This window comes from Gordonia asplenii, assembly GCF_012933505.1.
In the GTDB taxonomy this organism is placed as follows: Bacteria; Actinomycetota; Actinomycetes; order Mycobacteriales; family Mycobacteriaceae; genus Gordonia; species Gordonia asplenii.
The window spans coordinates 1-54,887 of record NZ_JABBNB010000017.1 but is presented as its reverse complement, the minus strand read 5'-3'; the positions used below and the strand labels follow the sequence as shown (position 1 = coordinate 54,887).

Annotated in this window: 60 protein-coding genes (1 of these 60 running past the window's edge); 29 read left to right on the top strand and 31 right to left on the bottom strand. The window is 64.6% G+C overall.

Features of this window, described 5'->3' with window-relative positions:
- A protein-coding gene (locus HH308_RS16670; protein ID WP_170195353.1) for an NDMA-dependent alcohol dehydrogenase crosses the window boundary here: on the top strand, positions 1-462 show its final stretch. It extends 654 nt beyond the left edge of the window; the window shows 462 of its 1,116 coding nt (coding positions 655-1,116); its start codon lies off the left edge, out of view; the stop codon is at positions 460-462.
- Between the two features lie 69 nt (positions 463-531).
- On the opposite strand, the gene HH308_RS16665 is transcribed toward HH308_RS16670, so the two are convergent.
- Positions 532-1,107 carry a hypothetical protein gene (locus HH308_RS16665; protein WP_170195352.1) on the bottom strand — a complete coding sequence of 192 codons (576 nt, stop codon included), beginning with the start codon at positions 1,105-1,107 and terminating at the stop codon, positions 532-534.
- A gap of 139 nt (positions 1,108-1,246) precedes the next feature.
- Positions 1,247-1,927 carry a DUF899 family protein gene (locus HH308_RS16660; protein WP_170195351.1) on the bottom strand — a complete coding sequence of 227 codons (681 nt, stop codon included), beginning with the start codon at positions 1,925-1,927 and terminating at the stop codon, positions 1,247-1,249.
- 88 nt (positions 1,928-2,015) lie between these two features.
- On the opposite strand from HH308_RS16660, the gene HH308_RS16655 reads away from it, so the two are divergent.
- From HH308_RS16655 to HH308_RS16640, 4 genes are all read left to right on the top strand, one after another.
- Complete coding sequence (locus tag HH308_RS16655) at positions 2,016-2,642, top strand: TetR/AcrR family transcriptional regulator (RefSeq protein ID WP_312870645.1); 627 nt, start codon at positions 2,016-2,018, stop codon at positions 2,640-2,642.
- Complete coding sequence (locus HH308_RS16650; protein WP_170195350.1) at positions 2,639-3,127, top strand: hypothetical protein; 489 nt, start codon at positions 2,639-2,641, stop codon at positions 3,125-3,127. Before HH308_RS16655 ends, HH308_RS16650 begins: the two co-directional genes overlap by 4 nt.
- 125 nt (positions 3,128-3,252) lie before the next feature.
- Positions 3,253-3,732 carry a hypothetical protein gene (locus HH308_RS16645; RefSeq protein ID WP_170195349.1) on the top strand — a complete coding sequence of 160 codons (480 nt, stop codon included), beginning with the start codon at positions 3,253-3,255 and terminating at the stop codon, positions 3,730-3,732.
- Positions 3,733-4,287: 555 nt separating this feature from the next.
- Positions 4,288-5,124: a CE1 family esterase gene (locus tag HH308_RS16640; protein ID WP_170195348.1), complete on the top strand. Its 837-nt coding sequence runs from the start codon at positions 4,288-4,290 to the stop codon at positions 5,122-5,124.
- On the opposite strand, the gene HH308_RS16635 is transcribed toward HH308_RS16640, so the two are convergent.
- Positions 5,116-6,372, bottom strand: a complete 1,257-nt coding sequence (locus HH308_RS16635) for a uracil-xanthine permease family protein (RefSeq protein ID WP_170195347.1) — start codon at positions 6,370-6,372, stop codon at positions 5,116-5,118. The genes HH308_RS16640 and HH308_RS16635 overlap by 9 nt on opposite strands.
- 121 nt (positions 6,373-6,493) lie before the next feature.
- Between HH308_RS16635 and cynR the strand changes: the two genes are divergently transcribed.
- Both cynR and HH308_RS16625 read left to right on the top strand, forming a co-directional pair.
- Positions 6,494-7,396 (top strand): transcriptional regulator CynR, encoded by a 903-nt coding sequence (gene cynR, locus HH308_RS16630; protein WP_170195346.1) that lies wholly within the window; start codon positions 6,494-6,496, stop codon positions 7,394-7,396.
- A gap of 329 nt (positions 7,397-7,725) precedes the next feature.
- Positions 7,726-8,916, top strand: a complete 1,191-nt coding sequence (locus HH308_RS16625; RefSeq protein ID WP_170195345.1) for an NAD-dependent formate dehydrogenase — start codon at positions 7,726-7,728, stop codon at positions 8,914-8,916.
- A 54-nt stretch (positions 8,917-8,970) separates the two neighbouring features.
- Here the strand turns inward: HH308_RS16625 and HH308_RS16620 are convergent, their stop codons facing one another.
- Genes HH308_RS16620 through HH308_RS16610 form a run of 3 tightly spaced genes read right to left on the bottom strand, consistent with a single transcriptional unit; the run spans position 8,971 to position 10,175 of the window.
- Positions 8,971-9,375: a VOC family protein gene (locus tag HH308_RS16620; protein WP_170195344.1), complete on the bottom strand. Its 405-nt coding sequence runs from the start codon at positions 9,373-9,375 to the stop codon at positions 8,971-8,973.
- Between the two features lie 52 nt (positions 9,376-9,427).
- Positions 9,428-9,829 (bottom strand): helix-turn-helix transcriptional regulator, encoded by a 402-nt coding sequence (locus tag HH308_RS16615; protein ID WP_170195343.1) that lies wholly within the window; start codon positions 9,827-9,829, stop codon positions 9,428-9,430.
- Positions 9,830-9,878: 49 nt separating this feature from the next.
- Positions 9,879-10,175 (bottom strand): hypothetical protein, encoded by a 297-nt coding sequence (locus HH308_RS16610; RefSeq protein WP_312870644.1) that lies wholly within the window; start codon positions 10,173-10,175, stop codon positions 9,879-9,881.
- A gap of 523 nt (positions 10,176-10,698) precedes the next feature.
- On the opposite strand from HH308_RS16610, the gene HH308_RS16605 reads away from it, so the two are divergent.
- Both HH308_RS16605 and HH308_RS16600 read left to right on the top strand, forming a co-directional pair.
- Positions 10,699-11,331: a VOC family protein gene (locus tag HH308_RS16605; RefSeq protein WP_170195342.1), complete on the top strand. Its 633-nt coding sequence runs from the start codon at positions 10,699-10,701 to the stop codon at positions 11,329-11,331.
- Between the two features lie 71 nt (positions 11,332-11,402).
- Positions 11,403-11,795, top strand: a complete 393-nt coding sequence (locus tag HH308_RS16600) for a DoxX family protein (RefSeq protein ID WP_170195341.1) — start codon at positions 11,403-11,405, stop codon at positions 11,793-11,795.
- Between the two features lie 35 nt (positions 11,796-11,830).
- Here HH308_RS16600 and HH308_RS16595 read toward each other — a convergent pair whose 3' ends face one another.
- From HH308_RS16595 to HH308_RS16585, 3 genes are all read right to left on the bottom strand, one after another.
- The gene (locus HH308_RS16595; protein ID WP_170195340.1) at positions 11,831-13,306 is read right to left on the bottom strand and encodes an amino acid permease; all 1,476 of its coding nucleotides are present in this window, start codon (positions 13,304-13,306) and stop codon (positions 11,831-11,833) included.
- A 237-nt stretch (positions 13,307-13,543) separates the two neighbouring features.
- Positions 13,544-14,428: a serine/threonine-protein kinase gene (locus HH308_RS16590; protein WP_170195339.1), complete on the bottom strand. Its 885-nt coding sequence runs from the start codon at positions 14,426-14,428 to the stop codon at positions 13,544-13,546.
- A 124-nt stretch (positions 14,429-14,552) separates the two neighbouring features.
- Positions 14,553-14,936: a PIN domain-containing protein gene (locus HH308_RS16585; protein ID WP_170195338.1), complete on the bottom strand. Its 384-nt coding sequence runs from the start codon at positions 14,934-14,936 to the stop codon at positions 14,553-14,555.
- Between the two features lie 62 nt (positions 14,937-14,998).
- Here HH308_RS16585 and HH308_RS16580 point away from each other — a divergent pair, with 62 nt between their 5' ends.
- From HH308_RS16580 to HH308_RS16570, 3 genes are all read left to right on the top strand, one after another.
- Positions 14,999-15,817 carry an SDR family NAD(P)-dependent oxidoreductase gene (locus HH308_RS16580; RefSeq protein WP_170195337.1) on the top strand — a complete coding sequence of 273 codons (819 nt, stop codon included), beginning with the start codon at positions 14,999-15,001 and terminating at the stop codon, positions 15,815-15,817.
- Between the two features lie 255 nt (positions 15,818-16,072).
- Entirely contained in the window at positions 16,073-16,495 is a 423-nt protein-coding gene (locus HH308_RS16575; protein WP_170195336.1) for a YciI family protein, read from the top strand.
- Positions 16,488-17,633, top strand: a complete 1,146-nt coding sequence (locus tag HH308_RS16570) for an RNA polymerase sigma factor (protein ID WP_170195335.1) — start codon at positions 16,488-16,490, stop codon at positions 17,631-17,633. Before HH308_RS16575 ends, HH308_RS16570 begins: the two co-directional genes overlap by 8 nt.
- A 22-nt stretch (positions 17,634-17,655) precedes the next feature.
- Here HH308_RS16570 and HH308_RS16565 read toward each other — a convergent pair whose 3' ends face one another.
- A complete protein-coding gene (locus HH308_RS16565) occupies positions 17,656-18,093 on the bottom strand; it encodes a MarR family winged helix-turn-helix transcriptional regulator (RefSeq protein WP_246284659.1) in 438 nt (145 codons plus the stop codon).
- Between the two features lie 58 nt (positions 18,094-18,151).
- Between HH308_RS16565 and HH308_RS16560 the strand changes: the two genes are divergently transcribed.
- Together HH308_RS16560 and hchA are read left to right on the top strand one after the other, a co-directional pair.
- Positions 18,152-19,009: an SDR family NAD(P)-dependent oxidoreductase gene (locus tag HH308_RS16560; RefSeq protein WP_170195334.1), complete on the top strand. Its 858-nt coding sequence runs from the start codon at positions 18,152-18,154 to the stop codon at positions 19,007-19,009.
- A 1-nt stretch (position 19,010) separates the two neighbouring features.
- Positions 19,011-19,868, top strand: coding sequence for a glyoxalase III HchA (hchA, locus tag HH308_RS16555; protein WP_170195333.1), 858 nt, complete (start codon positions 19,011-19,013; stop codon positions 19,866-19,868).
- A 4-nt stretch (positions 19,869-19,872) separates the two neighbouring features.
- Here hchA and HH308_RS16550 read toward each other — a convergent pair whose 3' ends face one another.
- Entirely contained in the window at positions 19,873-20,628 is a 756-nt protein-coding gene (locus HH308_RS16550; protein ID WP_246284658.1) for an AAA family ATPase, read from the bottom strand.
- Between the two features lie 46 nt (positions 20,629-20,674).
- Here HH308_RS16550 and HH308_RS16545 point away from each other — a divergent pair, with 46 nt between their 5' ends.
- A complete protein-coding gene (locus HH308_RS16545) occupies positions 20,675-21,280 on the top strand; it encodes a LysE family translocator (protein ID WP_170195332.1) in 606 nt (201 codons plus the stop codon).
- 1 nt (position 21,281) lies between these two features.
- Here the strand turns inward: HH308_RS16545 and HH308_RS16540 are convergent, their stop codons facing one another.
- A complete protein-coding gene (locus tag HH308_RS16540) occupies positions 21,282-21,869 on the bottom strand; it encodes a dihydrofolate reductase family protein (RefSeq protein ID WP_170195331.1) in 588 nt (195 codons plus the stop codon).
- A 249-nt stretch (positions 21,870-22,118) separates the two neighbouring features.
- Between HH308_RS16540 and HH308_RS16535 the strand changes: the two genes are divergently transcribed.
- Entirely contained in the window at positions 22,119-23,573 is a 1,455-nt protein-coding gene (locus tag HH308_RS16535) for a catalase (RefSeq protein WP_170195330.1), read from the top strand.
- On the opposite strand, the gene HH308_RS16530 is transcribed toward HH308_RS16535, so the two are convergent.
- Positions 23,545-24,060 (bottom strand): Fur family transcriptional regulator, encoded by a 516-nt coding sequence (locus HH308_RS16530; RefSeq protein WP_170195329.1) that lies wholly within the window; start codon positions 24,058-24,060, stop codon positions 23,545-23,547. The two genes, HH308_RS16535 and HH308_RS16530, sit on opposite strands and share 29 nt — an antisense overlap.
- A 135-nt stretch (positions 24,061-24,195) precedes the next feature.
- Here HH308_RS16530 and nicT point away from each other — a divergent pair, with 135 nt between their 5' ends.
- From nicT to HH308_RS16490, 8 genes are all read left to right on the top strand, one after another.
- Positions 24,196-25,326 carry a Nickel transporter NicT gene (nicT, locus tag HH308_RS16525; RefSeq protein ID WP_211188559.1) on the top strand — a complete coding sequence of 377 codons (1,131 nt, stop codon included), beginning with the start codon at positions 24,196-24,198 and terminating at the stop codon, positions 25,324-25,326.
- A gap of 225 nt (positions 25,327-25,551) precedes the next feature.
- Positions 25,552-27,924 (top strand): carbamoyltransferase HypF, encoded by a 2,373-nt coding sequence (gene hypF, locus HH308_RS16520; RefSeq protein ID WP_170195327.1) that lies wholly within the window; start codon positions 25,552-25,554, stop codon positions 27,922-27,924.
- Positions 27,921-28,664 (top strand): phosphoheptose isomerase family protein, encoded by a 744-nt coding sequence (locus tag HH308_RS16515; RefSeq protein ID WP_170195326.1) that lies wholly within the window; start codon positions 27,921-27,923, stop codon positions 28,662-28,664. Before hypF ends, HH308_RS16515 begins: the two co-directional genes overlap by 4 nt.
- Positions 28,661-29,422 (top strand): D-sedoheptulose-7-phosphate isomerase, encoded by a 762-nt coding sequence (locus HH308_RS16510; RefSeq protein ID WP_170195325.1) that lies wholly within the window; start codon positions 28,661-28,663, stop codon positions 29,420-29,422. The genes HH308_RS16515 and HH308_RS16510 overlap by 4 nt, the downstream gene beginning before the upstream one ends.
- Entirely contained in the window at positions 29,419-30,531 is a 1,113-nt protein-coding gene (gene hypE / locus HH308_RS16505; RefSeq protein ID WP_170195324.1) for a hydrogenase expression/formation protein HypE, read from the top strand. The genes HH308_RS16510 and hypE overlap by 4 nt, the downstream gene beginning before the upstream one ends.
- A 29-nt stretch (positions 30,532-30,560) precedes the next feature.
- The gene (locus HH308_RS16500; RefSeq protein ID WP_170195323.1) at positions 30,561-30,833 is read left to right on the top strand and encodes a HypC/HybG/HupF family hydrogenase formation chaperone; all 273 of its coding nucleotides are present in this window, start codon (positions 30,561-30,563) and stop codon (positions 30,831-30,833) included.
- 9 nt (positions 30,834-30,842) lie between these two features.
- Positions 30,843-31,976 (top strand): hydrogenase formation protein HypD, encoded by a 1,134-nt coding sequence (gene hypD / locus HH308_RS16495; protein WP_170195322.1) that lies wholly within the window; start codon positions 30,843-30,845, stop codon positions 31,974-31,976.
- A complete protein-coding gene (locus tag HH308_RS16490; protein ID WP_170195321.1) occupies positions 31,977-32,732 on the top strand; it encodes a DUF6390 family protein in 756 nt (251 codons plus the stop codon).
- A gap of 47 nt (positions 32,733-32,779) precedes the next feature.
- Here the strand turns inward: HH308_RS16490 and HH308_RS16485 are convergent, their stop codons facing one another.
- From HH308_RS16485 to abmR, 14 genes are all read right to left on the bottom strand, one after another.
- The gene (locus tag HH308_RS16485) at positions 32,780-33,031 is read right to left on the bottom strand and encodes a HypC/HybG/HupF family hydrogenase formation chaperone (RefSeq protein ID WP_170195320.1); all 252 of its coding nucleotides are present in this window, start codon (positions 33,029-33,031) and stop codon (positions 32,780-32,782) included.
- Between the two features lie 3 nt (positions 33,032-33,034).
- Positions 33,035-33,529: a hydrogenase maturation protease gene (locus HH308_RS16480; protein ID WP_170195319.1), complete on the bottom strand. Its 495-nt coding sequence runs from the start codon at positions 33,527-33,529 to the stop codon at positions 33,035-33,037.
- Between the two features lie 7 nt (positions 33,530-33,536).
- Positions 33,537-33,656 (bottom strand): DUF6893 family small protein, encoded by a 120-nt coding sequence (locus HH308_RS30720; protein WP_376767228.1) that lies wholly within the window; start codon positions 33,654-33,656, stop codon positions 33,537-33,539.
- Entirely contained in the window at positions 33,653-35,059 is a 1,407-nt protein-coding gene (locus tag HH308_RS16475; RefSeq protein WP_170195318.1) for a hypothetical protein, read from the bottom strand. The genes HH308_RS30720 and HH308_RS16475 overlap by 4 nt, the downstream gene beginning before the upstream one ends.
- Positions 35,056-35,703 carry a DUF6084 family protein gene (locus HH308_RS16470; RefSeq protein WP_170195317.1) on the bottom strand — a complete coding sequence of 216 codons (648 nt, stop codon included), beginning with the start codon at positions 35,701-35,703 and terminating at the stop codon, positions 35,056-35,058. The genes HH308_RS16475 and HH308_RS16470 overlap by 4 nt, the downstream gene beginning before the upstream one ends.
- On the bottom strand, positions 35,700-36,341 hold the full coding sequence (locus HH308_RS16465; RefSeq protein WP_170195316.1) for a DUF5947 family protein: 642 nt from the start codon (positions 36,339-36,341) through the stop codon (positions 35,700-35,702). Before HH308_RS16465 ends, HH308_RS16470 begins: the two co-directional genes overlap by 4 nt.
- Positions 36,338-37,249, bottom strand: a complete 912-nt coding sequence (locus tag HH308_RS16460; protein WP_170195315.1) for a NifU-related iron-sulfur-binding protein — start codon at positions 37,247-37,249, stop codon at positions 36,338-36,340. The genes HH308_RS16465 and HH308_RS16460 overlap by 4 nt, the downstream gene beginning before the upstream one ends.
- Positions 37,250-37,252: 3 nt before the next feature.
- Positions 37,253-39,046: a nickel-dependent hydrogenase large subunit gene (locus HH308_RS16455; RefSeq protein WP_170195314.1), complete on the bottom strand. Its 1,794-nt coding sequence runs from the start codon at positions 39,044-39,046 to the stop codon at positions 37,253-37,255.
- Between the two features lie 93 nt (positions 39,047-39,139).
- Positions 39,140-40,195: an NADH-quinone oxidoreductase subunit B family protein gene (locus HH308_RS16450; RefSeq protein WP_170195313.1), complete on the bottom strand. Its 1,056-nt coding sequence runs from the start codon at positions 40,193-40,195 to the stop codon at positions 39,140-39,142.
- A 79-nt stretch (positions 40,196-40,274) separates the two neighbouring features.
- The gene (gene hypB, locus HH308_RS16445; RefSeq protein WP_170195312.1) at positions 40,275-41,129 is read right to left on the bottom strand and encodes a hydrogenase nickel incorporation protein HypB; all 855 of its coding nucleotides are present in this window, start codon (positions 41,127-41,129) and stop codon (positions 40,275-40,277) included.
- Between the two features lie 2 nt (positions 41,130-41,131).
- Entirely contained in the window at positions 41,132-41,461 is a 330-nt protein-coding gene (locus tag HH308_RS16440) for a hydrogenase maturation nickel metallochaperone HypA/HybF (protein WP_170195311.1), read from the bottom strand.
- Between the two features lie 297 nt (positions 41,462-41,758).
- Entirely contained in the window at positions 41,759-41,998 is a 240-nt protein-coding gene (locus tag HH308_RS16430) for a DUF6400 family protein (RefSeq protein ID WP_170195309.1), read from the bottom strand.
- 164 nt (positions 41,999-42,162) lie between these two features.
- Entirely contained in the window at positions 42,163-42,768 is a 606-nt protein-coding gene (locus tag HH308_RS16425) for a hypothetical protein (RefSeq protein WP_170195308.1), read from the bottom strand.
- A 114-nt stretch (positions 42,769-42,882) separates the two neighbouring features.
- Positions 42,883-43,410 carry an ATP-binding transcription factor AbmR gene (gene abmR, locus HH308_RS16420; RefSeq protein ID WP_170195307.1) on the bottom strand — a complete coding sequence of 176 codons (528 nt, stop codon included), beginning with the start codon at positions 43,408-43,410 and terminating at the stop codon, positions 42,883-42,885.
- Between the two features lie 129 nt (positions 43,411-43,539).
- On the opposite strand from abmR, the gene HH308_RS16415 reads away from it, so the two are divergent.
- Positions 43,540-44,031, top strand: coding sequence for a DinB family protein (locus tag HH308_RS16415; RefSeq protein ID WP_170195306.1), 492 nt, complete (start codon positions 43,540-43,542; stop codon positions 44,029-44,031).
- A gap of 704 nt (positions 44,032-44,735) precedes the next feature.
- Here the strand turns inward: HH308_RS16415 and HH308_RS16410 are convergent.
- On the bottom strand, positions 44,736-45,218 hold the full coding sequence (locus tag HH308_RS16410) for a hypothetical protein (RefSeq protein ID WP_170195305.1): 483 nt from the start codon (positions 45,216-45,218) through the stop codon (positions 44,736-44,738).
- 71 nt (positions 45,219-45,289) lie between these two features.
- On the bottom strand, positions 45,290-45,739 hold the full coding sequence (locus tag HH308_RS16405) for an Ltp family lipoprotein (RefSeq protein WP_170195304.1): 450 nt from the start codon (positions 45,737-45,739) through the stop codon (positions 45,290-45,292).
- Between the two features lie 435 nt (positions 45,740-46,174).
- On the opposite strand from HH308_RS16405, the gene HH308_RS16400 reads away from it, so the two are divergent.
- Positions 46,175-46,444 carry a DUF7218 family protein gene (locus HH308_RS16400; protein ID WP_170195303.1) on the top strand — a complete coding sequence of 90 codons (270 nt, stop codon included), beginning with the start codon at positions 46,175-46,177 and terminating at the stop codon, positions 46,442-46,444.
- A 161-nt stretch (positions 46,445-46,605) separates the two neighbouring features.
- On the opposite strand, the gene HH308_RS16395 is transcribed toward HH308_RS16400, so the two are convergent.
- The gene (locus HH308_RS16395; protein ID WP_170195302.1) at positions 46,606-47,097 is read right to left on the bottom strand and encodes a hypothetical protein; all 492 of its coding nucleotides are present in this window, start codon (positions 47,095-47,097) and stop codon (positions 46,606-46,608) included.
- Between the two features lie 279 nt (positions 47,098-47,376).
- Between HH308_RS16395 and HH308_RS16390 the strand changes: the two genes are divergently transcribed.
- Positions 47,377-47,931 carry a hypothetical protein gene (locus HH308_RS16390; protein WP_170195301.1) on the top strand — a complete coding sequence of 185 codons (555 nt, stop codon included), beginning with the start codon at positions 47,377-47,379 and terminating at the stop codon, positions 47,929-47,931.
- A 245-nt stretch (positions 47,932-48,176) separates the two neighbouring features.
- Here HH308_RS16390 and HH308_RS30460 read toward each other — a convergent pair whose 3' ends face one another.
- Entirely contained in the window at positions 48,177-50,027 is a 1,851-nt protein-coding gene (locus HH308_RS30460; protein ID WP_211188558.1) for a Rho termination factor N-terminal domain-containing protein, read from the bottom strand.
- Positions 50,028-50,346: 319 nt separating this feature from the next.
- Between HH308_RS30460 and HH308_RS16380 the strand changes: the two genes are divergently transcribed.
- Both HH308_RS16380 and lon read left to right on the top strand, forming a co-directional pair.
- Positions 50,347-51,243 carry a hypothetical protein gene (locus HH308_RS16380; RefSeq protein WP_170195300.1) on the top strand — a complete coding sequence of 299 codons (897 nt, stop codon included), beginning with the start codon at positions 50,347-50,349 and terminating at the stop codon, positions 51,241-51,243.
- Positions 51,244-52,432: 1,189 nt separating this feature from the next.
- Positions 52,433-54,838 carry an endopeptidase La gene (lon, locus tag HH308_RS16375; RefSeq protein ID WP_170195299.1) on the top strand — a complete coding sequence of 802 codons (2,406 nt, stop codon included), beginning with the start codon at positions 52,433-52,435 and terminating at the stop codon, positions 54,836-54,838.
- Positions 54,839-54,887 lie beyond the last annotated feature (49 nt).

Here is a 54,887-nt window from a genome sequence, read left to right as displayed (position 1 = left end):
CCGGTGAAGTTCAAGTTGGATATGGCTGAGAAGTTGGGTGCGACGCATACTTTTGATTCGGTTGAGGCTGCGGCGCCGGTGATCAATGAGATCACGTGGGGGCGGATGGCTAATGTTGTGGTGTTGACTCATGGTGAGATGAAGGGTGAGTACATTGCGGAGGGGTTGTCGTTGACGGGTAAGGGCGGCAAGGTGATTGTCACCGGTATGGGTGATTATGCTGCGATGGATGTGAAGATGAATTTGTTTGAGTTGACGTTGTTGCAGAAGCGTGTGCAGGGTGCCATTTTCGGTGGGGCGGGTCCGCGTACGCAGATTCCCAAGCTGACTGATGCTTATCGGGCGGGGAAGCTCAATCTGGCCGACTTGGTGACCCAGACCTACAAGCTGGAAGACATCAATCGGGCTTACGACGACATGTCGGCGGGCACCAATATTCGAGGCATGATCGTGTTCGATTGAGGTGCGCCGAAACGACGCGGGTCCGCCGAGCTGAACTCGGCGGACCCGGCGCGTGGCGTCACGCGGAAACTACTTGGAGTAGATGTCCGCGTTCTCGTTGGGGGTGATGGTGTCGCCTTGCTGCTTCGACTTCGACATCACGTTGGTGACGTCGCTCTCCAGCGAGTTGATCTGAGAGATGTCACCGTTCTTCGCCGAGGAGACGGCGTTGGAGATCTTGTCGGAGATGTCCTTGAGCGGCGCCACGATCGACTTGCAGAGGGTCGGGTTGGCCTTGGCGTCCTCAGAAGCCAATCGAACCTGTCGTTTCACGAACAGGGCAGCGGCGCCCGCCTTCACGAAGGCGGTGACCCGCCCCTTGGCGCCTTTCGCGAAACCGCCGTTGCGGGCCGGCTTGTAGATCCAACGGTGGAAGGCGCCGATGCCGAGCCCCGCGTGGGTCACGAACTTCGTCTTGGCGAAATTGATGGTGTTCGACGACGGGCAGGTGAAGTCGCCCGAAGCGTTATTGGCCGCAGCCGTCGTCGTCGCTTTGGTGGTGCTCGACGCCGAGTTGTCACTCTTACATCCGCCCGCGAGCAGAACGATGGAGACCGCGAAGATTGCGGTGATCAGGCGGAAAGTGGTGCGTTTGTCGGTGCGCATGGGTCCGTTTCGATTCGCAGTTGGTCGGGTGTGGGTTCATGTCTACCCGGGTAACAGTCAAATCGGTAGTACTGAGAAGAAAAAGTGTTTTGCGTGTTTCGTCGTCTAATCGACCGATATTCCGATTCTCGATCTCCGCTCAACGTGGCCCATAGGTGGCGGCGATCTCCTGCGACGATGGCCAACGGCTGTACGTCGGGGATTGCGGCCACCCTTCCGGCGAGTCCTGCCACACCTCCTGGCGGCCGAATGGCAGAACATCGAGGAGGCCGAACGTGTATCCGAGCTGTTCGGTGCCGCGGCCGGTGGTGTGCCAGGTCCGATAGACGTCGGCTCCGTCGCGGAGGAACACGTTGACGGCGAACCCGCCGTGCGGTGGTGCGTCGACGTCGGATCCGAACGGACTGTCCGCCGTCGAATACCACGTCATGGTGTTGCCGCAGGTCTTCTTGTAGGCCAGCGCCTGATCGATCGGTCCCTGGGTGACGATGACGAACCTGGCGTCATAGGAGTCTAAGACCTCGAGTCGCGCGAACTGCGAGGTGTAACCGGTGCAGCCGCCGCACTGCCATTGCTCGTCGTCGAACCACATGTGGTTGTAGACGATGAGTTGGGAGGCGCCGTCGAAGACTTCGGCCAGGCTCACCGGTCCGTGTTCGCCGACCAGTGTGTACTCGGGCATCTTGACCATCGGCATCCGGCGGCGCTGCGCGGCGATCGAATCGAGTTCGCGCGTCGCCGCCTTCTCGCGGACGCGCAGTGCGTCGAGCTCGGCCTGCCACGTAGCGGCGTCGACGATCTTCGGAAGTGCGATCGGCATGAGAACTCCACTGATGTCGAGGGATGTGTACGCGGTCCACATGGTAATGTTCACAGCGTATACACGGCAGGTGGAGAGGGTCAAGAGGGTGGTAGACGCTGGTGCTGAAGAGGTCGTCGACGGTGGCCGGACCAGGTATCACCACGGTGACCTCCCGGCCGCGCTGATCGCGGCGGGACTCGAGCTGACGCGCACCGGCGGGCCGGACGCATTGTCGCTGCGGGAAATCGCCCGACGAGTCGGCGTGTCGCCGAACGCCGCGTATCGGCACTTCGCCAGTCGCGACGCCATCTTGGCGGCGGTGTCCCGCGAGATCGAAGCGGCTATGGCGGCGCGGATGGTCGATTCCGGCGCGCTGAACAGCCCCGCGAGTGGCCGCGACCTCCTCCGAGCCGTCGGCATGGGCTACATCGAATTCGCACTCGCCGAGCCGGGCTGGTTCGCAGTCGCGTTCTTCTCCGGCATGGACGACGACCCGGCGCGCGTCGAGTCCTCGCCCGCCTACGGGGCGCTCGCCTACGCACTCGACACCATGGTGTCCGGGGGTGAGCTGGAGCCGGCGCGTCGGGCGCAGGCGCAGTGGCCATGCTGGGCCGCGGTGCACGGATTCGCCGAGTTGGCGCTCGTCGGTCCGCTACGGTTCGTCGAGAGAGACGAATTGACGGTGCTGGCGCGTCGAACCGTCGACACTGTGATCGAAGGGTTGTGCCGATGAGAAAGGCCATGTACGCCTTCGCCGTTGCGGCACTGATCTATCTGGTGACAATGCTGATCATCGCGGTCGCCGGACCCGCCCAGATGCCGACGCACGCGGGGCTGCGGGGTGGCGTCGACGCGTGGGGATCGAAGGGACGGTTCCTGCTCAACAGCACGTACGCCGTGGTGATCGCCGCATTCCTGCTGATCCTCGCCGCGAATGTGCGCAGATTTCCGGCGAGCATCGTCAATACCCCGCATCGCGACTACTGGCTGACCGAGGAGCATCGTCCTCGGTTCGATCGACTCGTCGCATCGATGATGATCGGGATCGCGGCTCTGCAATTGCTGTTGTTCTCGGCCATCAACATCGCTGGCATGTGGGTTCGGCACGAGAGCTGGTACTACCCAACGGCTTTGGTGCTCTTCTTCCTCGGTCTCGCCTCGGTGATCGGCTCGACCGTCGTGCGGTTGTACCGGGAACCTGGCGCGCGGCGTACATAACGTGTTCGGATCCGTCGGTTCACCGTATGGAGGTCGTTAAGAACGCGTAGCGCGACCTCGGGAGACGTTAGACCGGAGGTGACCCGGAGAAGAGAAGCCGGGCACGGTTTCTTCGGAGGAGTTCGATGACCCTGACCGCGATCTTGCCGACGCTGCGCGCGAGTATCCCCGATCCGATCGACCTGCGCCGTTGGCCCGCGTCGACCCGAGCGACGGTGTGCGACATCGTGATCGGCGGATGCTCGACGAGTTCGATTGCGGCGCAGGACGGTACGCCGTGTGTCTTCGACGCCGCGGCGTCGGACGCCGCACACGCTCGAAGCGTGGTGATCACGCGGGTGAGTGCCGTGGTGGCGGTAGATGATTCGATGCCGTCGTATGCGCTGCCGGAGCTGATCCTCGACGCCGATCTGTCGCGGGTGGGCGCAGATTGGCAGGTGGCGCGTCTGATCGGTCGAGCGTCGACCGCCAAGGTCGCGACATTTGTGTTGGCCGGCCGGTCGCCGATGGTCGTCGACCTACCGGCCGACGTCGGCGTGGGAGATGTGCTGGTCGCGCCACGTGGGCCTGGATCCACCGACGACGGGGCCCTATCCGCTGGTTGAGCCGCGAGGAGCGCTAGCGACGAGCGTGTCGAGCCTCTGTACCACAATGCATTTGATGGTGGCGCACGTGTCGAACTGTGATGGTATCGAACATCGAGGCGTGTGCACCCGTAGGGTGCACACGCGTCACTTGCCGGATGTCATCGCCGATGTTGGCGCGCATCATCGAAAGTCGTTGTGGCTGAGAGGTTTCGACACGGACTCGGCTAGCGCTACTTCGACTCGGCTAGCGCCTCGCTCAGCACGGCGCTCGTCCGGCTCAACCAGCGGAGGGGTCGCTTCGGCGGGGAGCGAGTGCGTGCGTGCCCCTCGTTACACCGAAGCTCGTGCCTCGCTTCGGCACTCGGGGAGCGAGGTGGTTGTCTCGCTTCGGTACTCGGGGAGCGAGGTGGTCGTCTCGCTTCGGTACTCGGTGGGTAGGCGGGGGAGACCGCGGTCTGGTAGGCAATAGAGATGGGCGGAAATGCTGAACGAGCGGGGCTGCATCGGGTCGCGGCGACGTTTACTGTTGCACTTATCGGTTGGGTCGCAATCATATTCGGAGGGTCGCCGACAATGGCGTCGCCATTCGAGGGCTCCCTCGTCACAAAGACGTATCGCAACGACGCCGGGGTCCGCGACTATCAGGTGTACACACCCGACCGGGCCGTGCGCGGCAGACCGATGATCGTCTGGCTGCACGGTGCGAGCAATGTCGTCAACGGCGACTCGCGGACCCTGAACAGGAGCAATTCTCTGGTGCGGCTGGCGAAGACGTTCGGCTACTCGGTCGTGGCGCCGGATGAGTCGTTGGCGGCGAGCCCGAGTGGAGCATGGAATATCGGTGACCCGACGACGATGGTTCGCGGTCGTGGCGAGGCGTCGATCATCGCTGGAATCATCCGCCAGGAGACGAAAGCACTGGGCGCCGACCCTCGTCGGGTGTACGTCGCGGGACATTCCGCCGGCGGCGGAATGGCGAATTATGTTGCGGCACTGTATCCCGAGCTGATCGCCGCGACCGCGCCCTCGGCGGGATTCCCGTATCTGATGGATCCGACCGGACTGGCGGTCGACACGGCAATGGGGCCGCGCCGGCATCCGATGCCGACTTTCATCACTCAGGGGAGCGACGATACCCTCGCTGTCCCGGCGCTCGGTGAGATAACGAAGGCCGCAGCCTTGCACGGGAACGGGCTGCGACCGAGCGACGTTGTCGAACGCAAAACTCTCGCAGCGCATTCCGATAGATATGTCGTGTCGCTCACCGAGTACGGGCGCGGGGCACGCACGAGCGTCGTCTATGCCTATGTGCGAGGCGCGGGTCATCCGAGCGGGCCCGGGGGACTTACGCTGGCCGGGCCGGCACTGGATCGTCGAGTCGTCGAATTCCTTCTGGCGCAGTCACTCTGACGCGCCCCGGCCGGCCGCGTCGCGCGCAGCGGTCAGCAATCGCATTCCGTGGTAGACGCCCAGCGCCGCGATGGAACCGAGTGAGATTCCGGTGAACGTGAGATCGCCGATGCGCCACGTGAAGTCGGCGATGCCGATGATCAGGGGAATCGCGGCGGTCATCTGATTGACGGGTCGGGAGAAGTCGACGTGATTGGTGAGCCAGATACGAACGCCGAGAATGCCGACGAGGCCGTACAGGACGACTGTCGCTCCGCCGAGGACGCCGGGCGGGATAGCCGAGATGACGGCTCCGACCTTGGGGCACAACGACAATACGACCGCGACTGCTGCGGCGATCCAGTACGCGGCAGTCGAGTAGACGCGTGTCGCGGCCATGACGCCGATGTTCTCCGCATAGGTGGTCGTCGCTGATCCGCCACCGGCGCCCGCGAAGACCGTCGCGAGACCATCGGCCATCAGTGCTCGCCCGGTGATCGGATCGAGGTCGCGACCGGTCATCTGAGCCACCGACTTCACATGCCCGATGTTCTCCGCGACCAGTGCGATCACGGCGGGCAGGAACAACGGCAGCACTGAGAGATGGAAGGTCGGAGTGGCGAAGTCCGGCAGACCGATCCACGCCGCGGACGAGATGGCCGCGGTGTCGACGTCGCCCATCGCCAGCGCCAGCAGATAGCCGATGACGACCGCGAGGAAGATCGCCAGCCGGCCGATCAGTCCACGGAAGAACGCCAGGATGGCGACCAGCAGAACGAGCGTGACCAGGCCGACGACCGGCCCCTTCTCGAAGTTGGCCTTAGCCGCGGGAGCCAGGTTGAAGCCGATCAGCGCGACGATCGCACCGGTCACCACCGGCGGGAGAATCACGTCGATCCAGTGTGTTCCGACTAGCGAAACCACCGCACCGATGGCGATCAGCACCACGCCCAGAACGACCAAACCGCCTAGCGCACTTCCGGTTCCGTGTGACCCGACGGCTGCGATCACCGGTGCGATGACCGCGAAGCTGGACCCGAGGTAACTCGGCAGCCGGTTTCCGGTGATGAGTAGGAACGCGATGGTGCCGATACCGGAGAACAGCAGCGTCGTCGACGGCGGGAAGCCGGTAAGCACCGGCACAAGGAATGTCGCACCGAACATGGCGACCACGTGCTGAGCACCGATGCCGATCGTCCGGGGCCAGGACAGCCGTTCATCGGGTGCGACGACTGCGGCGTCGGCGGGTACCGGTTTCCAACTCAGCATGCGTCGCACAATATCGGCTGAGTCATCTCCGCGCGTCGTATGACGTCATCGGCGGGCCGTGGCGTGGCCGTCGAGCGTCAGACCATCGAGGGCAGACTGGTGGTTGGCCTATAGTCGCGGCATGGAGTTGCGCCACATCCGCTACGTGTTGGCTGTCGCGGACAACGGCAGCTTCAGTCGGGGTGCCGAAGCGCTCGGGGTCTCGCAGCCGACGCTGTCGCAGCAGATCAAACAGCTCGAGGACGAGCTCGGTGCGCAACTGCTCGACCGGACCGGACGCGCGGTGCGCCTCACCGACGTGGGCGCCGAGTTCGCCCGGTACGCGCGATCAGCGCTGCACGACCTCGAGGCCGCCGAACGCGCCGTTCACGACGTCTCCGATCTGACGCGCGGCCACCTGCGGCTGGCCGTGATTCCGACGATCACCGCCTACCTCATCGGTCCGGTGCTGCGGCGATTCCACGAGCGCTTCCCCGGGGTGCGTGTCACCATCACCGAGAGCACTCAGGACCAGATCGAGGCGGACCTGCTCGACGACCGCGTCGACCTCGGCATCGGCTACGCCCGAGCGCACCCGCCGGCCATTCAGGCAGCCGCGCTGTTCGTCGAGGCGCTGGGACTTGTTGTGGGACAGGCTCACCCGCTCGCGACGCAGGAGAAGGTGGCGCCGAGCGCGATCGCCGGGCTCCCGCTGGCATTGCTCACCGAGGCGTTCGTCACCCGCCGCAACATCGACGATGCGCTCTCCGAATTCGGTGTGACGGCCACCGCTGCGGTGGAGGCCGACGCGGTCGGTGTGCTGATCGACATCGCCCGCGGCGGGGTGCTGGGCACCGTGCTGCCTGCTGAGATCGGCAATCGTGATGGGCTGCGCTGCGTGGCGTTCGATCCACCGCTCATCGGCCGGCAGGTCGAGTTGGTGCGTCGTGCGGCCGCCTACCACACCTTCGCCGGCCGGGCGTTCGCCGGCGAAGTGCGGCGGACCGTCGAGCACATCGGGCTGCCGGCGAACCTTCCCGAGTAGGTGATTGTTTCCTGGTGGTTGTGGAGTGGTGTCGGTAGGGATTCTCGCTTGGGTGCCGGTCGTCATAGGCTGCCCCTATGGGTGCCATCGGCGCTGCCTATTCTGGGCGCCTATAGGGTCGGATTCATTGATATTCGCGGTGGTCTGAGTAACGTTGGTAGTGGAAGTCGTCAGCGTCGACGCCGGTCTCGAAATAGCATGAGGGACAATCCGGTGATTACTCGAGGGCGTTCTCCCAACTCTTCACACTAAGAGATCCGACTCATCAATTCGGGCAGATCTCGCATGCGCCCATAATGGGCGAACAAGGGAAAGGAAGTGGCCTCATCATGGCCAAAGTTCTTGCGGTTCTGTATCCAGACCCGGTCGACGGATATCCTCCCGCCTATGCGCGTGACAGCATTCCGGTCGTCGGCGACTACCCCGATGGCCAGACGTTGCCCTCCCCGTCGGCGATCGACTTCACCCCGGGCGAGCTGCTCGGCTCGGTCTCCGGCGAACTGGGATTGCGACGATTCTTGGAAGAAGCCGGGCACGAACTGGTTGTGACCAGCGACAAAGACGGACCGGACTCGGTCTTCGAGAAGGAGTTGCCGACGGCAGACGTCGTTATCTCGCAACCCTTCTGGCCCGCCTACCTCGACGCGGAGCGGATCGAGAAGGCGAAGAATCTCAAAATCGCGATCACGGCGGGAATCGGATCCGACCACGTCGACCTGGATGCGGCGATGCGGCGCGGAATCACTGTCGCCGAAGTGACCTATAGCAATTCCATCAGCGTTGCCGAGCACGCGATGATGCTCATTCTCGACCTGGTGCGCAATTTCGTTCCCGCGCACGAATGGGTCACCGTCCGCCGTGGCTGGAATATCGCCGACGCGGTATCGCGCTCGTATGATCTGGAGGGAATGGACGTCGGCGTGATTGCGGCGGGCCGAATCGGCATCGCCTTGATGCGCAGACTGAAGCCTTTCGGTGTGCACCTGCATTACACGGATAAGCGTCGGCTGCCGGCAGAAATCGAAGAGGAATTGGGTCTGACATTCCATCCCACCGCCCAGGAACTGGTGACCGAGATCGACGTTCTGTCCATCCACGCGCCGCTGACCAACGAGACCTACCATCTGTTCGACGACGACCTGCTCGCCACCATGCGACGGGGTGCGTACATCGTCAACACCGCACGCGCCGAGATCATGGAGCGCGACGCCGTGGTCCGGGCGCTGCAGTCGGGACGACTGGCGGGCTACGCGGGTGACGTCTGGTACCCCCAGCCGCCGAGCGAAGACCACCCCTGGCGGACGATGCCGAACAATGCGATGACCCCGCACATCTCGGGAACGTCGTTGTCTGCTCAGTCGCGCTATGCCGCGGGAACCCGGGAGATCCTGGAGAACTTCCTCGACGGCGACCGGATCCGCGACGAGTACCTGATCGTCGACGGCGGCGCCCTGGCAGGCACCGGTGCGCAGTCGTACAGCACCGACGGCACCGGCAGCCCGGGCAGCAGCGGGAACTGAGCACGGACGACGATCTCCCCGGCCCGCCATCGGCCGACGGGGGAGATCGGCGGTTCAGGCCTGTTCGATGCGGATCAGGTTGCCCGCGGGATCGCGGACGGCGGCGTCGCGCACACCCCAGAACTGATCGGTGGGTTCTTGCAGGACCTCCGCACCCGGCGTGGCGGCGATCTTCTCGAAGGTCTCGTCGAGATCATCGGACCGGAAATGAACCGACGGCAACTCGCCCTTGGCGAGCAGGGCGGCTACGGCGTCGCCGTTCTCCTGCGAACGTCCGGCATGCGGCTGCATCAGGACCACGCCGAGGTTGGGGTGTCCCTCCGCGGTGAGGGTGATATAGCGGAAGCCGCCGTTGTTGACTTCATTGATGACGTTGAGCCCCAAGGCGTCTCGGTAGAAGCGCAGGGCGGCATCGGGATCGTCGACGAGGATGTGCGATTGGCTGAGTGAAACTGTCATGACATCGACCCTAGTGTCGTGAAGTGATGGTTGGCTTCTCGAAAACTGCTCGCTATTTCGACTTGCGCGGCCGCGTCAACGACATCACGTGGCACGCCGACAAGGTGCGCAGCTCGTCGTGCGCGCGTGACCGGTACGCCGAGGGAGTCTCGCCGACCAACTCGGTGAACTTCGTGGAGAACGACCCGAGACTGGTGCAGCCGACGGCGAAGCAAACGTCGGTCACGCTCTGATCGGTGTTGCGCAGCAACGTCTTCGCGCGTTCGACGCGTCGCGTCATGAGATACGAGTACGGCGTCTCGGAGTATGCCGCACGGAAGCGTCGCGAAAAGTGCGCGGGTGACATCAGGGCGTCGCGGGCCAGGGCGGGGACGTCGAGCGGTTCGGCATACTCGCGGTCCATCCGGTCACGCGCGCGGCGCAGTCGGCGGAGTTCGTCGAGATCAGCGGTCATCGGTCCATCCTTGCACGGTGCGATGCGGTACGGCACCGACCTTGCGGCGTCACACACGGACGTCGACCTCGAAGAGTTCGGTGCGCGCGATCACTCGATCACGTTCGTCGGACAACGCGGTGCGACGAGGGTCGGCGAGATAGCCGTCGAGCGCCGATCGGGATGCGCAACGCAAGATCTGTACTTCATGCGGGTGACCGTCGGCGCCGGTGCCGACCACACGGGAGAGCACCTCGGCGTCGTGGTCGGGGAGCAGCGCAAGGACGGTGTCCTCGTAGGCGGTGAGGGCCGCAGAGTTGCCCGGGCCGGCCCACAGCATGCAGCACAGCGTGATTTCGTTTCCCACCTGTTCGATTGAACCACCGGATATCGCGACGGCGGCGCCATTCGCTGATTGAGCCTGGCCGTCGGTGAGCCCAGGTTGAGCCCTGGCGAGCTCCGTGCTGTGCGAGCGTGGTGTCGAGTATCGCTGGCGGGGGACTGTGTCGAAGATTCGTGGATTGAGCGAGCGCAGCGAGTCGAAATCATAGTGACACAACGGATGTCGTGCGACGGCTCATCTCGCGTTCCGATCGCGGAGATCATCGCCAGTCGTGCACTGGCGGGTGCATTCGACGGTTGTGTCGACGGTGCAGTCGTGGTCAGCTGTGACTCGTCGAAATTCGTTGTGTCACAGTGGTTTCGACACGGGCCTACGCTTGCGCTCCGGCCCGGCTCAACCAGCGGAGGGGCCGGCTCGAGCGGCGGAGAGGGCGGGTGATCGGGCGAGGGGGCGGCTCAACCAGCGGAGGGGGCGGCATACTGAGGCCTGTCGGATCGAGCAGTTTTCGAGAAGCATCGTCGCGTGGACGCGATCTAACGTTGTTCGCATGACAACAATCACCGCAATCACCCTGGAAGTTTCCGACGTCGAGGCTGCTAAGAGCTTCTACGACAAGGCATTCGGTATCGCCGACCGACTACGGTTCGTCTCCTCGGATGCGCCGACGAACGGTTTTCGCGGCGTGGTCGTGTCCCTGGTCGTCGCCGAGCCTGCTGTCGTCGACTCACTGTTCGATCCGGCGGTCGCCGCCGGTGCCACGGTCGTCAAACCGGCCAAGAAGTCGTTCTGGGGCTACGGCGGAGTGCTCGTCGCACCCGACGGCACCATCTGGAAGATCGCGTCGTCGTCGAAGAAGGACACCGGCGCCCCGCTGCGCGTCATCGACGACATCGTGGTGCTGATCGGCGCCGACGACGTCGCCGTCACCAAGGGCTTCTACGTCGCGCAGGGGTTGACCGTGGCAAAGTCGTTCGGGCGCAAATACGTTGAGTTCGACGGCGGCGCAGGCGCGGTCAAGTTGGCGCTCTACGGGCGTAAGGCCGCCGCCAAAGATGCCGGAGTACCGGCGGAGGGAAGCGGCTCGCATCGCCTCGTGATCAATGGGGATACAGTCGACTTCGTCGACCCCAACGGGATCGTCTGGGCCGGGGCCAAGGACCGATCGCATATCGCGTCCTAGGGCGGTGCAGCCGCAGCCGCGGGCCGACGTAGGGTGAGTGCGTTGGTCTGTCTCACCCATGGAGGATCGTCATGCCGTCTCTGCTCGCTGTCACCGCTCGAGCACTCACCGGAATTCCGTACATCATGCTCGGCGCCGAGGCCGCCCAGACGCCAGGCAAGCGCGTCGACGTCGCCGCGCCGACCCTCGACAAGATCCGCGGCGTGGTCCCGCTGCCGGTCGACAACGAGACCGTCGTGCGCGCCAACGGTGCGGTGCAGGCTGTCGGTGGCGCGCTCATCGCGACCGGCGTCGCACCCCGCATCGGCGCGGGCGTCGTACTCGGCTCGTTGATCCCGACCACCGCGGCCGGCCACGCATTCTGGGGTGTCACCGATCCGGTCGCGCGCAAGCAGCAACAGGTCCAGTTCCTCAAAAATGTGTTGATGGCCGGTGGCCTGGTCGCGGTAGTCGCGGCCCGATGACCAGTCGCTGACCTCCGGTCGAGGTCGTTACCAGGTCATTCGGCCTTGGCGCCGGGGCCCTCCGGAATCGGTGGTTGCGGCAAGACGGGATACTCGCCGGTGTACCCCAAGCGTTCTTGAGCGATCGCGGTCACCCTCGTGCGGACCGCGTACCATCCGGCGATCAGGATCGGTACCGCTGCGACGATAGCGATGAGATTCCAGATGCTCTCGTAGCACATCAGGACCGTCACCGCGCCGAGGAAAGCCAGCGATGCATAGCTCGTCCAGGGCGACCATATTTGCCGGAATGACGGCCGGGCGACGATTCCCTTATCAGCCCACCGGTGCAGCTGGATCTGACACGCCAGAATCATCGCCCAGGTCGAGATGATGCCGAGGGCGGAAAGATCCAGAGCTATGTTGAACGCTTCCTCCGGCACGAACAGGTTGAGAATCACCCCGAGCAAGGTCAGTCCGCCGGTCAGCGCGATGCCACCGAACGGCACACCGTTGCGATTCATCTTGGCGGTGAAGGCCGGACCGCTGCCGTTCATCGCCATCGACCGCAGGGTGCGGCCGGTGGAATACAGGCCCGCGTTCAGACTCGACATGGCGGCGGTCAGCACCACGAGGTTCATGATGCCGCCGGCTGCCGGCACGCCGATGCTGGCGAAGAACGTGACGAACGGGCTCTCGCCCGCCTTGTAGGTCGTGTACGGCAGGAGCAAGGCGAGGACGATCAACGAACCGACGTAGAACAACGCGATCCGGACCATCACCGAGTTGATGGCGCGCGGCATGACCTTAGCCGGTTCGGCGGTCTCGCCGGCGGCTGTGCCAACTAATTCGACTGCGGCGTAAGCGAAGATCACACCGGAGGTCACGATGATGAGGGCCAGTGCGCCTTCGGGCATGATTCCGCCGTTGTCGGTGATCACCGAGATACCGGTCTGGTGACCGTCGATCTCGAAGCGTCCGGCCAGGAACACGATGCCGACGACAAGGAATGTCATCAGCGCCGTGACCTTGATGATCGACGCCCAGAATTCCATCTCGCCGAATAGCTTCACGGAGATGATGTTCATCGCCATCACGATGGCGAGAGCGATCAGGGCGATGGTCCACTGGGGGATCGCCTCGAACATTCCCCAGTAGTGGACGTACAGCGCGACCGCGGTGACGTCGACGATCGCGGTGGCCGCCCAGTTGAAGAAATACAGCCAGCCGGTGACGAACGCCGTTTTCTCGCCGAAGAACTCGCGCGCATAGGACACGAACGAACCCGACGACGGGCGGTGCAGTACCAGCTCGCCGAGCGCGCGCAGGATGAAGAAGACGAACACGCCGCATACGGCGTACACGATGAACAGTCCAGGTCCGGCGTCGTGCAATCGGCTACCGGCACCCATGAACAGTCCGGTGCCTATTGCGCCGCCGATGGCGATCATCTGAATCTGGCGGGGCTTGAGGCTCTTGTGATAGCCCTCGTCTTCGTGGGTCAGGGCGGAATTGTCGTACTCGACTGACATGGCGTAGTCCCCGTTCTCGGGTGGTTCTCACATCGGATGGGGGCGTATCGCTGACGAGTGCTTCGTTTGTGCAGCACCAGCGTCGACACGCGCACGTCCCGGCTCGGGATGTGCTTCACCGAGCAAAGTCGAGTCGTGTTGAGTGCATGTGTCAGAGCGTGTCCACTCGGTTACCAATCAAACGATTGTGGTTAACGAATTGGAAATGGCCTCGTCGGTGATTGAAGCGGACCCGCCTCAGCGACGCCGACTCAGCCACGAAGTGTGTGGCTTCGGGTTGGGGGCTTCGATGCCGCGCAAGGACGCCGCGACGATCTCGACGAATGCGGTGCAGGTCGGGTAGCGCTGCGCCGGATCCTTGGCGAGGGCCTTGGCGAACACTGAGTTGAGTGCTGTCGGAAGCCAATCCCGCCGCCGATCGAGTCGAGGTGGGACCGCGTTGATGTGTGCGTTGGTGATAGCGAACGGGGTGGCGCCGACGAACGGAGGCGCGCCGGTGAGGAGTTCGAAGATGGAGCACGCCAGCGCATACTGATCGGTCGCAGCTGAAAGTCGTTGGGCCGCCAGAAGTTCAGGCGACGCGTAGCTGATCGATCCGCTGACGCGTCCGTTGGCCGCCAGCGGGCGCGCGTCGTCGAGCAACTGCGCGATGCCGAAGTCGGTGAGGCTGCTCCAGAGCGGCAGCCGATCTGCGACAAGGATATTCGCCGGCTTCACGTCGCGGTGGATGACATCGCACGAGTGTGCGTAGTCCAGGGCGTCGGCGGTCTGCCGGGAGATCCGCACAACCGACTCGACGACGGGCTCGGTCCCGGCGACCGGGATCAGGTCGGCTGCCGAACCACCGTCGACGAATTGCATCAGCATCCACAACTGGTGATCGGCCAATTCGCCGTGGTCACGGGTGGCGACGATATGCGGATGCGAAAGCATTGAGGTGATACGGAATTCGTTCTCGAAGCGTTCGCGAATCGCTGGACGTCGCGCTTGGTCGGCATGCAGCACCTTCAGCGCACCTGGCAGTCCGTCCTCGTCGACGACGCGGTACACATCAGAACTGCCGCCGCGCCCGACAAGGTCGGTGACGGTGTAGCCGACGACGTGTTCCCCGATGCGGAGCATTCGTTCAGGGTAGGGCGGTCACGGCAGTTGGGCGCGGTGCGATGCGAGTTCGGTGCACTGCAGCCCCGCGCGGCGGCTCTGCGGGTGTTTCCGACCTGGTGCAACCCATAGACTCGGGCGCGCCCTAGTGCGCGAGTGGGCCGTCGAGCGACCGCGGCCCCACCGTCGTCGCACCTAATTCTTTTACGCGGGAACGCAATTCGCGATCGGCGGTCACCACGACTATCCGGCGCTCGCGGTGAGCCGCCACCACGGCGACGATCTCGTCGTCACCCGCCGCCGGGGCGTCGTGCACCGTCACCGTCGGCGTGGAGGAGACTCCTTTCGCCTGTCCCTCGACGACCATGATCACTTCGAGCGGCGGCTCGATCCCGGCGGCGCCGGTCGCCGCGACGGGACTCAATCTGTCGCGCAGTCGTTCTGCGGCCGCGCGCCGATCGCGCCACCAGCCGTCGGGTTTCGATCCGACGACGTTGGCGGCGTCGACGATCAGCAAAGGCAGCGGCATGCGTGCAACTGTACGGCGCCGTTCTCCGTGTGCGGGCAGCTCGCATCGGTTACCGTGCCGCTATGGGTGCTGTGCTGGTTACTGGAACGTCGTCGGGTATGGGTATGTTCGCAGCAGTCGAGTTCGCTCGTCGGGGTGCGAAAGTAGTTGCCACACTTCGTAATCCAGACAAGGCGGAGGCGCTGCGCGAACTGGCCTCGGGGGCGGGTGTCGCGGTGGATGTGCGTGCCCTCGACGTCACCGACGCGGAGCAGTCGCGGCAGGTGGTCGCCGACGTCGTGGCCGACTACGGCGGGATCGACGTCCTGCTCAACAACGCCGGACAGGGCATGGTCGGGACGGCGGAAGAACTGTCGATGGAGCAGATCGCCGCCCAGATCGAGGTCAACTACTACGGACCGGTGTCGTTGACCAAGTTGGTGTTGCCGCATATGCGTGCCGCCGGACGTGGGCGCATCCTCACCATCACCAGCGTCGGCGGGGCGGTGGGACAGCCGTTCGCCGACGCCTACTGCGGGGCCAAGTTCGCCGTCGAGGGCTTCATGCAGTCACTCGCGGTGGTTGCCGAGCGTTTCGGCGTGTGGGTGTCGGTCGTCGAACCCGCCGCTGTCGCAAGCAGTTTCGTCGAGAACGCGGTACGTCCACCGGAGCGGGGGCCGTATGCCGAACTACTGGGACATTATCTCTCGCGCACCGCGGGTGCGTTCGCCGCCGCGCAGACCGCGGAGTCGGCCGGTGCGGCGATCGTCGACGCCGCGACGGCTGATTCCTACCGCTTCCGGTGGCAGACATCGCAAGCGGCTCAGCAGTTCGTCGGCGTGTCGCTGGCGGACGTCGACGGTGCGCGCGTCCTGGGCTTCACGCGGGGCTGGATCGCGTAGTCGGATTCTGCGAGCGAATCTGGAGTGTAAGACCAAACCGGTTCCCTCGGCGCGACGGATGCTCCGCCAGCGTTTGCTTCGCCGAGGGGGACCGCTCTTGCGTGAGCGAGTCGCCTGCGTACTCGTACACGGGGCGCGAGGAGTGGTTCGAATATTTCTGAAACTTTCACGCCGACGTGTCGAGAACCGGCGGACGGCTCCGACCCAGTGTTGAGTACGGAGACAATGTCCGTACCGCGACGAGGAGGAAATATCATGGCGAAGTACCTGTTGCTCAAGCACTACCGCGGCGCTCCGGCTCCGGTGAACAACATTCCGATGGATCAGTGGACTCCCGAGGAGATCACCGCGCATGTCCAGTACATGCAAGATTTCGCGGACAAGCTGGAAGCGAACGGCGAATTCGTCGACGGGCAGGCGCTGGCGCCCGAAGGCGCCTGGGTCCAGTACGGCGGAGAGGGACGCCCGCCGGTCACCGATGGTCCGTTCGCGGAGACCAAGGATCTGATCGCCGGCTGGATGATCATCGACGTCGACTCGTACGACCGGGCCGTCGCACTGGCCGCAGAACTGTCGGCCGCACCCGGCGCCGGGGGAAAGCCGATCCACGAATGGCTGGAAGTGCGGCCCTTCATGACCGCGCCACCGACGACGGATGACTGCGGCTTTCATGGATGAATCACTCGTCCGGAGATTGATTCCGGAGGTGATCGGCGTCCTCGTCCGCCGCGGAGCAGACTTCGCCGCGGCCGAGGACGCCGTCCAGGAAGCGCTCATCGAGGCACTTCGAGGCTGGCCCGACGATCCGCCGCGCGAGCCTAAGGGGTGGCTGGTCTCGGTCGCGTGGCGGCGTTACGTCGACGTCATCCGGTCGGAGTCGACACGGCGTCGACGAGAAGACGCGGTGGCCGTCGAACCCGAACAGGGCCCGACGTCGGGTACCGACGACACCCTGCAGCTCTATTTTCTGTGTGCACACCCGGCGCTGTCGTCGGCGTCGGCGGTGGCCCTCACCCTACGGGCGGTCGGTGGACTGACGACCCGCCAGATCGCCGACGCCTATCTGGTGCCGGAATCGACGATGGCCCAGCGGATCAGTCGCGCGAAACGAACCGTCGCCAAGGACGGTCTGGGGCGTCCGGGCGACGTCGCGACCGTCCTGCGGGTGCTGTATCTCGTCTTCAATGAGGGGTACTCGGGCGACGTCGACCTGGTGTCGGAGGCGATCCGGCTCACCAGGCAGCTCAACGGATTGATCGACCACCCGGAAGTTTCCGGACTGCTGGCGCTGATGCTGCTGCACCATTCACGCCGGACCGCGCGGGTCGCCGACGACGGGTCGCTGGTCCCCCTGGCCGAGCAGGACCGCCGGCGCTGGGACACCGCGGCGATCGCGGAGGGCGTCGTGGTGCTGCAGGCGGCGTTGGCGCGCGATCGGCTCGGCGAGTACCAGGCGCAGGCCGCGATCGCCGCGTTGCACGCCGACGCGGCGACTGCGGCCGAGACCGACTGGGTGCAGATCGTCGAATGGTACGACGAACTGTCGGCGCTGACCGACAGCGCGGTGGTGCGGCTGAATCGCGCGGTCGCGGTCGGTGAGGCGGACGGTGCGCAGGCCGGGTTGGCGGCACTGCGCGAGCTGGACCCGGACTTGCCGCGGTTCACGGCCGTCGATGCGTATCTGCATGAACGAGCCGGCGAACTCGGCACAGCGCGCCAGTTGTACGCGGCGGCGGCGCAGCGGGCGACCAATCTGGCCGAGCGGGACCATCTGGTGAAGCAGGCGGCGCGACTGCGCGACACTAGATCTCGCTGAAGTTGTTCGGGCAGAACAGAATTCACGCGGGCCGATGCGCCAGTTGCGACAGCACGCGCACAAAAGTGGCCCGGTCGGCGTCGTCGAGGGTGGCGAAGAAGCGCTGCTCGGCGCGCAGTACCTCGTCGGACAGTTCGGCATATTTGTCGAGCCCGGCGGCAGTGGCGACCACCGTGCGAATACGGCGGTCGGTCGGGTCGGCCGCGCGCTCGACGTAGCCCGCGCTGACCAGGTCGTCGATGACGTAGGGCATCACCGTGCGGTCGATGCCGAGGTAGTCGGCGAGGCCGATCTGCGACCGGATCTGTTTGTGAATCACCGTGTGCAGCAGTTGATAGCCGCGCGCACCGCGAGGGACGTCGACGAAGACCGGGTCGACCACCGTCGAATAGTCGCGGGCGAGCATGCCGATCGACCAGCCCAGGTCGCAGGCCTCCAGCGCGGTTGTCTCGTCTTGCATTTCCCCATTGTAAGAACCGGGGCTAGCCATGTTGCGATCGATACCGTATGTTGAACATATGATTGGACAGACAAGCGAACCGGTGTGGCTGGTGACCGGGGCGTCGAAGGGGATCGGCCGCGACGTAGTGCGGGCGGCTTTGTCATCGGGCGCGAGAGTGGTTGCGGCGTCACGGGATCCGTCGTCACTGGTCGAGTGGGCGACGGCGCAGGGCTACGCGGAGCGCGTGTTGGCGGTAGCGATGGACGTCGTCGATGAAGTCAGCGTGGCGGCCGGAATCGAGGCCGCCGTGGACCGATTCGGTGCGATCGACGTCGTCGTGAACAACGCCGGCTACCTCCTCTACGGCGGTGTCGAGGAACTGTCCGCCGACGAGGTCCGCCGAAGCTTCGGCGTCAACGTGTTCGGCCTGCTGAACGTCACTCGTGCGGTGCTGCCGGTGATGCGTGGGCGGCGCAGCGGGCGGGTGATCAACATGTCGTCGATCTCGGCCGACGTCACCTCGCCGGGCACCGGCCTCTACAGCGCCACCAAGGCCGCGGTGCAAATGCTCAGCGAGGCGCTCGACGACGAGGCCCGTGACCTGGGGATCCGCTCGATCGCAGTCTGTCCCGGTGGTGTGCGCACCGACTTCCTCGACGCGTCGTCGGCGCAACGTGCGTCGACGGTGATCGACGACTACACCTCGGTGCACCGCGTCGAGCGGGCGCTGTCGGCGGGCAATCACCGTCAGGGTGGAGACCCGCAGCGGGTCGCCGAAGTGATCGTCGAGCTGGCGACGATGGACGACCCGCCGTCGCGCATCTATCTCGGCCGCGACGCACTCGCGGCCATCGAACGAACCGAACACCGGGTGCTCGCCGACGTCGAGCGGTACCGCGAACTCAGTGAAAGCATCACGCGAACAGGAGAATGAAATGACCGAAGACCGTAACCCCTCGCCCGACCCGGCAGAAGACAACGCCTACTTCCCGTCACCCTACTCGTTGAGCCAATATACTTCGGACACAACCGATTTCGATGAGCTAGCGGTTGCGACGGGCTCGTATGGCGGGGCGGGCAGAGTACTCGTCATCGCGACCGAGGAGCGCTACATGCTGATGCGCAACGGTTCGATGTTCTCCACTGGCAACCACCCGGTGGAGACACTGCTCCCGCTGCATCACATCGTCGAGGCGGGATTCGACGTGACCGTCGCGACCCTGACCGGCGCACCCGCCAAGTTCGAGTGGTGGGCCTACCCGCGCAAAGACGCGGCAGTCGCCGGTGTGTGGGACAAGCTTCGGGATGCGTTCAAGAGTCCGGTGTCGTTGCGCGACGTCGTCGCGAATGACCTCGGCCCCGACTCGCCCTACCTCGGGGTGTTCATCCCGGGCGGCCACGGCGCGATGCTCGGGATCCCGGAAAGCGTTGAAGTGCAACAGATTCTGGACTGGGCGCTGGCAGACGACAAGCTCGTCATCAGCCTCTGTCACGGGCCGGCGGCGTTCCTCGCCGCCTCGATCGGTCGCGAGGCGTCGCCGTTCGCCGGCTATCGGATCTGCGCTTTCCCCGACGCGTTGGACCTCGGTGCCAACATCGACATCGGCTACCTCCCCGGGCAGATGCCGTGGAATCTGTGTGAGGCGCTCGCCGACGCGGGAATGGTCGTGACCAACGACGGCATGAGCGGTGCCACCGAGCGCGATCGAAATGTCCTGACCGGGGACAGTCCGCTGGCGGCGAACTCGTTGGGCAAGCTGGCAGCGCAGGCCCTGCTGGAGGCTGCCCGCTGATCGTTCAAAGCAGGTGCCGCAGAAAGCGGTTCGGCTCGGCGAGGAAATCGCGGGTGATGCGGACGGGAGCGGCGGCGTCGTAGGACACCGACTCGATCTCACCGTCGTCGGCGATCTCATAGATGGTGGCGCCGGGCAGAGCGAGCAGGATCGGGGAGTGCGTGGCGATGATGAATTGGCAACCGTCGTCGGTCAATTCGGCGATCATCGCCAGCACCGTCATGCATCCGCGGGGCGAGAGGGCGGCCTCCGGCTCGTCCATCAGGTAGAGACCGCGCGGAAAGAATCGGTGCGCGATGAGGTCGATGAACGACTCGCCGTGCGAGCGCTCATGGGGTGAGACGTCGTCGTAGATCGTCAGGTCGCCGAGTGCTTCGGTTTCGGTGGCGACGTTGTAGAACGACTCCGCCCGCAGAAAGAACCGGCTGCGTGGCTTGGTGGGTCCCCAGGAGAGGTCGATGTAGTCGCTGAGCTCGGATTCAGTTGCGCGCGTAGCGAATCGATAGTGTTGGCTGCCGCCTTCGGCGTTGAGTCCGGCGGCGACGGCGAGCGCCTCGACCAGGGTGGACTTGCCGCTGCCGTTCTCGCCGATGATGAAGGTGACGCCGGCCGCAAGGCGCAGTCCCGACGCGGCGACGTGTGCGACGGCGGGAAGATCGAACGGGTAGCGGTCGTGTGGTGCGTCGCGGGAGATGCGCATTCCCGTGACGTACCGAGCGGCGTCGTGCATGGTGCTCAGGTAAACACGGGGGTCTGACATCGCGCGTGATTGGGTGCCGTGGACGCGGAGCTTCTACGATGACCGCATGATCGTTGAGTTCGCGTCGTTCCTGGTAGCGGCGGTGTTGCTGATCCTGCTACCCGGGCCCGACTCGCTGGTGGTGCTGCGCGGACTCAGCAGCGGTGGTCGCGCGGGCGGAATCCGGACGTCGGCGGGCGTGATCTGCGGTCTGCTCGTCTGGATCTTCGCCGCAGTGCTGGGACTGTCGGCGCTGCTGCAGGCCAGCGAGGTGGGGTTCGAGGTGTTGAAGATCGTCGGCGGAATCTACCTGGTGTGGATGGGCGTGCAGTCGCTGCGGGCGATGCGCCGCGACGCCGACGTCGACGTTGCGGCGTCGGGCTTCTCCAGCGGATTCGTCGCGGGCTTCCTCACCGATGTGCTCAATCCCAAGATCGGGATTCTGTTCGTGACCCTGCTACCGGGATTCGTTCCGGACGGATTTCCGGTGGCGTTGACGACGTTCGGCCTCGGCATGGCGTATCTGCTGCTTACCGTGGTGTACTTCGCGGCGTTGGTCGTCGCCGCCGGCCGGATCTCCGCGTGGATGCGCAGCCCGCGGATCCGGCGTCGAATCGACGGGATCGCCGGGCTCGCGTTGCTGGGGTTCGGGGTGCGGCTGGCTACGGAGTGAGCTACTTCGCGACCCGGTAGCGCAGGTGAGTGGCACGGCGTCCGACCACGACGTCGGGGTCGTCGAGCAGGACGTGCCCGTCGGCCAGCGCCCCGAAGTACGACTTTCCGCCGCCGAACAGGACCGGCACCAGACTGACGCACACCTCGTCGACGAGGCCGAGGTCGAGGGCCTGCTGAATGATCGTCGGGCTGGCGATGGTGACGTCGCGGTCGCCGGCGATCTCTTTGGCGCGTTCCACGGCTGAGGCGACGTCGTGGACGAATGTGGTTGTCGGCCAGGCTGTCTCGGCGTCGTCGGGCGGTCGGTGCGTCACGACCACCACCGGTGCGCCGACCGGGTGGGTGCCGCCCCAGCCGTTCGCGACGTCGAAGAGATGCCGGCCGCAGATCAGGGCTCCCACCGAGCCGGTCAGCTCGGTCAGGAACGTCGCGCTCACGTCGTCGACCCGCATCCCGATGTCGGGGTTGGCTGTCTCGACGACGTTGTCACCGGCCATGTACCAGTCGAAGAGTTCGTCGACGGCGTCGTCGGCGGTGGCGATGTAACCGTCGAGCGACATGGTCATGTGGGTGCTGACTTTGCTCATCTGGCTCTCCTCGGGAGGGTGTGGTTTCGGTAGGTAGACCCCGACCGCGACCAAAAGTCATCGGAGACCAGCAGGCACGCACGTGGCGGCCACCGCGATGATTAGCCGAGCCGATGTATGGGTACCCGGGTGGCGGTCAACTCAGATTCCGGGGCGATGAGGTCGCATCAGCCCCGAAATCGGGTTCCGAGTCAACATCTCGGGTGCAACCAAGCAACTCAACCGTCGGCGACCATCTTGGAGGGCGACATGTCAGAGAAGGAACTCAACTACACGACAACTGACTCCGGTGCGCCGGCCGGCAGCGACGAACACTCGTTGACCGTCGGGCCGGGTGGTCCGATCGTCTTGCACGACCACTACCTGATCGAGCAGATGGCGCAGTTCAACCGCGAGCGAATCCCCGAGCGGCAGCCGCACGCGAAGGGCAGTGGTGCGTTCGGCACTTTCGAGACCACCGCCGACATCTCCGAGTACACCTGTGCATCGGTGTTCGCGCCGGGAGCGAAGACCGAGATGATGGCGCGATTCTCGACGGTCGCCGGAGAGCGCGGCAGCCCCGACACCTGGCGGGACCCACGCGGTTTCGCTCTCAAGTTCTACACCGACGACGGCATCTACGACATGGTCGGCAACAACACGCCGGTCTTCTTCATCAAGGATCCGCTCAAGTTCCAGCATTTCATCCGATCGCAGAAGCGTCGCGCCGACAACAATCTGCGTGACCACGACATGCAATGGGATTTCTGGACGTTGTCACCGGAGTCGGCGCACCAGGTCACCTGGCTGATGGGCGACCGGGGTATCCCGAAGACCTGGCGGAATATGAACGGCTACAGCTCACACACGTATCTGTGGGTCAACGCCGACGGTGTGAAGCACTGGGTGAAGTACCACTTCATCACCGACCAGGGCATCGAGTTCTTCACTCAGGACGAGGCCGACGAGATGGCCGGCGCCGACAGCGACTTCCACACCCGCGATCTGTTCGATTCGATCGCGTCCGGCGACCATCCCAGTTGGACGCTCAAGGTGCAGCTCATGCCCTACGACGACGCGGCGGGGTACCGGTTCAACCCGTTCGACCTCACCAAGGTGTGGCCGCACGGCGACTACCCACTGCACGAGGTCGGGCGAATGACGTTGCATACCAACCCGACCGACAACCACGCGCAGATCGAGCAGGCGGCGTTCGAGCCGAGCAATGTGGTGCCGGGGATCGGTTTCAGCCCCGATCGGATGCTTCTGGGGCGGGTGTTCTCGTATTCGGACGCGCACCGCGCACGGCTCGGCGTCAACTACAAACAGATTCCGGTGAATGCTCCGCGCAACCCGGTGCGCAGCTACTCCAAGGACGGCGCCATGCGCATAGCTCCGGTGAGTGATCCGGTGTATGCACCGAATTCGAAGGGTGGGCCGTCGGCGTCGTATCCGGGACAGCGTGAACCACAGTGGGCCGCCGACGGTGAGATCGTCCGCAGCGCCTACGTCGACCACGCGCAGGACGACGACTGGACCCAGCCGGGCACGATGGTTCGCGACGTCCTCGACGACGCGGCGCGAACACGGTTGGTGGACAACGTCGTCGGCCACCTGCTCGACGGAGTCAGTGACCCGGTGCTCGAGCGAGCCTACGAGTACTGGCGCAACGTCGACGCCGATCTGGGTGCACGGATCAAGGACGGTGTAGCGGCGGCGAAGTAGCCGCGGACGGCGGCTGGCAGTCGGGGCATAACCCTCGCAGTGTCAGTCCGGCTCGGTCCGAGAGGGCGAACTGGCTGCCGATGCTGGCGTGGGCCAGCGCGGTGGTCAGCCGTTCGGCGGGAACCTCGATGATCCGTCCACATCGGGTGCAGACCGCGTGGTGATGCGGTTCGTGCGCCAGACCATAGGTCGTCGCCCGGTCGTCGACGCTCAAGGCGTGCAGGACGCCTAGATCGACGAGGGTCGACACGGTTCGATAGACGGTGGTCACGTCGACCTTGCGCCCGGCTTCGACGAGCTGTTGGTGGATCGCGCTGATGGTCAGATGGCCGGCGCCCGACTCGGCGCGGGCCAGCGTGGACAGGACCGCCAATCGCGGCGCGGTGCATCGTAGGCCCTGACCGTGCAGCAATGCCCGAGCCTGCGACTCGTGATCGTGGGTGCGCGGTCCGGTGTCGTCGCCGGATTTGCGTGTCCTGCGTGCCATGAGTTCCAGTCTTCTGCCGATTCGTCGCGATGCCAACTGTTCGGGTCTTGTTGCCACTAGCTTGCAACAAGACTGGCACGGGTTTACCGTCAGAAGGTTCGGTTCTATGCGCGAGTCCGGTGAGAGGACATGCCAATGACGACACCGACTGTCACCGAGAGCACGTCCCATCCGGGTTCGATCCTGCGGCGACTCACTCGCCGAGAGTTGGGACATCTCGGTGCGATGATCGGGGTGATCGTCGCCCTGCATGTGATCGGCTGGGTAACCCTGCTGGCATTCGTAGCACCGCAACACCTGAGCCTCGGCGAGAAGACTCTCGGTATCGGCGTCGGGTTGACGGCCTACACGCTGGGGCTGCGCCACGCGTTCGACGCCGACCACATTTCAGCGATCGACAACACCACCCGCAAACTCATGAATGACGGCCAACGGCCGCTCGCGGTGGGCTTCTTCTTCTCACTCGGTCATTCGACGGTGGTCTTCGCGCTGGCCTTCCTGCTGTCGATTGGGGTGAAGGCGCTCGCCGGACCGGTGGAAGACGACTCGTCGTCACTGCACCACTACACCGGCGTCATCGGTACCAGCGTCTCCGGCATTTTCCTGTACGTCATCGCGACCATCAACATCGTCATATTGGTCGGGATTCTGCGAGTCTTCCGAGACATGCGTGCCGGCAGCTACGACGAGGCTGAATTGGAGGATCAGCTCGTCAGGCGCGGGTTCCTGAATCGCTTCTTCGGCGGCATGATGAAGTCGATCACCAAGCAGTGGCAGATGTATCCGCTAGGGGTGCTGTTCGGTCTCGGCTTCGACACCGCCACCGAAGTCGCGCTGCTGGTTCTTGCGGGTACCAGCGCTGCCGCCGGGCTGCCCTGGTATGCGATCTTGTGCTTGCCGGTGTTGTTCGCCGCCGGAATGAGTCTGCTCGACACCATCGACGGTTCGTTCATGAACTTCGCATACGGGTGGGCGTTTTCCAAGCCGGTTCGCAAGGTGTACTACAACATCACGATCACTGCGCTGTCCGTCGTGGTGGCGCTGATTGTCGGCACCGTCGAACTGCTCGGTCTGTTGGCTGAACAGTTGGGTTTGACCGGCGGATTCTGGGACTGGATCGCGGGTGCGAACCTCAACATTCTGGGGTATGTCATCGTCGGACTGTTCGTTCTGACGTGGGTGGGCGCGGTGCTCATCTGGCGCTTTGCCCAGATCGAGAAGAAATGGACGACTCGCCCGAATTCCGTTCGCGCCCAATCGGACTGAAGTCGGAAGTCCGCCGCGGGAGTCGAGGTCCGGCGTCGTCGAGCGGCACGATCCCAATTGGTCGACCGCTCGTCGTGCCGCAGCTGTGGCGAAAGACGACAGAATCGCTGCGACTGCGCGCGAATAGCGTCGACAGCGCGTAGCGTCGAATAGGTAGTACCTGTGAGTGCGAGGGCGCGGCATGCGTGGCTCGCACGCAGCACCTGCAGGGCATGTGAATTCGCAATGAGCGTTCAGACCGGCCCAGTGTGCATCGGCGACGTCGTGATCGAACGTCGTCGGATCAGCGTGCGCGGCGTCGTGCAGGGGGTGGGATTCCGCCCCTTCGTGGCTCGGCTCGCGGCCGAACTACGCCTCTCCGGACACTGCGGCAACGACGATTCGCGAGTGTTCGTAGAGGTCGAAGGGCCGGCAGCGGCCGTAGCGGAATTCACGCGTCGCGTTCGTTTCGATGCACCGCCGATGTCGATGATCGTCGACCTGCGGACCGAGGTGATCCCGACTGAGTCGGATCGCGACTTTCGCATCGTCGACAGCAGGCAGGTGGCTGACGACCGTACCCTGGTTCCGGCTGATGTGGCGATCTGCGACGACTGCCTGGCCGAGTTGCGGGATCCGGCGGACCGCCGCTACCGGCACCCGTTCATCAACTGCACCAACTGCGGACCTCGACTCACCGTCATCGTCGACCTCCCCTACGACCGCCCGGTCACGACGATGGCGCCGTTCGAAATGTGCGCGCGTTGCCGCGACGAGTACAGCCGCCCGACGGACCGTCGCTACCACGCCCAGCCGATCAGCTGTCACGAGTGCGGGCCGCGGCTGAGCCTTGAAACGGCAGACGCGGCGGTCGTCGGCGACGACGACGTGATCACGAAGGTGCAACAGGCATTTCGCGACGGGCTGATCGTGGCGGTGAAAGGAATCGGCGGGTTCCACCTGGCCTGCGACGCGACGAATCCGCGCGCCGTGCGGCGGCTGCGGGAACGAAAGCGTCGACCACACAAGCCTTTTGCCGTGATGGTGCCGAATATCGCTGCCGCGCAAGAGATTTGCGCGATATCTGACCCGCAAGCCGATGTGCTGCAACAGCGGAGCCGACCGATCGTCTTGCTGGCCGCGCGCGCCGGAAGCCCGATCGCTGCCGACGTCGCGCCCGGGCTCGACGAGCTCGGCGTGATGTTGCCGTACGCGCCGCTGCATCATCTGCTGTTCGCCCCGGTTCCCGGCAGCGACGAGAAACCGCCGGCACTGCTGGTGATGACGTCGGGAAACACCAGCGGCGCACCCCTGGTGTACGACAACGCCGACGCCAGAAGCCGACTCGCCGGGATCGCCGACGTATTCCTGATGCACGACCGCACCATCGCGGTTCCCTGTGAAGACTCGGTGCTCGGCGTCGTCGACGGAACGGAGATGCCGATCCGGCGCTCACGCGGGTACGCGCCGCTGCCGGTGCTCCTGCAGTCGCCCGGCCCGGTGGTGCTGGCCGTGGGAGCCGAGGTGAAGAACACCTTCTGCCTGACCCGGCAGGACTATGCGTTCTGTTCGGCGCACCTCGGTGACATGGGCACCCTGGAGAGCCGGTCCGCATTCGAGCGGTCGGTTCGGCAACTGACCACCCTGCATCGGGCGGAGCCGGAGATCGTCGTCGCCGACGACCACCCCGGATACTCCACGCGACAATGGGCACAGCGCTACTGCGACGCCCACGATCTCGAACTGCGGACCGTTCAGCACCACCACGCGCACGTCGCCTCGTTGATGGCCGAGCACGATCGACTCGGCACACGACTGCTCGGCATCGCCTTCGACGGCACCGGATACGGCTGCGATCGCACCGTGTGGGGTGGCGAGATGCTGAGTGTCGGGCCCGATCCACTCACCGCCGAGCGGGCCGGACACCTGCGCCCGTTCCTGCTGCCCGGCGGTGACGCCGCGGTCCGCAATCCCGCGCGGGTCGCCCTCGCCCTGCTGGCCGCAGCCGGCGTCGACGATCACGACCTGCCGTGCACGCAAGCGCTGTCGGCTGACGAGTACGCCTTGGTGAAGTCTCAACTGCGCAGCGGCACAGCGTGTGTGCGCACCAGCAGCGTCGGCAGGCTCTTCGACGGCGTCGCCTCGCTGCTGGGCGTGCGGCATCGAGTCACGTACGAAGCCCAGGCTGCGATCGAGCTGGAAGCGTGCGCGCGCTCGGCGGCGCAGGTGGCCGAACTCACCGTCGGCGTCGACGGCGATCAGCTGGACTTCGCGCCGTTGCTGCGCGAGCTCGTCGTCGCGGTCCGCGACGGCGAGCCGGTCGAGCGTCTCGCGCTCGGCTTCCACCACGCGCTGGCGCTCGCGACCGCGACGCTCGCCGAACGGTCCGCACGCGAACGCGGTATCGACACCATCGGCCTCACCGGCGGCGTGTTCGGCAACCGCATCTTGACGACCTCCTTGCAGAAGATATTGCGGGACAACGGATTCGAGGTACTGACTCACAGGTTGGTGCCAGCCAACGACGGCGGACTGTCACTGGGCCAAGCGGTGCTGGGCCGTGCCCTCGCCGCCCGCGACTCGGCCGCCGGACGCGAACGGATTGGAGTGCACCCATGACCACTGCATTCACCGATGCACCGCTGATCGACGAGGCCCTCTCGGCGGACCTGGCCGCTGCCGCATTCGCACTCGCCCGTCGGTTCGACGGCGGCGCGACACTGTGGGTGATCTCGCCACAGTGGGAACCGCATGCGCACCACATCGCGGTCGAGTTCGTGCACCCGGTGATCATGGGAAAACGCGCGCTGCCGTCGGTGGCCCTCGTCGAACCCGACCCCGTCGCACAGTGCCGCGTCGCGGCCCGACCCGGTGACGTCGTCATCGCCGTGGCATCCGCGGATCAACCGCAGGTGCTCGATGCGATGCGCAGGGCACCGGCATGGGGCACCGACACCATCTGGATCGGCTCCGGCCCGCGGCCGCCCGCGGGCAGCGCCGACCACATCCTCTGGGTGCCCTCCGACGATCCGATGGTGCCCGCGACCGGGCGCTTCGTGTTGATGTATCACCTGCTCTGGGAACTGACCCACGTGTGCTTCGAACATCCGGGACTGCTCACCACGCAAGCCGCTGAGTGCACCGACGAACATTGCGTCACCTGCGGCGACGAGGGCCGCATAGCCGAGGTGATCCTCGCGCCGACGGCAGCGCTCGACGAGGCGTTGGTGCGCACGGCCGCGGGCGAGGAATACATCGATGTGACGGTCCTGGGAACCGTGGCGGTCGACGATCTCGTCGTCGTGCACGGCGGTACGGCGATAGCCAGGCTCGACGACGCGCCGGAGGGAACGCGATGACCGACAAGCAGACGACCGACACGGAGACGACCGACAAGGAGACGACCGACAAGGAGAACCCGACCGACACGGAGAACACAAACTTCCTGTACCCCTTCATCGACGCCGAGGAGACCGACGCCGTGGCGTTGCTGACGGATCTGGCGGAGTCAGCGCGCGGTAAGGCGGCGGAGAGCGCCCGGCTGCAGCGTGCTTCGCTCGACGAGTACGCCACGCAGATCGAGGCGGCGGGGCAACAGATGGCGCAGCGTTTCCTACGCGGCGGGCGGCTGTACACATTCGGCAACGGCGGTAGCTCGACGGACGCGGCGACCCTGGCGTCATTGTTCAGTCGGCCCGCACTCGGACGGCCGCTCGCCGCGTGGTCGTTGGCCGCCGACACCTCTGTCGTGACCGCGCTGGGCAACGACGTCGGATTCGAGTTGATCTTCTCCCGTCAGATCATTGCCCATTCGAAATCGGTCGACATCGCCGTCGCGCTGTCGACGTCGGGCAATTCCGACGACTTGATGACGGCGATCGTCGAGGCGAAGCGCCGCGGACTGCTCACGATCGGGTTCGCCGGACACGACGGCGGGCGGATGGCGGTCGACGAGTCCTTCGACTACTGCTTCACGGTTCGTTCGCAGAGCATCCATCGCATCCAGGAGAGTCACGCGGTGGTCGGCTACCGGCTGTGGTCGGTGGTGCAGGAACACATGGCACGACGCAGTTCGCAACCGCGGGCCGCGGCATCCGGGACAGGAGCGACACGATGACCAGTTCGGAGGCCGGCACGCGTGCGGCGACGTCGGCGGAACGGGAAGGGCGGGTGCTCGAACGCATCGACGCATTCCGCAAACGGCGCCCGCGGCTACTCGACGACGTGGTCACCATGGCCCACGGCGCGGGCGGAAAGTCGTCGGCCGCACTGGTCGACGCGGTGTTCGTGGAGGCCTTCCGCAATCCAGAGCTCGAGCAGCTGGGTGATGCCGCCGTGCTGGCACCCACAGCCGGGGAGAGGTTGGCCTTCTCCACCGACTCGTACGTCGTTCAGCCGCTGATGTTTCCGGGCGGCTCGATCGGACACCTCGCCGTCCACGGCACGGTGAACGATCTGGCCGTGACGGGGGCCAAGCCACGCTGGTTGTCCGCGGCCTTCGTCATCGAGGAGGGGTTCGACATCGGGCGGCTGCGGCGGATCGTGGAAGACATGAGCGAATCCGCCGCGATGGCGGGCGTGTGCATCGTCACCGGCGACACCAAAGTCGTCGGCAACGGAGCGGCCGACGGGCTCTACATCAACACCGCGGGCGTCGGGACGATTCCCGAAGGACGTCGGCTCGGCCCGGACAACGTTCGGGCGGGGGACCGGATACTGGTGTCGGGCACGATCGGCGAGCACGGGATGGCGGTGATGCTGGCCCGCGGCGAGCTTGCCATCGAAGCGGACATCGAATCCGATACCGCGCCGGTCAATCGCCTTGTCGACGCGATGCTTACGGCGGCGCCGTCGACGCGGTGGATGCGGGATGCGACCCGCGGCGGCGTCGGCACGGTATGCAACGAACTGGCCCACACGACCGGCCTGGCGATAGTCCTGGACGAGGAATGCCTGCCGGTGCAGCCGCAAGTGCTCGGCGCGTGCGACATGTTGGGCATCGATCCCCTCTACGTGGCGAATGAGGGGAAATTCGTCGCGGTGGTGGCGCCCGACGAGACCGACGCCGCACTCGCGGCACTGCAATCGGTTACCGGAGGTGCGCAGGCCGCGGTGATCGGCGAGGTCATGGCCGAGCCCGAGGGGATCGTCGCATTGCGTACCTCGTTCGGCGGCAGCCGAATCGTAGACATGCTCGTCGGCGATCCGCTGCCACGGATCTGCTGAGCAGACGGCACTAACGAGAGGAGACTGCGATGTGCTTGGGAATCCCGGGACGCGTCGTCGAGATCGTCGACGCCGAACAATCGCTGGCCAAGGTCGACGTGAACGGTGTTCGCCGTGTCATCAGTGTCCGACTGTTGGCGGACGAGGGCCTGGTCGTCGACGATTGGGTTCTGGTGCATGTCGGTTTCGCGATGTCGAAAATCGACGAGCGTGAGGCGCAGCTGACGCTCGATCAGGTCAAGAAGATGGGCGCCGACTACCTGAATGAGATCGACGCCTTCAATTCGTCGCAGATTGCGTGAGGCAGGACTATGAGATTCGTCGATGAGTTCCGCGACCCGGCGGCCGCCCGCGCGCTAGTCAAATCCATCACCGACCTCGCCGGCGACGACGAGTTCAAATTCATGGAGGTCTGTGGCGGGCACACGCACACGATCTACCGGCACGGCATCGAACACCTGCTCCCGCCGTCGGTGGAACTCGTGCACGGCCCGGGTTGCCCGGTGTGCGTCATCCCGATGGGCCGCGTCGACGATGCGATGTCCCTCGCCGAGCACCCCGCGGTCATTTTCACGACCTTCGGCGACATGATGCGGGTGCCCGGCTCCAAGGGAAACCTCATCGAGGCGAAGGCGCGGGGTGCCGACGTCCGGTTCGTGTACTCGCCGCTGGATGCGCTGAAGATCGCGGTGGACAATCCGAGCAAGGAAGTGGTGTTCTTCGCGGTCGGGTTCGAGACGACCGCGCCGTCGACCGCGGTGACTCTCGTGCGGGCCCGACAGCTGGGCGTCAAGAATTTCACGGTGTTCTGCAACCACGTGACCATCGTGCCGCCGATCAAAGCGATTCTTGAGTCGCCGGATCTGCGTTTGTCGGGATTCCTCGGGCCGGGACACGTTTCGACGGTGGTCGGAACCCGGCCGTACCGATTCGTTCCCAAGGTCTACGGCAAACCCTTGGTCGTCGCGGGATTCGAGCCGCTCGACATCCTGGCATCGGTGCACATGCTGCTCGAACAGCATCGAGACGGCCGATGCGAGGTCGAGAATCAGTACACCCGAGTGGTGAAAGAGGAGGGCAACGTCGCGGCGTTGAAGTTGATGGCCGAAACCTTCGAACTGCGGCCGCACTTCGAATGGCGCGGCCTCGGATTCATCTCGCAAAGCGCGTTGAAGGTGCATCGCGACTATGCCGAATTCGACGCCGAGGAGCGGTTCTCCATGCCCGGAGTGCGCGTCGCGGACCCGAAGGCCTGCCAGTGCGGCGAGGTCCTCAAGGGCGTGATCAAGCCGTGGGAATGCAAGGTTTTCGGCACCGCCTGCACTCCGGAGACTCCGATCGGCACCTGCATGGTCTCGCCCGAGGGCGCCTGCGCGGCGTACTACAACTTCGGCCGACTTCATCGCGAGACGGCATTGCTCGTCGGCCACCGCGCGGGAGGCTGAATGGCCGAACCAGGAGGCCGAGCCGGCCGCCGACTGTTCGCCCAGTACGTCTATGCGCCCAATGCGCTGGGCTACTGCGGGCCGGCTGACGCCAAGGTACTCGAATCGACGGCGTGCGGGCATGAATCGACCACCGACCTCACCGCGATCGCCCGGCGCTTCAGCGGAGCGTGGCCGTACCAGGAGTTGGTCGCACGACTCACCGGCGGAAGCGATGCGCTCGACGAGCGTGTCGTGCGGGCCTACTGGACGGGCAACGACTTGACCGAGTCGATCGATCGTGCGGAGTTCGGCGCGCGACTCCTGGATCGCTTCACTGCGCAGGCCGGTGCATATTGGAAACATCTGACGCCGGACCTGCTCAGTGAGGTGGCCCCCACCCACGCGTTTCACGTGTTCGGTGTCTACCCGTGGTCGAGGTTGCTGGACACCGGTGCACCGCAACCACTCGACGTTCTGGACTCGTGCCGGATCGGACTCGGGCGGGTCTCATCGCTGCGCGACGAGACCACCGCCGTCGTCAACGCCCGTCGCCTCGAATACGACGGACAGCTGCGGTTGGGCGCCGACGAAGAACGCGTGGTGCGTTATCGCACCGGTGAAGGCTCCTTCGTCGCGGATCTTCGGGCCGGCGATACGGTTGCGCTGCATTGGGACTTCGTCTGCGATCGGCTGGCCGCGCACCAGGCCGAGTACCTCGAGTACTGGACCGACTGGCAGTTGACGCGGACGAATATGCGGCTCGCCGGTAGGTGAGCGGGCGAGGTGCGCGTGCAAACGGGATTGCGCCGCGGGCCGCCGCGTCAGTCGCTTGCGGGCCGCGGGCGGCCCATCATCTCCAAGCCCGACATCGCCGCCCGCGCTCCCGCGGGGTCGACTTTCTCCATCGCGAAACCCATGTGGATGACGATCCAGTCCCCCGCGCCGACGGTGACGCCCTCGGGCAGCATGCCGATGTTGACGCGCCGATTCTCACCGGCCACATCGACGAGGGCGAGCTGGTCGCCGTAGCCGTCCAGCATCCGTACCACCTGACCGGGTATTCCGAGGCACATGGGTCAGCTCTCCGTTCTCATCGGCGCCAGTATGTCGTGCACGACGCGGGTCACGGCGTCGACGGCGACGGGCACCGCTGCTTCGACTGCCGGACTCAGCTGCATGCCTTCCTCGACGGTCGCTACCTCGCACCCGATGACGATGGTGCGCGGCATCGCGCCGCCGAGCGCTCGCACGTTGGCGATCACGGCACCGGGGTCCATTCTGTGCGCGTCGAATCCGACGTCGCTGCGGGCCTCGGTGTCGGCCTCGAAGACATGCACGGTGCCGGGGGCGCCGCGATCGGGGATCGCGTCCACGAGGATCAGCGTCTGGCAGCCGTCGAGCAGTTCGTAGGCGAGGTGCAGACCACGAATGCCGAAGTCGGCGACCCGCACGCTGTCGGTCGGAACGTCGAGCGGCGCATGCAACATTCGCCGCAGCACTTCCGGGCCGAACCCGTCGTCGCCGAGGAAAATGTTGCCGATACCGGCGACCAGTGCCTGTAGCTGCGGCATCGGTCGGCTACATCTGCCGAATGCGCAGGTATCTCTTGATATCCGGGATGGAACTGATTCCGACGGCGAGGCCGGCTACGACCGCGATTGCCACCGCGGCGGTGGCGATTTCTCCGATTGTCCTCATGATGGATTTTCCTTTCCGATTCCCCCCGCCGACTCTGGTGACTCTTCCGGCTCGATTGGCTGGACCTCGTCGGGTGCGAAGTAGAGGTAGCGGCCGTACCACTCGTGCAGTTCGCCCGCTGGATCGTCGAGGAGCACGACGCCCACGTGGGTGTCACCGTCGACGTCGGCATGCACGGTCGCCACCTTGGCGAGCCGGCCCGCATAGAACAGGTCGTGCGCGTCGGCGCGTCGCGACGGGCGCAGCCGCACCGTCGTACCTTTGGCGACGAGCACCCCGTCGACCAGTACGCCGTCGACGTCGGGCTGCACGCTGCCGTCGGCTTCCTCGGTCCACCAAGGGATCTCGTCGTCGAGTCGAGGCACCAGCCGCCCGTCCGGCAGCAGCCGTTCGCCGGGATCGGACAGCGCGTGCGGATTGCGCAGGACACCGTGCAGTTGTTGCAAGGACTCCGGCGACATGGCGTCGCACCGGTCGATGATCTGTGCGGCCAGCGGATCGGTCGCGCGCGCCTGCGCCTTCTCCTCGTCGGTCATCGTCATCACGCGCAGGCTGAGGATCTCGTCGATCTCGGTGGAATCGAACAATGCGCCGTCACTCTGTTCGGCTATCTCGGGATAGTCGTAGAGGATGATCGGGGAGACCAGCGCGACGTCGGTGTCGCCGGGCAGCCCCGCGAGCACCGGGAAGCAGCGCTGTTGTACGCAGCCGGCCACGACGTCGACAGCGTAGTCCGGTGGTTCGAGAAGCGAGATCAGTTGTGCCGCATCGACCGTCACGATCTGATGGGCACCGATCATCGAATGTTCGATGGCGGTCTGCTTGGTCGGCAGCGCATCTGACCGCCAGGTGTTGGACATCTGCAGGGTCAACCGCACGAGGTCGTCCACGCGCTCGGCGGCCAGGTCGAGCCGGCCGTGCAGTGGCACGCGCGTCCGGACCAAGCGCCCCGCGTCACCGAGTGCTTCGACGTCGTGCGCCGCATCGACGTCGACCTGGACACATTGTCCGGCGAACAGTTCCGGCAGTCCGAACGGCCCCGCAGATATCTCGCACTCGGCAGCCTCGTCCCAGCTGACATAGCGGGTGCCGTCGACTTCGAGCTCGTCGGTCGCGACGAATCCGCCCGGCCCGGCGCGCTCGACACCGCGATGCTGCAGGTGCAGAAAGCGCACCACGATCGTGACCGTCGCGGCGGGCGAGGCTTGCAGGACCAATTGACACGACATGACCGATTCTTCGCCGACGCCGGCCGCCGCAGCTCCCGGCGGGCCTAAGACGCCGAACTGCCAACGGGATTGATTCTTGTTCGAGGTGCACCGGTACGGATAGAGCAGGTATCCCTCGTACAACACGGCGTCGGCGACGGCGCGAACCCTGTCGTGCCCGGTGGGTGCGCTCATTTCGAGACCTCCCGCACGTCGGTCAGCAGGTGCTCGACGGCGTCGTCCATGGTGAGCAGCCCGCGATCGGATTTGTACTGCGCCAGTGCCGAAAGAGTCCCATGATCCAGTCGCACCCAGCCGCTGTTCGGGAAATGCATTCGCATGAGAGTGCGCCAGACACCGACCGGCAGATCGTAGGAGGCCTGGCGGTCCCAGGGCACTCGCTCGACGGTGAAACCGCTCGCTCCTTTGGTGAAGACCGTTCCGCTGAAAAGGAATTCGAGCGGGATTGGCGTTGCGGACTCGTCGAGCGCGTGCAGGAATTTCGACGCCGACACCTCGAAGTCGTAGGTACACGGCATCGGCAGATCCACCTCCCGCGAACCCGTGAAGCCCTGCACCATCGTGTCCGCGTGCATCCACAGCATGCTGCGCAGTGTGGTGGTCCACCTTTCGCGCGGGCCGAACAGATCCAGCAGACCGGCCGCCTCGGCGTCGGAGTAGCGCCGCTTGTGCGGCTCGATCTTGACCTGGCAGCGCAAGGCGATGGCGTGCACCGTGGCGCCGCTGGTTTCGTCGATCCGCAGGCGGGCAGACAGATTCGGCGCCGCAGCGAACTGTTCCGGCGCGACGTCGGTCACGGTGAACACGAGATCGGTCATGGCGAGGTCGCCATCGTGCTCCGGGACCGAATGGTTTCGAAGAACTCGTCGATCTCTCGTCGCGCATCCTGGCCGCCGTCGAAACCTCGCCACACCGAACGGAGTCGTCCCACCAGCTGATAGCACGCGTCGATGGGGACGAGGAAACACTCGGGATCACCCCCGTGATCCGGTACTCGTATCAGTAGCGCTTCGACGTCGTCGGCCACCTGCGCGATGAGGGGATTGGCGGCGGTCACCTGCTTCCAGGCCGACAGCGGGAGCCCCGATTCTGCTGCGCCGGCAGGTCCGGGATAGAAGGCGACGGTCTCATCGATGGTGGAGTTGCGGAAGAAGAAGGCAACGCCGACCGGTATTTCCAGCGCGTCCCACGTTCCCGGGGCCAGGGCGAAGTCGGGGAAAGTCAGGTAGCGGTCCGGCACCGATCGGTAGCGCAACTGCGCCCCTTGTTCGGTGAATAACAGATAGCAGCCTCGGCACACGCACATCAGTTGGCGGGCTTGCAGTGCGACGACGTGGGAATGCTCGTCGCCGATCGGTTCTGCGCACATTTCGCAGCGCTCGCCGATGACGGGTGCCGGGCGGTTGGCTGTTATCCGCCGCAGCACCTCCAACGGTGAGCCGGCCTGCTGTGTCACCCGGCCCCCTCGGGTACCGGAACCGCAACCGCGAGCGTGCCGTCGCGAACCAGCACCGGGAATGGGTCGAGATGGTCTGCTGGATGGTCGAGGCCTCGACCAGCACCCCGGACGTCGTAGTGCGCACCGCAGGTCGGGCACCGCAGCACGGCGTTGCCGACGCTGCCGGCCCCGCGTTGCAGCACGACGCCGGCGAGCGAATTCATACAAGCCGGACATCGGTCCCGATAGGCGAACAGATCGTCGTCGATTCGGCAGACGAGCATGGTGAGACCGCCCAGCGCGTAACCGCCGACTTCACCGGGCAGCAGGTCGTCGAGTTCGGGCACCGGGATCCAGGTCCCATGCCCGGGGGAGGGGGTCGAATGCACCTTGGCGAGCAGGGAATCCGCCGGAATGAGATCGGGCGTCGAGGAGGGGGCCGGTTCGGTGTCGACGACGATGTCGGTGGTCTCCGGCGCCGCGGCGAGCACCGCATCCTTCACCGCGAGCTCCAGGGTCACCGACGACGACGGGCAGGTCTTGCAACTCCCGGTCAGGCGCAGCCGAACGACGCCGTCGGCCGTGACGGCCAGGAGATCGACGTCTCCGCCGTGCGAACCGAGATACGGCCGGACACTGTCCAATGCGGCACGCACTCGCGTTGCGACGTCGTGCGGATGCAGACCGTGTACCAGCAGCAGGCTCGCTATCAATTCATCGGCCGCCAACTCGTCGAGCGTACGGGGATCGAGCAGCGCGACCATGCGCTGCAGTCCGGCACCGTAGAGGTCGACGACCTCGCGAACCAGCTGATCAGCGCGCTCCCGCGCGAGTGTCCCGCCTGCCGAACTGGCGTCGAGCAATGTCTCTATTCGCTCGCCCGCAGAACGCCAGTCCGGATCGATTCGTCCCTCGTCCGGGGCCATCGGTCACTCACCGGTGACGGATTGGGTCGGCGAGTGCAGCTTCTCCAGTGTCTTGCCCTCGCCGAGATACATGTGGACGCCGCACGGCAGGCACGGATCGAAGCTGCGGACGGTTCGCATGATGTCGATGCCCTTGAAGTGGTCTCGGTCGTTCTCCTCGAAGATCGGACAGCCCTGCACCGCGTCCTCGTACGGGCCCGCAGTCCCATAGCTGTCACGCGGGTTGGCGTTCCACGGAGTCGGCGGATATGGATGGTAGTTCGCGATCTTCCCATCCCGAATCACCATGTGGTGCGACAACACACCCCGTACCGCCTCGGTGAATCCGCAGCCGATGCCCTCGTCGGGCACCTCGAACTTCTCCCAGGTCTTGGTGCGGCCCGCGCGGATCTCGACCAGCGCCTTCTCCGCGAAATGCAGAGCACACGCCGCGGCGTACGCCTGGAAATACGTGCGCGCCCTATTGCGTTCGATGGTGTTGGATCCGTGCTCGGGGATCTTCCACTCGAATTCGACGGGTCCCTTCAGGACGGTCTTGGGCAGATTTATCTTTACGCTGTGCCCAGTGGACTGCACGTAGCCGATGTCGACCAGGCCGGCCAGGGCCGTCGACCAGAGTCGGGCCAGCGGTCCACCGCCGGTGTCGAGTGCCAGGTGGTCGGTGCCGTCGAACCAGCGCGGCGACATCACCCAGCTGTACTTGTCGTCCATGTCGCGCTTCTGCGGGTGCGGATTGGTGTGCTGATTCCACGGATGCCTGCGATCGACGGGATTGCCGAGGGGATCGGTCTTGACGAACATCTCCTGATCGGTCCAGTCGTCGTAATACGAACTGCCCAAGAGGATTCGGATGCCGAGATTGATGTCTACCAACGACGTGGTGACCAGCTTGCCGTCGACGACGACGCCCGGCGTGACGAACATCGACCGTCCCCATTTCTCCATGTCCTTGTAGGCGAAGTTGCAGACGTCGGGATCCTGGAACGACCCCCAGCAGCCCAGGAGGGTTCGGCGCAAGCCCACCTTCTCGTAGCCCGGTAACGCCTCGTAGAAGAAGTCGAATAGGTCGTCATGCATGGGGACGACCTTCTTCATGAACTCCACGTAGCGCATCAGGCGGCTCATGTAGTCGGTCATCAGCTGGATGGTTGCCACCGTCCCCACCCCTCCCGGGTAGAGCGTGGACGGGTGTACGTGACGTCCCTCCATGAGGCAGAACATCTCGCGGGTGGAGCGGCTGACCTGCAGCGCCTCCCGATAGAACTCACCGGTGAACGGATTGAGCGAACGCATGATGTCGGCGATGGTCCGGTACCCGTGCTCGCCTTCGTGCGGTGCGCGGGTGTTCTCCGCTCGTTCGAGGACGCCGGGGTTGGTCTCCGAGACCATTTTCTCGCAGAAGTCGACGCCGACGAGGTTCTCTTGAAAGATGTTGTGGTCGAACATGTATTCCGCGGCTTCACCCAGATTGACGATCCACTCACCGAGTGCCGGCGGCTTCACGCCGTAGGCCATATTCTGCGCATAGCAGGAGCAGGTGGCGTGGTTGTCGCCGCAGATGCCGCAGATTCGGCTGGTGATGAAGTGCGCGTCGCGCGGATCCTTGCCTTTCATGAAGATCGAATAGCCGCGGAAGATCGACGATGTGCTGTGGCATTCGACGACTTCCCTCTGTTTGAAGTCGATCTTGGTATAGATGCCGAGGCTGCCGACGATGCGCGTGATCGGATCCCACGCCATCTCGACGAGGCCGTCAGAGTCCGTCTTGCTCGTAGGGTCGGGAATGATCGTTGTCATCGACGTGCCTCTCAGAACTGCTTGGGAACGATCGTTGTCATCGACATGCCTCGCAGAACCGCTCTGAACGCCGGAGCGTTGTCGTAGCAGTGCCTACCAGGTGCGGGTGGCGCCGGTCGTGAGCTTGGTGCCGCGTGTACGCCAGTGCGGCTCTTTGTCCAAGGTCTTCTTGGTGATATTGCGCAGACTGCGGATGGCCGAGCCGTACACACCGGATGCGGTGGTCGACAGCTTTCCCCCGGGCGGCTCGTCCATGAACGGCATGAACTTGTCCGGGAAGCCGGGCATGGTGCACCCGATGCAGATTCCACCGACATTCGGGCAGCCGCCGACGCCATTGATCCAGCCGCGTTTGGGAACATTGCATTTCACGACCGGACCCCAGCACCCGAGCTTGACGATGCACTTGGGCGAACCGTATTCGGTCGCGAAGTCACCCTGTTCGTAGTAGCCGGCGCGATCGCACCCTTCGTGCACGGTATTGCCGAAGAGCCACTGCGGCCGCAGCGCGTCGTCCAGCGGAATCATCGGTGCCTGACCGGTGGCCATGTAAAGCAGGTAGGTCAGCGTCTCGGACAGGTTGTCGGGTTGAATCGGACAGCCCGGAACACAGACGATCGGTATGCCCGCCTTCGACTTCCACTCCCAGCCGAGATAGTCGGGTACACCCATCGCTCCGGTCGGATTGCCTGCCATCGCGTGGATACCACCGTAGGTGGCGCACGTCCCGACAGCGACGATCGCCGTCGCTTTCGGGGCGAGCCGATCGAGCCACTCGCTCGTCGTCACCGGCTGACCCGTGTCGCGATTGTTGCCGAATCCGCACCAGTAGCCGTCTTTGTGCAGTTGTTCGTTCGGAATCGAGCCTTCGACGACAAGAACGAACGGCTCGAGCTCGCCACGGTCCGCTTTCCAGAACCACTCGAGGAAGTCGTCCGCGCCGCCCTGAGGACCGCATTCGAAATCGATCAGCGGCCAGTGCACCGCGATCCTGGGGAGTCCGGGGAGCGCCCCGAGGGCGATCTCTTCAATGCTGGGCTGCGTCGCCGCGGTCAACGCTACCGAATCGCCGTCACAACTGAGGCCCGCGTTGATCCATAAGACATGGATCAGAGTGTCCTCGGCAGCTATCGCTTCCTTAGTCGGCATCACAACTGCCTTCCGGGGCCAGGCACCAGACCCCTGTGCCACTGGAGTCGACCCTCGGCTTACTTGTGTGACACTCTATTTATTTAGCTCTCGGTAGGACCACCCTGTCAAGGTCGCCGAGCTGCGCCCACCGCTGTGAAATCCACTCGTACCAGGTCGGCAGCCCCTCGCCGGTGGTCGCTGAAATGGTCAGTAGCTCGAGTCGCGGATTGACCGAGCGCGCATAGGCCTCGCACGCGGAGAGGTCGAAGTCCACGTAGGGCATCAAGTCGATCTTGTTGATGATCGCGAGGTCGGCACCGGCGAACATATGAGGGTATTTGAGAGGTTTATCCGTTCCTTCGGTCACCGAAATGATGACGACCTTCGCTTGTTCGCCGAGGTCGAACAAGGCTGGGCAGACGAGGTTTCCGACGTTTTCGATGAATAGCAGCGAATCCGTCGGTGGATCCAGTGTGACGAGGGCGCGATGGGTCATCTCGGCGTCGAGATGACAGCCGGTGCCGGTGTTCACCTGCACGACCGCACAGCCGGTGGCTTCGATTCGCGCTGCGTCGAGCAGGGTCTCTTGATCGCCCTCGATCACGGCGATCCGCCGATCTCCGGACAGCTCCCGAATAGTCCGTTCGAGCAGTGTCGTCTTGCCGGCGCCGGGCGAGCTCATCAGGTTCAGCGCCAGGATGTTACGACTCTCGAGCCATCCGCGGTTGCGTTGCGCGAGTTGGTCGTTCTTGGCGAGCACCTTCTGTTCGAGCGTGATCGTCTCGGTCGGCGGCACGTGTTCGTGATCGTGGGTGTGTGAGTGACTGTGATCGTGCGCGTGCGCGTGCGCGTGCTCGTGCTCGTGCGGATGACTGTGCGGTTCTCGCCCGTCGTGGGGAACCGTGATCACCGCTGCGTCGTCTTCCCCACCGCAACCACAAGTCGCACACATGTTCAGCTCACTTCCATCGACATGATCCGTAGTTCACGACCCGACACGACCTCGACATCCGCACTTCCGCACGGGCACAACAAGATCAGGTCGGTCAATGCGAAGTCGACTCCGCAGTCGCGGCAGTGCGCGCGTCCGGGCGGCTGGTCGATGATCAGCTCTGCGCCCGCCGCGACCGTCCCCTCGGTGATCAGTTCGAAGCAGAACTGCATTGAATCGGGGACGACGGCACAGAGGTTGCCGACCTGAACGCGGACACTGTGCACCTGTCGGCCCGCAGCGTGTTCGCAGACCGAGTCGACAACGCTTTGAGTGATCGCCATTTCGTGCATCACAGCCTTCCGACCCGCTGATCTTCACGATAGGTGCCGCCGCTGGCGTGCACAACGACCTGACGCGACGCCGCCTACGCGACCTTCCATCGTCGGGCGCGTTGCCCGCGTCGGGTATCTACACCCCAGAGGTGAGCGCAATCGGGACACTGCAGATGGACGACGGTTCCGTCGTTGCTCAACAGGTACAGCCAGTGCCGGTCGCAGTTGCGGCTCGAAGCGCAGTCTCCGCAGTGGGATTCGTGAGCGCATACGGGACACGGCAGCCACGCGCGTCGGGAGAAGTCCGCGCAGGGATCAATGGGCAACATCGGCCACGCCCCGACTGGGTAACACACCGGCTTCGACCAGCTCTTCATACGTGCTCTGCTGTTCGGAGTCGAGATTCGAATAGAGCATGTCGTGGGCCCGCGCTTCCTCGGCGAGCGCACTTACCGGATCCCACGCATCGCCCATCGCCGCGAGAACGGCGTTGCGTCGCCTGGCCTCGTCGAACGTGAGGTCGAATGCGACCGAGAGTGCGCAATCGTTTCCCATCTGACCACCTTCATGCCGCTGTCTGTGTCATGTGAGCCCAGCGGTGCCCTAATCAACATAGGCTACCCTATATTAGGGTAGCCTATGTTTTAGTAGCTGCGGGAATGTGTTCGGTGCGCGATCGTCCGGTCGAAAGAATCCAGAGCGGTGTCCTTTGGGCGGGCTTACCGATGTGTGGTCGTACGCCGGGTCCGTGTCGTGCTCTTGGTTCTGGTGGCTGTCTTAGTCGTGGTGCGCTTCGTGGTCGTCGTGCGGTGGGCGTAGCGCGCCATCGCGGGAACCGCCCATGCGGTGGCGGCCGAGAGTCCCGCTCCCGCGTCGCCGAACCGGATGTAGGACGGCGAGATGTTCGACGGCGTGCTGAACACGATGGTGCTTTCGCGGTGTCCGGTGATCGGGGTGTCATCGACGCTGCCGACGTGCGACCGATTGTTGCGCTCGACGATCGTCCAACGCTTCGACGCCGGGACCGCCCCGCGGCTGACGTCGTACACGACGTTCGCCTTGATCCGGTTCTCCGCTGAGCGCCAGACTCGCGCCACCGTGACAGTGGCGGCGTATCCACCGTTCTCGGTGCCGGTGATCTGCTGCGTACGGCCCAGCGGCAGCCCCTGCGGCGCGGTGTTCGCCTGGGTTGTCGTGGCGGCGACGCCGTGTGTCGTCGTCGAGGTGCTGCGGGAATCGGATCCGCACGCGGTGACGACGGTGCACGCCAACGCCACGGCGATGAAGCCCGCGGCGCGGCGATTCGAGCTGGTGAACTTGGTCATATCTGGCACAGTAGCGAGACATGGTCGGCGGTTGAGTCGGCTGATCGAACGAGTGAGGCGGCGCCGAATCGGTGTGCGAGCGACCGGACTCGGTGCCGGTCGCTCGGTGAATGCTTACAGTCCTGGTCCCTGTGCGCGGACGTCGTCGACGGCGGACATCGCTTCGCGCAGGCGTCCGAGCCAGTCGTCGGCGTGCTCGCCGACCAGGGTCACGCACCACGAGAGGGCGTCGGCGCGCGAGCGGGCCACGCCGGAGTCGACGAGGGTGTCGAGGACGAGTCGTTCGGGTTGGCGCAGTCGGGTCATGACGGGGACGGCCTGGTGGGTGAACAGGATGCGTTCATCGCCGAGTTGAACGCCCCACGAGACCCGACGCAGGTAGCGGGCCTGCGCTTCGTCGGCGATGCGCATGCGCTGGTCACGGGTGTCTTCGCGGAATCGGGCGGCGTGGCCTTCCTGTTGCGCCGCGGATTCGTCGGCTGCTTCGGCGAGTTTGCCGACGACGACGATCTCGTCGCGGTCGACGGTGACCTCGGCGGGGCCGTCGAACCACGCCTCGGGTAGGCGGCCGGCGAACCAGTCCGCGGCGTCTTGGGCGTCGGGTGCTTTGCGCTGTGCGCCGCTGCCTCGTGGTGCCATCATTTCTGTTCTCCTTCGGTGCTTGATTACTTGATTACAGTGTTACACCGACATCGGCGCGTTGTCGATGACGATGATTGCCGTGCGACGGTGACGCATTACGTTGGAGGGCAACCAGACTTGGGAGGGGCGATGGACTTCGCGGTGTTCGGATCGCAACGAGAGCTTGTCGAGGACATGATCGACCGGAACCGGGAGGCGCTCATCGCATCGGTGAGTCGATTGTCGGACGGCGATTCTCGGCGGCGCCTCGTGCCCTCGGCGACGACGCCGATCGGGCTGATCAAACATGCGGCAGCGGCCGAACGCTTCTGGTTTCAGCGTTTCCTCGGCGGGCGCACCGAATCGGAGTGCGATGGGCCGGCGTCGCCGGGTGCGTCGAGTTACATCGTTGGGGATGGCGACAGTCTCGGCGACGTCGTCGCAGAGTTCCGTGCCGCGAGCGAGCAGTCTCGGTTGATCGCGGCTGATGTCGACCTGACCGACACGCGGCTGAATTCGCGTGGCGACACGGTCAGCGTCGGCTACGTGTTCCTACACATGATCGAGGAATTGGCGAGGCACGCGGGGCACGCGGACATTCTGGTCGAGCAGATCTCGGCCGGCGGGGACCCGCCTGAGTAGGGTGTCGCGCCTAATGGTGTTGTATCTTGCGCGCACCGTGCTTCGCCGAATCCTGCTGGTTGAGCGAGGCGAAGCTGAGTCGAAATCGCTGTGACGCTGAGGGTTTCGTTGTTGCGGGGCTGGTGGGGTTTCGACTCGCTGCGCTCGCTCAACCGGCAGGGGACCGCAACGTCATACGACTGTTTAGGTATTGATATCTGGCGGGCACTCTGCTTCGCCGAATCCTGCTGGTTGAGCGAGGCGAAGCTGAGTCGAAACCACTGTGACGCTGCGGGTTTCGTCGTTGCGGGGTGGGCGGGGTTTCGACTCGCTCCGCTCGCTCAACCTGGTTTCACCGGTTCGGGCACTCCATCTGCTGGTTGAGCCGTGAGGAGCGCTAGCGACGAGCGTGTCGAAACCTCTGTACCGCAATGCATTTGATGGTGGCGCACTTGTCGAACTGTGATGGTATCGAACAGCGAGGCGTGTGCACCCGTAGGGTGCACACGCGTCACTTGCCGGGTGGCATCGCCGATATTGGCGCAGACCGTCGAAAGTCGTTGTGGCTGAGAGGTTTCGACACGGACTCGGCTAGCGCCTCGTCCGGCTCAACCAGCGGAAGGGTCCACCATCGGTGAATCCAGGCTCAACCGGCAGAGGAACGCAACGGTTAGGCAACTCTTTAAGTGCGACACATCACTAGTTCGCCCTGGACGGATGAGTGCTCAGATCACCGTGAATCGCACCGTGCAGCGCACCGGCGCGACGGGGAACATACCGTGCGGCTGCGCGTAGATCGTGACGTCGAGCGGGCCGACGCCGGGATGGATCGTCGCGGAGTAACTGGACGGGCCCGAGAGCGGCAGAAGGAACTGGTAGCGCTGCACCGTGTCGGTGAAGGAACGAGATCCGTGTGCCCCCGTACGAGGATTGCGCCAGGATACGGTTCCCGACACCTGATACGGAGCGATGAAGGTAACCGCCTCTTGCAGGTAGAGGACGACGTTGTTGTGAACGATCGGCTGCGATTGTTGCTGTGCGTGAATCGACACCGCGTACGGCTGGTCGACGATGTTCGGGCTGGTGCCTTGGCAGGTGCGGTCGTCGAGCCGCCCGATGGTGTCAGCCGACGCCGCGCCGATGCCCGCATGGAGGGCTGTCGCGACGAGGAGAACAGTGCACAGCCGGGCGATCATTCGTGAGGTCATGTGCTGAGTATCGCCCGGCCGGGCAAGTTTGTTAATGGTGCTAATTAATTGTTATCTGATCGTGTTGTACGTCAGAGGCCTGCCGCGGCAACGCCATATTCCGCTTGTGTGGCGGTGAATCCTTCGTATTCGAGTTGATCAATGAGACCGGACCGAGAGAATGAACTGGTCTGCAAGTAGGTCTTCGCGGACTTCGCGGCCTGCTCATTCCAATTCACCGTGATGTGGTCGACGGCGTATACGGCGTCGTCGTACGAGAACTTCTCATATTCGAGCTGCTCGATGAGGCCTTTGCGTGAGAACGAGCTGGTGTCGAGGTAACTCCGTGCGCTGCCGATTGCGTTCAGTTGACTCGGGGTCGCAGCGGTCACCCGCAGGCCCTGGGTGGCAGAGATGATGCCCTGCAACGGGTTTGGTGACGAAGTCGAGGGGTGGGCGGCGGCTTGTCCGGCTGCGCCGATGGCGAGAGCGGCAGTGATGGTGGAGACGGCAGCGGTGAAACGCCGAGAATGTGCGTTCATGGGTAGAAAATACCTGCCCGCCGGGAGCTGTGAATAGAGTTCGTTTGGACTACTTCGGCGGATAACGCATAGTAGTGGCAATTGCACAACGTTCCACTTCGAGTGACACTGAGAATATTGGCCAGTTCGGTGAACCCGAGAACAATGGTCGGCGCCCTGGTCTCTAGAGAACATTCCGCCGATTCTCGTTGTGGATCGAATTGTCTGCGGGCGAGCTGGAGAATCGATCGGGCCCGTTACTCCGGGAAGTCGCTGCCGACGGTGGGGTGTCAGATCGCTCCTTCCCGACCAACACGCCGTCGGGCCGGCTTCGGGTGCCGTCGCGCCCGTCGTAACTGCCGGTCAACGGACGGCGGGTCGCTTGCATGATTGAACGTCGCCGACGTTGGGTATGCCATCCGAACGAGATCGTCGAGTCACGGAAGGAACCCTGAAATGCCGCAGAAGAGTCCCGGTCCCAGTGTCAAAGACAAAGAGCTATACGAAGAACTGCGCGACCGCGGTGATTCGAAAGAGAAGGCCGCGCGGATCGCCAATGCCGCCGCGAACTCCAGTCGTAGCGAGGTCGGCCGCCGTGGCGGCTCGTCGCCGGCGTACGAGGACTGGACCGTCGAGGACCTGCGCAAGCGTGCGCGAGAACTCGATGTGTCCGGTAGATCGACGATGACCAAGAGCGAGTTGATCGACGCGCTGCGCAACCGGTAGCGCCTCGACGAGGTTCGATGGCTGACCTGCAGCGGAACAGGAAGTGCGCGACAGCCAGAGCCGTTGACGTGGCCCGGCCGTCGGACTGCTCTGACCCACGCGGCGCGAGGTCGGGTGAGCATGCTGCCGCGCGGGGGCGCGGTTACGACTGCGGGGGGACCTCACGTTTCGATAGCCCAGACGGTGAGCAGAAGTCCAGCTTGAACGCTTTCGTCGTAGCTGATGCTCAGCTGATCACCGCTCTTCGTGGTGGCGAGGTATATCTGTTCACTCCGATTGAGGTTCGGTCTGCGGACCTCAGTTTCAATGGGCCCGTCATTGAGGCTGATCATCGTTCGCTCCACGTCCTCGCTGACACCCGATCGCCTCAGCAAGGCATCCCGCGCAGCGCGAGATGCTGTGCGCACCAACACTTTTGCCGAGGAGTCCGGATAGCTCGGATATTCTTCGCACGCGACGACGGTCTCGGCGTCGGACAGACGCAAGCCCATCCCGGCAGCATAGGGGAGGACAGATTCGCACGGGTCGCGGTGAACTTCCCGCAGAACCGTGATCAATCCGCCGACCAGCAGAGCGACTGCGATCGCTGCGCATCCAAGCGATAGCCAGACCGGACGCACCCGCAATCTGTCTGCCTTGTGTCGATCGCGCATCCACGCCATCGTAGCGGCGGGCATCGGTGGCGAGTGGTCGCTGCGCCGCGTCGACGCGGATTCCGGACTTCCCGATCGAGGGTTTGTCGGCGAGTCTGCGTGGCGCTGTACGTTGAGGCCATGCGTCGGCCTGACAACGAAGTTCCCGTGTCGGTACCTGTGTGTGGAGTGCTCAATCGAAGTCCCGACCTCGTGATTGCGATGACGTCGACGTTGGTGTTCTCGGATTGTGTCGAGTTCACTGTCGAGGCGTACCGGCGATCCGTGCACGGTGTCCCGATGTCCGGCTACGGGTTCGGTCGGCCCGAGACGAGCGGATTCTCCAGTCCGCCTCTACTGTTCGGCATCGAGTTCTCGGATGGGACGTTCGCGTCGAACATGCCCGGTGGTCGCAGGATGCACGGTGGTTTGTCCAACGGTCGAACCGGTCACGGGGCGCCGCGACATTTCGAAGTCACGTTGCGACTGGACCACCTGCCGCCCGCGGGGCCGTTCACCGTCGTGACCGCCTGGCCGTTCTATGAGGTCCCCGAGGCGCGAGTCGTCTTCGACGCTGCGGTGATCCTGGCGGCCGCCGACGACGCCGAGCGACTCTGGGAAAGCGCAACTGCGGACGTCGACTGGGAACGGCCCCGACTCACCGCCGACGAGCAACTCCTCGTGATGCCCCTAACCGGCTGGTTTGCTGAGCGCTTCGACCCGACGCCGCCGCCTCCGAAGTTCGACGAACACGGCAACGAGATTCGGTATGTGCCCGTGATCGTCGACGAACAGGGGAATTGCACCGAAGTCACGCCAGTTCGCGGGTGGCGGATGGCCCGGGACGACGAGTGAGAACCTACAAACCCGTGTAGGTTCTCAGCTCGCGTGTCAGGGGTGAGCTGGGAGTTCTCACGTAGCTGTCAGCTCTGGATTCTCACTAAGTTGTCATGATCTCGGCTGGGGCGGTTCAACTGGTCCCCGTCCCCGTCCCCGTCCCCATCCCCGGACTCGGCGGCGGTTGGGTTGGCGAGACCGCTGCGGTAAGCGGTAACCACAAGTTGCCTCATCGATCCGCGGCACCGCGGGGATAGAGCCGATCAGTTCTGGGCGGACCTGATCAGGTCAACCAGCTCTGACTTTCGAAGCCCGGAATACCCGCTCAAGCCGAGGGCCCTGGCCAGATCACGCAGCTCGGTCACGGTGCGCTCCCGTAAGTCACGTACACCGCCCGTGCCCGCAGCCTCGTGTGTCAGCGGTCGCGCGACCACTCGGCCATCTATGTCCGGGTGCTGTTCAACCATCACCTCGCGCATAGGGGCGTCGCCGACCGGGCGGACAACGACATAGCCAGGTCCGGTCTCGATTGCTTCAACACGTTCGCAGTGCTGCCGCACCGTGACGTTGAGGTCGATCTGGCTACCATCGAGCGATATCGATATTCCGCCGAAGGCTAGGAGCTCCCACTCCCCGGCCATGGGGATGTCGGGGTGGTGTTGCACGATTCGTAGCGAGTCCCATGGACGTGCGACCGGTTCGTCGGCCGCCGTCAACTCGGCTGCCCGCCGCAGCAACGCCACCTCGGCGCCGTCTCCGCGGTGAGGCACTTTGAGCGGGACCGGCGTCCAACGTTGCACAGCTATCAGGTCTTGGACGATCTCAATCCAATCCTGAGCTGACTCGGCGAGCGTCGCATCCTCCGCAACATACGTCGGGGGAATCACGGACGGGCCGTGCGGAACCCGGATCTCGACCTGCTGGCCACCCGACCACAGCCGGGCTGCGAACACAAGAGAGGGCAGTACCTGGTGTGGCGCCGCGCCTGCGATCTGCTTTGCCCAGGTGCCCAAGATGTATCCCAAGGGGTGTCGATGAAACGTCAGCACAATTCCCACCGCGCCTGAACTGCCGACCATCTGCCTCCCGATCGCCCCCTCCGTGGTCACAAAGCCTGACAGCTCTAAGGCCAATGAATCGTCGCCGCCCTCTTCCCCGCTGATCCTGGTCATGAGCAGCTCGAGGTTCTCCCACGAGTTCAGAACTACCTGGTCGGTGAGACCAATTTCCACAGGCCCTGCCGGGGTGGTGAGACCCGGGGGCATCACAGCATCGACCACTTCGCCGGCGACCGGTGACTCTGGCGCGACTCCGAAGTCGAGAAACGCCCGTACATCGGGGCTGTCCTCGAGGCGCAGGGTGACCATCATTGGAGTCGGATTGAACGCTTCCGCCTCAACCGAGATCGCCGACACCGATGTGCGGATGTAGTAATCGTCCGAGATCTTCCGATAGTTCTCCAGCCCTTCCTGCGCGGTGAAGACCGGGCGATTTCGGATCGACTCAAGCGGCTGGACTTCATTCGCGGGGACGACTTCGAGGCGATACCGGTAGAACGGGCTGAGCTTGTCGAGTTCCTGTTGCAGCTGGACGTACCGGGTTGCAAACACGTCTAGCCCGCCGACACCGATGTCAGCTGACAACGCGACGAGATTCGTGAGCAGCTCGTTGATTCGCTCCGCTCCGTCCTCGAAGAACAGTTTCACAAGGTTCAGGTGGCGGGAACACATGCCGTCTAGGTGAGCCTTGCCCAGCCACTTAATAGGGAAGCTGGCGCCCGTCGTTAGCTGAGCCAGCCAGTTCTCTCGCACTTCGGTCGGGTCCCACGGCATGACGAGGAACCAACCTTTGATGATGTTGTCGGCGCCGAAGTCGTCGTTAACGCGATCCCAGGATTTCCTGACCTCGGTCTCCTGCGATGATGTGAGGGCAGAGTTGTACTTCTTCACCTGGTAGACGTCGAATCCGTCACCATTGGGCACCTTGATATCGACCCCGCCGTCCCCCTGAGCTGGCGTGATCCGCGAGCCGTCCGGGTGATCCAACAGAATCAGTGCGGCAACGAATCGCTCTACGTCGTCGCCTTCAAGATCGCCCCAGGGAACTCGCGCCACGATCGCCTCCGTTGTAGTCCCGCCGAGTCTTGTCGTAACTACACGGGCTTCTGCCCAAGAACTTACATGCACCCATCGGTGTCCGCGGCGAACGCGTGCTGGCAAGTTTCGGTGCTTCACCTGAGGCAGCTACGGCAGTCCCGAGGCCACTCGCAGTACTGACCGGCGGCTACTCCACTAGGTCACCAGAGCCGCGACGACGTAGGAAATGTCCGCCGCGCGTCGAGCACGGCGGAGAGTGTGGTACGTAGCTAAGACACCGGCTGTAGGGTTTCAGCGGGTGCCCGAGTCATCGTGGCCGCGCCGGTAGCCTGAACCGATGACGAAAGCGACGCCGGTCTGCACCCACGCGAAGTGCGCGAAAAAGGACAACGCTGAGCAGATCGCTCTTGATGTTATAGCCGCGCGCACGTCGTTGTCCTTCCACCGAGTCTGCGAGGACGAGAGGGTCGGGAAGGTCCCCGACTACCGGTCGACCTGCGCGACGGTGGCGGTGGAGGTCAAGAAGCTGACCAGTGCAGCGATGGAGTGGCACATTGACAAACTCAACCAGCAGTTCCAGGGGCGCGGGTTTCATCCAATGCGCTCGTTGCAGGAGACCTGGATGCTGCTGATGGACACGACCGAGGCCCGCGAGTCCTGGGACATCCTCCGCCAGTCGACCGGTAAACCCAGAAAGCCGCGGTTCGACACAATGCTGCCAGCCCTGGAGGCTGCACTCGTACAGGTCGAAGCTGAGGGGGCGAATGACTTCTGGCGCAACAGTGCAGTGTCAGCCGCCGTCGGCTACCCGGTTTGTGGCACCAAGATTCCGGCTCCGTCGTTGGGCCAGCGCCCGTTCGGTCCGGGCGTATTGCTGAACGACGCCTACGGCGGCGTGCGCTCGACTGATCTCGACATCGACGTCTCTGGCTTCCTCAATGACTGGCTGTCGTCGGAGCGGTCGTCGAACGCACGGGAATCGCTACGTGCAGAGACGGGCTGGAGGATCGCGGCCCTCGTAGCAGATAGCTCCGGTCCAGCCAAAGACATGCTCGCCACGATCCGAGACTCCGAAGGAGCACCGAGCGCGCCGTTGAAGCTGCCTGTCGAGATCGATGAGGTGATCCTCATCGCGTGGCCTGCGCGGGTCATTCTCACCTACGGCCACCGCGACGGATGGCATCGGGAGCCGTTGCTCAACCTGACGATGTCGGGTTCGCGCGTCAGCCAGTAGTCGCCTGAGGAAAATCGCGCCCTCTGCCGACGCGCGGCGCGGGATGTGGCTAGCTAGTGCGCCGCGTGAGCGGGGCAAATGGGGGACACCTCAATGCCACACTCGCGATTTGATGTTGCGTGCGCAAGCAAACGCGGCGGGTCGACGCTAAACCTATGGCGCGGCGCCTGACGCCCCCGCACGGCGATCATCAGTCGGGTCAGTCAGCGCCGATGTGTTCTTGACGTGGCGCCGACACCGATAGGCCGACACTGGACCAGACATGCTATCGACCCGTCAAACCAAACCTGGTCGCCGGTGCTCAGTCGATAGGTGCCTGCCATTGCGCTTGAACGGGTTCGAGCAGGCTACAGGGTTGGAGTGGTCGTCGAAGGTTTGCTCTCAAGGTTCCGAGCCAGGTCATCTCGAAGAGAAGTGGCGCGGCCCCTCGATTCCGGCCGCCGCCAGCAAGCTCTCGGCGCGATTGAAGGTGAGGGGCGCTTCGAAACTCAGCGCGTCACTGTTCTCTGGGAGCGACGATCGCGACTCGTGGCGACTCAATGCCAGGAAGCGAATATTGGCGAGGAAGGTGGCGTCTGCTCCGGTCCACACCTCGTAGCCGGCTCCGAGTCGATCGTCAACAGCGATCTGTCTGGTCCAGGCGAAGACCGCACATACTTTCTCCTTCGCGGGTCACGTGAGGCGTCTTCACATCGACGACGGTTGCCGACCCATCCTGTCTGCAGAGCAGGAAGTCAGGTGCGTGGCGTCGGCCCGAGTCGCCATCGCACCCTGCGATCCAGAACGGCTGAGCTGATATCCACGCGACATCACAATCGAAGTCTGCGACAAGGATCCTGTCCATCTCAAGGCGACTCTCGTAGACAACGTGATCCCGACTGGTCCGGGTTCAGCAGAGCCCGGGGTAGTGCCGTTGGGCCCGCATGTGATGACGGCAATCGAACAGGCGATGGCCTGCCAAGTGCCGTGGTCTTTTGATCGCCCACGCAACAGATCACGGCTTGCCGTCTTGTGTGATGTACCGCAGCTCGGCGTCGCCGATTAGGTCTGCCACCTCTTCATGCTGCGCTCTGACGACTACGTGAGAGCTGTGACACCTACCTCCACCGTTCGCCCCAGGCGAAATATTGCCGGGAACAAATATCCAGCCACCTAGGTTGAGTGCATCAGACTTAACTTTGGAGGTTTGATGTCTGGCACCTATTCAGTTCCCGTCCTCTTCGTCCCTGACCTGGTTGTACTTCCCGGCATGGTCGTGCCGGTGCCGCTCGACGACACCGCGCAAGCCGCCGTCGACGCGGCCCGGGCGAGCGAGAGCGGCAAACTGCTGATCGCACCGCGACTCGACGACCGCTACCCGACGTACGGCGTCATCGCGTCGATCGTGCAGGTCGGGCGTATGCCCGGGCGAGGCGACGGGGAATTCAACAGTGGTTACGTCGCCGTCGTCAAGGGCGAGCGGCGAGCGCACATCGGCACCGGAACGTCCGGACCGGGTGCGGCCCTGTGGGTCGAGGTGGAGACCGTCGACGAATCGTCGGTCACCGATGAGACCCGCGAACTCGCGGCCGAGTACAAGAAGGTCGTGCTCGCGATGCTGCAACGTCGGGAGGCCTGGCAGGCGATCGACGTCGTCAACCGGCTGACCGACCCGTCGGCGCTGGCCGACACCGCCGGCTACGCCACCTGGCTGACCGACGCCCAGAAGCGTGACCTGCTCGAAACGCCCGACGTCGACACCCGGCTGCGGCGCCTCACCGAGCTCACCAACGAGCACCTGGCCGAGACCGAGGTCAGCGAGAAGATCGCCAACGACGTCCGCGACGGCATGGAGAAGCAGCAGAAGGAATTCCTGCTCCGCCAACAGCTCAACGCCATCCGCAAAGAGCTCGGCGAGGATGAGCCTGACGGCGCCGACGATTACCGCGGCCGCGTCGAGGCCGCGGACCTGCCCGACGACGTGCGCAAAGCAGCGCTGCGTGAGGTCGGCAAACTGGAACGTGCCAGCGATCAGTCGCCGGAGACCGGGTGGATCCGCACCTGGCTCGACACCGTCCTCGACCTTCCGTGGTCGGTGACCACCGAGGATTCCACCGATATCAAGAGTGCGCGCGAGATCCTCGACGCCGATCACCACGGCCTCGACGACGTCAAAGACCGCATCGTCGAGTACCTGGCGGTTCGTGCCCGACGTTCCGAGCGCGGCATGTCCGTCATCGGCGGACGCGGTTCGGGCGCCGTGATGGTGCTTGCCGGTCCGCCCGGCGTCGGCAAGACGTCGCTCGGTGAGTCCGTGGCGCGTGCCCTGGGCCGCAAGTTCGTCCGCGTCGCCCTCGGCGGTGTCCGCGACGAGGCCGAGATCCGTGGTCATCGGCGCACTTACGTCGGCGCTCTGCCCGGTCGCATCGTGCGCGCCATCGGCGAAGCAGGATCGATGAATCCCGTTGTGCTGCTTGATGAGATCGACAAGGTCGGCTCCGACTACCGCGGTGATCCCGCGGCGGCGTTGCTGGAGGTCCTGGACCCGGCGCAGAACCACACGTTCCGCGACCACTACCTCGATCTCGATCTCGACCTGTCCGACGTCGTGTTCCTCGCGACCGCGAACGTCGTCGAGAACATCCCGTCGGCACTGTTGGACCGGATGGAACTCGTCACGATCGACGGCTACACCGAAGACGACAAGGTCGCCATCGCCCGCGACTACCTGGTCCCGCGTCAGTTGGAGCGCACGGCGCTGACCTCCGACGAGGTGACCATCACCGACGAGGCGCTGCGTGAAGTCGCCGCGAACTACACCCGCGAGCCCGGGGTGCGGCAGTTCGAACGACTGCTTGCCAAGGCACTGCGCAAGGTGGCGGTGCAGCAGGCTTCCGACAACACGCACTTGACCCGCGCCGGGAGCGGAGCGAGCGGGCGGATAATTACCGTCGACGTCGACTCGCTCAAGGACTACCTCGGACGTCCCCGGTTCACCCCGGAGGCCGCCGAGCGGACCGAAGTGCCCGGCGTCGCAACAGGTTTGGCGGTCACCGGAATGGGCGGCGACGTACTGTTCATCGAGGTGCTCAAGGCGAGCGGCACGTCGGACGAGAACAACACCGGCCCGCAGCTCAAACTGACCGGACAACTCGGCGATGTGATGAAGGAGTCGGCGCAGATCGCGCTGAGCTACGTGCAGGCGCATGCCGTCGACTTCGGCATCGACCCGGCGGCGCTCAACGGCACCGTGCACATCCACTTCCCGGCCGGAGCCGTCCCGAAGGACGGGCCGTCGGCGGGCGTGACGATGGTGACGGCGCTGGTGTCGATGCTGACCGGCCGGCGCGTACGCTCCGACGTCGGGATGACCGGTGAGGTCACGCTGAACGGTCGAGTGCTGCCGATCGGTGGCGTCAAGCAGAAACTGCTTGCCGCGCAGCGCAATGGGCTGAAGACCGTCTTCATCCCGCAGCGCAACGAGCCCGACCTCGACGACGTCCCCGCCGAAGTGCTCGACCGCTTGGAGGTCAAGCCGATGACCGACGTCGCCGACATCGTGGCCCAGGCGCTGGAGGCGACTGCAGCCGTAGCGGCGGGAGCCGACGCCGCGTAGCTCGCAGGTCGCGAAGATCAGGAGGATAGTGGGCTACGGAGGGCAGCCT

Excerpts from the sequence above, each read along its gene's own strand:
- HH308_RS16550 (WP_246284658.1), bottom strand. The coding sequence starts at position 20,628 with ATGTCAGACCCCCGTGTTTACCTGAGCACCATGCACGACGCCGCTCGG.
- HH308_RS16615 (WP_170195343.1), bottom strand. The coding sequence starts at position 9,829 with ATGACCGCTGATCTCGACGAACTCCGCCGACTGCGCCGCGCGCGTGAC.
- HH308_RS16635 (WP_170195347.1), bottom strand. The coding sequence starts at position 6,372 with ATGCTGAGTTGGAAACCGGTACCCGCCGACGCCGCAGTCGTCGCACCC.
- HH308_RS16475 (WP_170195318.1), bottom strand. The coding sequence starts at position 35,059 with ATGAGCGCACCCACCGGGCACGACAGGGTTCGCGCCGTCGCCGACGCC.
- HH308_RS16480 (WP_170195319.1), bottom strand. The coding sequence starts at position 33,529 with ATGCCGCAGCTACAGGCACTGGTCGCCGGTATCGGCAACATTTTCCTC.
- HH308_RS16600 (WP_170195341.1), top strand. The coding sequence starts at position 11,403 with ATGCCGTCTCTGCTCGCTGTCACCGCTCGAGCACTCACCGGAATTCCG.
- HH308_RS16405 (WP_170195304.1), bottom strand. The coding sequence starts at position 45,739 with ATGAACGCACATTCTCGGCGTTTCACCGCTGCCGTCTCCACCATCACT.
- HH308_RS16565 (WP_246284659.1), bottom strand. The coding sequence starts at position 18,093 with ATGCAAGACGAGACAACCGCGCTGGAGGCCTGCGACCTGGGCTGGTCG.
- HH308_RS16390 (WP_170195301.1), top strand. The coding sequence starts at position 47,377 with ATGTCCGGCTACGGGTTCGGTCGGCCCGAGACGAGCGGATTCTCCAGT.
- HH308_RS16460 (WP_170195315.1), bottom strand. The coding sequence starts at position 37,249 with ATGGCCCCGGACGAGGGACGAATCGATCCGGACTGGCGTTCTGCGGGC.
- HH308_RS16625 (WP_170195345.1), top strand. The coding sequence starts at position 7,726 with ATGGCCAAAGTTCTTGCGGTTCTGTATCCAGACCCGGTCGACGGATAT.
- HH308_RS16660 (WP_170195351.1), bottom strand. The coding sequence starts at position 1,927 with ATGCCGATCGCACTTCCGAAGATCGTCGACGCCGCTACGTGGCAGGCC.
- HH308_RS16415 (WP_170195306.1), top strand. The coding sequence starts at position 43,540 with ATGGACTTCGCGGTGTTCGGATCGCAACGAGAGCTTGTCGAGGACATG.
- HH308_RS30720 (WP_376767228.1), bottom strand. The coding sequence starts at position 33,656 with ATGAGGACAATCGGAGAAATCGCCACCGCCGCGGTGGCAATCGCGGTC.
- HH308_RS16490 (WP_170195321.1), top strand. The coding sequence starts at position 31,977 with ATGGCCGAACCAGGAGGCCGAGCCGGCCGCCGACTGTTCGCCCAGTAC.
- lon (WP_170195299.1), top strand. The coding sequence starts at position 52,433 with ATGTCTGGCACCTATTCAGTTCCCGTCCTCTTCGTCCCTGACCTGGTT.
- HH308_RS16400 (WP_170195303.1), top strand. The coding sequence starts at position 46,175 with ATGCCGCAGAAGAGTCCCGGTCCCAGTGTCAAAGACAAAGAGCTATAC.
- HH308_RS16485 (WP_170195320.1), bottom strand. The coding sequence starts at position 33,031 with ATGTGCCTCGGAATACCCGGTCAGGTGGTACGGATGCTGGACGGCTAC.
- hypE (WP_170195324.1), top strand. The coding sequence starts at position 29,419 with ATGACCAGTTCGGAGGCCGGCACGCGTGCGGCGACGTCGGCGGAACGG.
- HH308_RS16560 (WP_170195334.1), top strand. The coding sequence starts at position 18,152 with ATGATTGGACAGACAAGCGAACCGGTGTGGCTGGTGACCGGGGCGTCG.
- HH308_RS16395 (WP_170195302.1), bottom strand. The coding sequence starts at position 47,097 with ATGCGCGATCGACACAAGGCAGACAGATTGCGGGTGCGTCCGGTCTGG.
- HH308_RS16455 (WP_170195314.1), bottom strand. The coding sequence starts at position 39,046 with ATGACAACGATCATTCCCGACCCTACGAGCAAGACGGACTCTGACGGC.
- hypB (WP_170195312.1), bottom strand. The coding sequence starts at position 41,129 with ATGTGTGCGACTTGTGGTTGCGGTGGGGAAGACGACGCAGCGGTGATC.
- HH308_RS16575 (WP_170195336.1), top strand. The coding sequence starts at position 16,073 with ATGGCGAAGTACCTGTTGCTCAAGCACTACCGCGGCGCTCCGGCTCCG.
- hypD (WP_170195322.1), top strand. The coding sequence starts at position 30,843 with ATGAGATTCGTCGATGAGTTCCGCGACCCGGCGGCCGCCCGCGCGCTA.
- HH308_RS16620 (WP_170195344.1), bottom strand. The coding sequence starts at position 9,375 with ATGACAGTTTCACTCAGCCAATCGCACATCCTCGTCGACGATCCCGAT.
- hypF (WP_170195327.1), top strand. The coding sequence starts at position 25,552 with ATGAGCGTTCAGACCGGCCCAGTGTGCATCGGCGACGTCGTGATCGAA.
- HH308_RS16410 (WP_170195305.1), bottom strand. The coding sequence starts at position 45,218 with ATGACCTCACGAATGATCGCCCGGCTGTGCACTGTTCTCCTCGTCGCG.
- HH308_RS16535 (WP_170195330.1), top strand. The coding sequence starts at position 22,119 with ATGTCAGAGAAGGAACTCAACTACACGACAACTGACTCCGGTGCGCCG.
- HH308_RS16595 (WP_170195340.1), bottom strand. The coding sequence starts at position 13,306 with ATGTCAGTCGAGTACGACAATTCCGCCCTGACCCACGAAGACGAGGGC.
- HH308_RS16645 (WP_170195349.1), top strand. The coding sequence starts at position 3,253 with ATGACCCTGACCGCGATCTTGCCGACGCTGCGCGCGAGTATCCCCGAT.
- HH308_RS16570 (WP_170195335.1), top strand. The coding sequence starts at position 16,488 with ATGGATGAATCACTCGTCCGGAGATTGATTCCGGAGGTGATCGGCGTC.
- HH308_RS16500 (WP_170195323.1), top strand. The coding sequence starts at position 30,561 with ATGTGCTTGGGAATCCCGGGACGCGTCGTCGAGATCGTCGACGCCGAA.
- HH308_RS16605 (WP_170195342.1), top strand. The coding sequence starts at position 10,699 with ATGACAACAATCACCGCAATCACCCTGGAAGTTTCCGACGTCGAGGCT.
- HH308_RS16470 (WP_170195317.1), bottom strand. The coding sequence starts at position 35,703 with ATGACCGATCTCGTGTTCACCGTGACCGACGTCGCGCCGGAACAGTTC.
- abmR (WP_170195307.1), bottom strand. The coding sequence starts at position 43,410 with ATGATGGCACCACGAGGCAGCGGCGCACAGCGCAAAGCACCCGACGCC.
- HH308_RS16530 (WP_170195329.1), bottom strand. The coding sequence starts at position 24,060 with ATGGCACGCAGGACACGCAAATCCGGCGACGACACCGGACCGCGCACC.
- HH308_RS16430 (WP_170195309.1), bottom strand. The coding sequence starts at position 41,998 with ATGGGAAACGATTGCGCACTCTCGGTCGCATTCGACCTCACGTTCGAC.
- HH308_RS16585 (WP_170195338.1), bottom strand. The coding sequence starts at position 14,936 with ATGCCGCTGCCTTTGCTGATCGTCGACGCCGCCAACGTCGTCGGATCG.
- HH308_RS16545 (WP_170195332.1), top strand. The coding sequence starts at position 20,675 with ATGATCGTTGAGTTCGCGTCGTTCCTGGTAGCGGCGGTGTTGCTGATC.
- HH308_RS16640 (WP_170195348.1), top strand. The coding sequence starts at position 4,288 with ATGGCGTCGCCATTCGAGGGCTCCCTCGTCACAAAGACGTATCGCAAC.
- HH308_RS16650 (WP_170195350.1), top strand. The coding sequence starts at position 2,639 with ATGAGAAAGGCCATGTACGCCTTCGCCGTTGCGGCACTGATCTATCTG.
- HH308_RS16515 (WP_170195326.1), top strand. The coding sequence starts at position 27,921 with ATGACCACTGCATTCACCGATGCACCGCTGATCGACGAGGCCCTCTCG.
- hchA (WP_170195333.1), top strand. The coding sequence starts at position 19,011 with ATGACCGAAGACCGTAACCCCTCGCCCGACCCGGCAGAAGACAACGCC.
- HH308_RS16590 (WP_170195339.1), bottom strand. The coding sequence starts at position 14,428 with ATGCTCCGCATCGGGGAACACGTCGTCGGCTACACCGTCACCGACCTT.
- HH308_RS16510 (WP_170195325.1), top strand. The coding sequence starts at position 28,661 with ATGACCGACAAGCAGACGACCGACACGGAGACGACCGACAAGGAGACG.
- cynR (WP_170195346.1), top strand. The coding sequence starts at position 6,494 with ATGGAGTTGCGCCACATCCGCTACGTGTTGGCTGTCGCGGACAACGGC.
- HH308_RS16665 (WP_170195352.1), bottom strand. The coding sequence starts at position 1,107 with ATGCGCACCGACAAACGCACCACTTTCCGCCTGATCACCGCAATCTTC.
- HH308_RS16540 (WP_170195331.1), bottom strand. The coding sequence starts at position 21,869 with ATGAGCAAAGTCAGCACCCACATGACCATGTCGCTCGACGGTTACATC.
- HH308_RS16580 (WP_170195337.1), top strand. The coding sequence starts at position 14,999 with ATGGGTGCTGTGCTGGTTACTGGAACGTCGTCGGGTATGGGTATGTTC.
- HH308_RS16425 (WP_170195308.1), bottom strand. The coding sequence starts at position 42,768 with ATGACCAAGTTCACCAGCTCGAATCGCCGCGCCGCGGGCTTCATCGCC.
- HH308_RS16450 (WP_170195313.1), bottom strand. The coding sequence starts at position 40,195 with ATGCCGACTAAGGAAGCGATAGCTGCCGAGGACACTCTGATCCATGTC.
- HH308_RS16380 (WP_170195300.1), top strand. The coding sequence starts at position 50,347 with ATGACGAAAGCGACGCCGGTCTGCACCCACGCGAAGTGCGCGAAAAAG.
- nicT (WP_211188559.1), top strand. The coding sequence starts at position 24,196 with ATGACGACACCGACTGTCACCGAGAGCACGTCCCATCCGGGTTCGATC.
- HH308_RS16440 (WP_170195311.1), bottom strand. The coding sequence starts at position 41,461 with ATGCACGAAATGGCGATCACTCAAAGCGTTGTCGACTCGGTCTGCGAA.